Genomic DNA, 49146 nt, shown 5'->3' with positions numbered 1-49146 from the left:
TGGTCATTCTTATTCACTTCACGCTAAAGCGGGCTCGTCTGAAGACGAGGGGTTTCCTCCAAGGCGTGGATACTAAATATTGCCGAATGGATCATTTCCTCCAACTCGACATTGGCAAAACTCGGAGCCGACAGCTTTGACGCAATCGGCATTGTGATGGCCGTCGAAAGAGAGTTCGGCTGTGTTCTTGAAGATGACGTCTTCAGTCCGCGAGATCAGGAAAAAGCGCAGTTGACCTTTCGGGACTTTGTGAAATTCATCGAACATTCAATGGCCAAGTAGGTGCATCCCGGACACTCACCGATAAGGACGCGCTGAGTTGTTTGATCGGCAGGTCAGCAATTGGCAGCCAAATGATCTGCGGCATACGACCCTCATGAGCGCGTCATGCGGAACAGCAGTTTCCAGTTCGCGTAGCATTCCAGTCGTTCAACGTCGCTTGGAAAAAATTCGCTCGGACCTTCCAACGGGATGAAGGCCGACGCTAGAAAACGGCTGACAGCGACGTCGAATCCGCCCCTCCGGAAAGCGCTTGAAATGTCTTCAACCCTATGATCGGGCACATTGATATTTGAAAATGCCTGGATCTTTGGCCTCCACGAAGCCCACAACGGACTGTCCTTGTGGCAGCAGGTGACAGCGTAATAATTGCCACCTGGTTTCAGGACGCTGGCAATCTGCGCTGCGTGTCTGGCCAGATCTTCAATCAGGTAGATAACTTCATGGCTGAAGGCCAAATCGAAAGTTTCGCCGAGCTCGGCCAGATCAGCAACGGCTCTGTAATCAATCGGCCGCCCCTCTTTTCGGGCTTCAGCAATATCGACTGCCTTTTGGGCGAGGTCGATACCAACCCCCGCCGCGAAAGGCCGCTGGTCAAATAGCAGTCGCAAGAATCCACCCTGGTTGCAGCCGAAGTCCAGAACCTTCTGCTTGCTCAGATCTTTCTCATCGATCGCAGAGATCATTTCCCGCCAGATCCAGGTATGGTCAGCCGTCATGCTGCTTTCTTCAAGCGGCTCACGTGTCCATGTGTTGATCAGTTGAGTGACCATCGCCTTCGGTTACGCCTCCAGCTCTTTCAGAAGCGACCGAAAGACCTTTCGGGCACTACCCGGGTGCCTCACCTTCTTGACAGCCTTAAGATTGGATAAATCCTGGCCAACAACGATCAGACCGACCATGCCCCACTCATAATGCGGCACACAGATATGGCCGTAAATTCCAGGAACGGTGAATTCGATCATCAGTCTTTCATCGATCGCACTGTTCCATGGCTCGGCCCCTTCGGGAATCATGCCGCGTTTTGACGCCGAGTTGTGCCCGGCATCGGTTGGGACAAAGGTGACAGTGTCGCCTGTATTTATGTGCAGGATCGCAGGTTCAAAGACATTCGGTTTGTTGGGATCACCGCAGTCGGCATTTAGCATCAAGATGCCATGCGACGTGCCGTTTGCCTTGGGCGCAGGGCACGCCAATGCCGGACCAACACCAGCCAGTGCGGTCAGGGAGAGGACGAAATTACGACGGGTAAGCATGAACGACGATCTCCTCTCTGGGACCAGTGGAGGTTTCAATGGCAACCCCATAGGTGTCTGCAATGGATTGTTTGCGCAGCACTTCAGCGGGACTGCCTTGCGCCAGGATCCGTCCGTTACCGAGCAGAATAAGGTTGTCGGCAAAACGCGCAGCCAGGTTGAGGTCATGAAGGGCGACAATTCCAATCGCATTTCTGGCAATAACCGCCGACCTGATTTGCTGCAAAACCTCCAGTTGGTGACGAAGATCAAGCGCAGACGTCGGCTCATCGAAGAGATAAACATCCGAATTCCGGATCAGCGCCTGGGCGACAGAAACCATTTGGGACTGTCCCCCGGACAGTTCACTTACATAAGCCTCCGCAAGATGGCCGATGCCGGCTGCTTCGAGTGCAGTCCCGACAGAGATCATGTCCGCCTCGCTGACCCTCCATCCTTGCAATTGCTTGTGCGCCATCATGACGACGTCGAAAACAGTCAATGCCGCGTTTGCCGTGAAAAACTGCGACATAAAGCAGATCCGCTTGAGCCGCGCACGCGTGGAAAGCGAGGCGAGATCGGTCTCATCAAGCCGCACCCTGCCAGCCTCAACGGAGAGCAATCCGGCGATCAGACGAAACAAGGTCGATTTGCCGGAGGCATTCGGCCCGATAAGGGCGGTCAATTGGCCGCTTTTTACCGGTCCGACATCTACCTGATTGAATATTTGCCGAGGCCCATAAGAAAAGCTCAGACCTTCAGCAGACAGCCCGCTCATTGCCAATGCCTTTTACGTTGTCCAAGGATCAAAAGAATGAAGAACGGGATACCGATGAGCGACGTGATCATGCCGATCGGATAGACAATTCCCGGCGAAATCGCTTTAGAGGCAATGGATGTGCCGGAGAGAATGAGCGCTCCACAAAGAGCAGACAAAGGCAGAAAACCACGCTGGTCTTCACCGACGATCATTCTGGCAATGTGAGGCCCGACGAGGCCAACAAAGGCGATGGCGCCGACAAAAGACACGGCGACGGCCGACAGAAGAGAAACACCTGCCGATACGCCGATCCGCAACAGGCTGACATTAACGCCAAGTGCCGCCGCCTTGTCTTCCCCCATACGAAGCGCTGTAAGAGCCCAGGAGCGGTACATGAACCAGGGAAGGACCAGCGCCAAAACCAGGAAGCAAACCCCGACTTTCGCCCACGTGGCACGCGCCAATGACCCTAATTGCCAGAAGATAAGCTGGGCCAACTGAATTTCCGATGCACCATATTGAAGGAATGCCAGGAGCGCATTGAACGTGAACAGCATCGCGATCCCGACAAGGATCATCGCCTCAGGTGACACACCGCGAAGCCGCGTGAATAAAAAGAGTGCACATGATGTCAGCATTGCGAAAACAAAGGCGTTCACAGAAACAAACAAACCGCCGACACCTGGAATGACTGACCACCCAAGCACAATTGCCAGTGCTGCACCAAAACCCGCTGCAGAGCTGAGGCCGAGTGTGAAAGGATCAGCGAGCGGATTGTTCAATATCGTCTGCATTTCGGCGCCGGCAACGCCAAGCATTGCGCCCACCGCCACGGCCATAATTGCCACGGGCAGTCGCAATTGCCAGATGATGACGTCTTCTTTGGCGGTCGCTATCGAACGGTCGAATATGACTTCAGCGGTCCGCCAAACCGATAGATTTGCCGGTCCTGTCGTGACATCGACAATAACTAGAACGGCAAGCACAGCAAATGCGAGCAGAACCAGTGCAACGCGCTGCAGTGACCGGCGCTTGTAACCGCGCACCAGCAACAGCGCCTCACTGGAAGGCGGGGTAATTTCAGACATGGAGCACCTGATAGATCAGGCCCTGCGGAACGGTTCGCCGCAGGGCCCGCGGACTTGAAAGCCCTAGTTTTTAAGAGAAATCCAGAACTGACCCGACAGGTCATAAGGTAGGAACCGGTCGTGCAATTCCTTGAATGTCGCCTCTGGGTCGAGGTCTTCAAAGTCTTCAGGATGCAGCCATTTGGCCAGAACCTGAATTGCAACGAAGTGGTAGGGCGAGTTGTAGAACTGGTGATAGACCGAATGGAACCGGCCCTCTTTCACAGCACGCAAATCGGCAAAGCCAGGGCGGGCAGCAAGCGCTGCAAGCCGGTCGCTGTTGACTTCCGGGTCGCCTTCATAGCCGAGCAGCGTTGAGGTGACTTCCGGTTTCGCTTCTTTCCAATTCGCACCGGTCCCGAAAACGACATCCGGGTCGGCTTCGATGATCCCTTCCAGGTTCAGTTCAACCGAATAGGCATTTGCGAGCGTTGAAGCATAGTTTTTGCCCCCGGCAAGCTCCACGAAACGCCCGTAATTGTAAGGTCCAAAGGACCAGCAACAAAAATCAGTTTGCCAACCAGCAGCATTTTCAACAACGACCAGGGGCCGGTCTTCAGCCGGGATCGTGTCGACAATGTTGGTCACTTTCCGCATCTGTGCGATGTAGAAATCAATGAATTCGGCGGCTTTTTTCTCTTCGCCGAAGATCCGGCCGAGGATCAGCATCGACGGAACGGCGTTTTCCGTTGCATTCCGGCGGAAGTCGATAAAGGCGACCTGTACGCCGGCATTGCCGAGCTTTTCGATCAGACCGGTTTCTTCTGCTTTGAACAGGTTCCCAACGTCAAGCAGAACCAGATCGGTTTCAGCTTCCAGTACCGCTTCAATGCTGAATTCGCCGGCATAGGGATTGCCGAAATCAATCATGCGCGCAGCGTCTTCGGGGAAGACGGCCTGGTATTTGCGGAAAGCATCCGGATCGTATTGAACCAGATCATTTTTCCAGCCAACGATTTTTTCGAAGGGATTGCCATCGATCAGGGGAGCGATCCCGTACATCATCCGGCCTTCGCCAAGTATGATTTTGTCCGGCAATTCAGGAAGGGTGACTTCGCGGCCCGCGATGTCGGTGAAAGTCAAGGCTTCTGCTTGTGCATCGGTTGCTGGCGAAAGAATAAGAACGCTGGCTGCAATAGCTCCAAGGAAGCCGCACATTTGTGTCTTGATAGACATGGCGGTCTCCGTATGGATTGTGTACCGGTTCTGGGTATCTGAAGCTTAGAAGAAAGTCGACTCAAAAAGTCATATTTATAACTTCTCTCTTCGACCGAACACATTAAAGCCCATTTCGGCGCAGACAAAATTTTGATAAGTCTTTATTTTAAAAGCAAAATCAGACACCTGCAACAAGTTCGCACTTGCTCCCCATCTGGTACAGCTTCTCTGCTCACATCGGGCAGGCCTTAGCTTTCATGGTCGGTATCCCTTTGCCTCTTCCTGCAGCCAATCCAAAAACACCTTTACCAATGGTCTCGGCTGCTTCCCATCCGGCAGGATCGCGCCGAAGCCGCCTTCAATCGTCTGAAAGCCGAATGGAGCAATCAGGCGGCCATCCTTGAGTTCATCCTCCACCAGACGTTTTTCCAGAAGCGCCGCCCCAAAACCGGCAAGAGCTGCCTCAATCACGAGGAAGGTGTGCTCATAGGCCGTCTTGCTTTCCGCCTGGACCGTGATCTCGGTCAATTTGCTGTAAGCGCCCCAAACATCGCCGGGAAGTTGCTGGACGCACCGATTGCGAACCTTGAGATGCTTGCCTTGGATGTCCATCTCGAGGCCCGGAGCATGAACAATGCCAAACGCGACATCTCCAAGAACCTGGATATCATCATCGTCGTGAAACTCTCTGCGAAGCCGGTCCCATGTCAGGATGACATCGATTTCATCATCCGGAATTCGTGTCTTGCCGGTCATGCGGAAGTTAACCTGGGCGTCCGGCCGACGTTGATAAAAACGTGGCATGAGCGGCATGAGCCAGCGCATCGCGAAGGTGGCACTGACAGCAATATCCAGAACAGGTGCTTGCGAACGCTGTTTTAAGTCTGTCCAGGCCCTTTCCAAATCACCCAAAGCCGACCGCGCAGCTTCGGCCAGAAGCTTGCCGTCCGAAGTCGGCGTAACTCCCGCTCCAACTTTCCGGAAAAGTAGTACGCCCGCCTGTTCACTCAAATGCGTTAACTGCTTACTGACAGCCCCATGCGTGCGGCCAAGTTCTTCTGCGGCAGCAGTCATGGATCCCAGCCGGACAGTCGCCTCAAAAGCTGGCAACGCATTCAGCGGCGGCAGTTTCAATCTCGATCTCCCATGCATCAGAGTGTGAATTTTATTCACAGGATGGAGAATTCTTCTCCTTAGGCAAACGCCATTGGAATGAGCATAATAAACTCACTTTTGTTGCAAAACAGGGACTTTTCTTCATGAAGATCGTGAAGTTTCCTCTCATTCGTGAACTCGCCACAACTCAACGGACTTTGAGAGCTCTGATCCGATTTCTTGAAAGATGGCGCGCAGACATGCGGTTCAGGGCCGAGCGCGACCGGCTTTATTGGCGCGAAGCGGACTGCGTGCTTGCCGATCTTGGCCTTGCGCGGGAAGATGTTTTGTCGTGGCCGCGGGAAGGAAAGCAGTCTCTTCAGGAACCGGCAGAGATCATTGCGTTTCCGCACCGCCAGTTCGTGCCAGCATGTGATCAAAACGACCCTCTTGTACACAGTCAGGCAACACGCTCAACGGGGTGAGCTCGGTTCCTGTGAGCTCCCTCCGGTAGAGTTCTTGAATGTCGCTGGTGTCGACCGTCTGACCATGGACGACCGAGGCCAGTTTGGTCTGAAAGGCTTTCAGCCCACCCATTGAGGAAAAATGCCACCCGGCATCCTTTACAATCCGCACCGGTCGGCTGATGCCCGTCAGATTGTTGTTGCGCACCCGCAGGAATGGCTGGGTCAGAACGTCGGGAACGAATGCCTTCTTGGTCATGCGCGCCTTGGTTCGGCGCAGTTGCTGCGGCGTGGTGAAATACTTCTTTTCAATCAATCTCGACCCGAGCAACCAGGTCTTGCCGGGGACAATTCGATTGAGATGGTGCTTGTGCAAACTCTGCTCGAAAACCAGCAACCTGTTCCTGAAGAGCTGCTGCTCCAACACCCGTGCCAGCACGTCAGAGCGTACAATCTCATCAACATCAGATAGCAGGATGAGATCGTCGCCGGAAAGCTGTTCCAGCGCCCGGGCGATGCAATTGCGTTGAAAGTTTTCACGCTCCCAGTCCTTTTTCCGCCGGTTCTTGTAAACACCAAGTGCCGGTGGGAGTTTCTCCGGAAAGGCGATTTGCAGGTCGATGATCTTATCCGCCCAGGGCGCAAACCGGTCTCTGTTCTCAGCGAAATAGTAGGGTTTATCGTCACCACGCTGGGTCTGATTTGCTTCCACCAGAACAAAGTGGTCGACGTGTTCGCCCATTTCCCGAAGGCGGATTTCGAGAAGGTCAAATTCGTTGTGAAAGACGAAACAGTCAAAAAGTCTCATATTCAAATGCTCTTCCACAGTCTGAACTTGGCCCGCATCGCCTTTTCCTGAAGGAACCGCTTGGCTTTGAACACCGGATCCAGCGTGAGATCACTCGACGGATATTTTCCGGAAAGAAAAACATCGTCAAAACGTGCCATTACCGGCTCCGGCCGATACTGCTCAACAGATTGCCTCGCCACATCTCCGTCTTCCGCAGACGGTGAAAAGTCAACCAGGAGACGAACCAGCTCGCGGCGTGTCCGATAAATCCACTCTTTCCTTGGGCTCATGGCAACATGGTTCTGATCCATGCCCCCGGCCCAGCTGAAGACAGGCTTGCCGAACATCAGAAACTCGGCAATTGCCAAACCGAAGCTCTCGCCGATTTTCTTGGCATTCAACCCGGCATCACAAGTCGCAATGAAACGTGCTTTTTCGGACGGTTCCACAATGGGCGGCAGGAAGATCACCCGCGGGTGTTCGATAAAGGCTTCGGTGTTCACGAAGACCAAATGCAAGTTGGACCGCTTCTCAAGAGCTTCACCGACCGCCAGATGGGCAAATTCGAGATTGAACTGATCGAAGCCGCCATACCGGCCAACCACAAACGCATCGCGGTCAAGTCCCAGCTCGGCGCGCATGTCTCCAGTCGGTTCCGGCAGATCGACAATGTGCGGCACAGCTGGCGCTTTGCCGCCCGTCATCCAATCACTCATCCAGTCGGAGACGTAGGCATAAACGTCACCATGAGGATCGAAATGACGAAAAACGGCATGAACACCCGACCGCTCAGCCATCACCTTCAATTGGTCCGTGCGACCGTCGCGAATGTAGTAGCAAAAATTCAGAGCATAAGATGCTGTGAAACTCAGCGGGTTCTCGTCAATCGGCATTGCAACCAGACGCAGCTCCTTGCTGAATTTTTCAACAACATCAGGCGAACTCTTGGCCTCACTATGAAAGACAACCGCTTCATGGCCGAGGCAATTCTGAACGCCGCGAGCATAATCAAAAAGGGCCACACTCATGCCGCGCTCGTTGAGAGCGCCCGCCTGAAATCCAATTTGCATACCGTTTCCAAGACAATTCGAGTGCGGGACCGATATCGGATTTCATCCGCAAGGTCCATGTACCAGATACTGAAATCGGCAGGTCTGAAGCTTTGGCGCCTACTATGAGCCGCTTCTTACTGGATTGAGAACGGCAGCTGCACTTTGGCGGACCCGCCGCCATGTTCATCATTCACGGTCAACACCAGCACATAATCTCCAGCTGGTGCACCACTGACATTCAGTGTCAGATTGACCATGTACTCTGAATTCGGCACATGGCTCTTGAAGTCGAATTTGCCGAAACCTTTTTGACCGGCAAGTACCTTTCCATCTGGAGTGGTCAGATCAAAGTCGACTGTCAAAAGAGACGTGTAAAGGCCGTCAGCCACGTTCCAGTCAAAGCCTATCGGCTCCAGGTAGACCCGCAATGCTTCGCCGGTAGGAAAACTGCTATCAGACCTCGGCGTAAAAATACCATAGCCGTCTGCTGGCGCAGTGACGAATGTTGCGGTTGGGATCGACAAGGGTGCCTGTTTCCAGACTTCGAAAATCGCTTCGCGCATCAGCGCGACCGCTTCTGCGCCTTTGTCCTCGCTCAAGGCAGCCTCGGCTTGAGCAGCCTTGTCCTGAACAGGGCCGGCAAAGGCAAAGCCCGCCGATGCAAAAAGCAATGTGGTGTAAACCAGCACTCGTATCAGCATATTCCCCCCAATCCTGAAACCCGCAAGCTGAAGCATAGCACTATGACTACGCTTCAGCACGCGTGTTCAGATTAAAGTGCGACTGCTAGAGCTGGTCCTCCTGCCCCTGGCCGTCCTCTCCGGCAACCAGATCGTCATAAGTGGTGTGGGCGGCGCCGCCCGCCAGCGCGGCCTGTGCCGCCGCCTTGGCTGTCTCTGGCGAAATCTGGCCGTTTTCTTCTTCGCCCGCACCGGCCACCCGAACTGTGACCTGACGATGCGCGAATTTGATGCCGTTTTGCTCGAACAGATCCCGTAGACCGGCATAGACGACCTTGCGGAGCTCGAACTGCTTGCCGGGTTTGGTAGTGAATTTCACACGCGCAATCATCGCAGAATCCTCCATGGAGAGGATGCCTTGTGATTTCAGCGGCGCCAGGAACATCGGGCCGTAATACTCGTCGTCCAGAAGTTCCTTGCCGAAGTTTTTGATGATCTTGCGCATCTTGTCGACATCGGTGTCGTAGGTGACCCGGAATGCAAGCTTCATCACGGCCCAGTCGCGTGAAAAGTTTTCGACCTGCTGGATTTCACCGAATGGAACCGTTGTCAGCGCACCACGATGGTGGCGAAGTTGCATCGAGCGGATCGAGATCTTTTCAACCACGCCCTTGGCACTGCCGATATCAATATACTCACCTTTCCGGAACGCATCGTCGATCAGATAGAACGCGCCTGAGAAAATATCCCTGATCAGGGTTTGAGCGCCGAAGCCGATGGCAAGACCGACAACACCGGCACCGGCAAAGAGTGGCGCGATGTTTACGCCGAGTTCCGCCAACACCACCATGGCCGCAATGACCACGATCGTAATGAGAAGGAAGTTGCGGAAGATCGGCAGCAATGTCGCGATCCGGCTTTCCCCGGCGCCGCCGACTTCGGCTTCCTCATCCTTGTCCGCGGGAGATTCCTTGGCGATCTGACGGTCTATGACGATTTTTACGGCTTCATAAGCCATGTAGCCGAGGAACATTACGAGAAGGACCTCAACGAAGGACCCGATCAGCGAGCCACTACCGGCAAGAGGAACACCCCACATGTTGGCCAAAAGGTCCAAAGATCCGAACAACACCAGGATCGCGGCACCGCGGTCAAAAAGGTTCCGGAACGGAGTGCGCAACGCTTCGCGTTCGGCTGCTTCGGCACGCGCTTGAGCCAGAGCACTTTCCGGATCGTCTTCGGTGCCCTCGCTTTCTTCGGCGCGCTTGATGTCTTCCGCGATCTTGGCCTGTGCGTCCGCCGTATCAAGGCGGGGCAACAGCAGTCGATCGATGATCAGGATAAGGATGCCATAGGCAATGGCAGCAAGCAGCAGTACCTGAAGCGGCGCGCCGACAAGGCCCGTCGCGTCTGGCAGGTCCAACAGAATTCGAACGGCGGAAATCGCCCATGCCACGATGAAGTAGAATATCGCAACATAGTGCCAGACGTTCCCCAGAACACGCCGCCACAAGGGCGTTGCGTGCTCGTCCTCACCGCGGATCAACCTGCCGATAACTTTCCGATAAACCAGCGCAATTCCGATCAGGATGATCATTGAAAGCGCGGAGGCAGCGATCAAGGCGATCTTGTGCGCATCTTCATTCAACCCGAGCCTTTCCATCCACAAACAGAAGGCAACCGCCGTAAGCGAGACGCCTGATCCGATCAGCAGCAATCGGTAAAGGCCACCAGCTTCCTTGTCGGAAAGAGCCAGCAACCGATGGCTGGCCGCATCCGGAACCAGAAGATTGAGCCAGATTATCTTGAGGGCCATGAAGGCGGAAATGACCCCAAAGGCAACCATTGCGGTTTCGTTGGCAGATTCAAGACCGCTGCCAATCGTCAGGAACACCATGGCTGCGACGGCAAAAAACAGCACAACACCGACAATCATCAGTATGGCACGCAGATAGAGATAAATGATCTTGTCGGACCGGGAATAAACGTCGGCCCGGTACATGCCCGCAAACTGTCTTCGGCCCCAACGCGCAAGCAGGTAGGACGCCGCCTGTCCCAGAACAACGGCGATCACTATGTCAATCAAGGCAACCGGGATCCAGCTCAAACCCTGCCCTTCGCCTTCCGCGCGCAAGGTGGCCAGCATTGTCTGATGAATGATGGGAATCTCGCCGAGGATCTTCTTGAAGACATCGCGTGCCGCGACCGCTTCATCAGCGAACTCGTCTAGGTTGGCTAGAACGCCCTCGCCCTCGCTATGCTCGGCCGCTTCGCGCGCGGCAGCATCAACGGTGGTCTCGTCGCCACCTTCCGGCGTCTCTGCCGTGTCAGCGTCCTTTGACGCGGACATGGAAGAAATGACACCGGTAATGCCCTGAGCGTGCGAAGCAGAAACGCCGAGATTACCGGCAAAACCTGCAATAAGGATCGCAGCCAGGATGCAAATGGCCGAGATTAGACAATGCCTTTTCAAGTTGAATTGAAAAGACGAATGGGAAAGAGAACGCATTTCAGCCCCGTAACGATTCATAAAAGTAATCAGCCCCTGTTAAGCACGGTTCCGTGATTAATAAAAGAAACCAAGTGTAACAGGTTGTTGCCGCAGCAATAGATCAAGGCCCGGCTCCAAGGAACCGGGCCCTCCAGTGCTGTCAAGGTACTGGATTTTTCTACGCTTCAGTGCAGGACGTTCAAATTCCAATGCGCCATCTTGCGTTTGGCTTCTGCAATGGTCATGCGCTCGAACAATGACATTGCATCGCTGCGCGATTCAGGCGTCAGGCGGTGCCGCCACGGTCCGATGCTCAAAAGCGAACTTATGGTGATAGATGAAAACCCCGATGCCTTGGCGAGGATCACGAAGGGCTCAGGATCGGGACGCACCATCCAGTGACTGACTTCCTCAACACCGCATCTCACCAGCCAGGCGAATGTGGCCACCACTTCAGCAAACCGGTCTTCTGAGGCAAACCGGCGCAAAGCCGCCTCATTGACCATGCCTCGTTTCGCCAACATCAGCACACGGCTGCGAGCAGTTTCGAAGTCATAGCGCCCAAGCCAATACTGGTTGGACATGCGCTGTGCGGCAATATCTGCGGCTTCGTCCAGACGCTCAGCATCCTTGCCCCGGCCGGCCGCATTCAGCTTTTTTCTGACTTCCTCGCTGGCCACTAAAATCAGGTTGGAGATATGGTTCTCAGCGAGATCTGCGCGTTCACTCAGAGACAATTGCAGCGTCGCATCCGAGGTTGCATCGCTGATGAGTGCATTGATGGCCGCATTTGAAAGGCTTGCCCCATCGTTGCTGGCAACCTTCCGCTTGACCTTCAAATCCCCCTTTGTCACCAGAATATCGGTAAGGGACTCTGTCAGAACCTCTCTTTGCGCCATTGCGAAAAGGTGGGCGTTGCCACGCTTCTCGGCGATCTTGATCAGATCAGTGTCGCGCAGGACGGTGGACCTCACCAGAATGGGTTCCGCAACTTCAATATCGTCATCAGCAAGGCGGCGGATGGTCTCCTCAGGGCCGCGCCTAAGGCTCGACATCTGCTCAGCGACGTATCGCCGAACTTCGGACTCCACCATGTCGACGAGGCGCAACAGCACCGAGTCGTAGATATCGACCTGCTCGTCTGAGCAGCGGTCCGACGTCAATGCGAACAAGGTCGCAACGTGCCGCGCCAGCTCCGCTCGACGGGCGCTGCCAGCTTCACCAGTCAGCTCCGAAAAGTTCACCAGTTCTGTTTTCAACGCTTCTGTCATACTTCGATACCAATTCTCAAATTTTGCCGATTTGGCGTTGGTAGCGAAGATGACGCCGAGATTTAAAGAAGAGCAAAACACACATTTCGAGAATGTAATTGTCTTTTTGTAAAACCTTGCGCGAATTCAATTTAGATTTTACGGAACGTCTGTAAACCGCTGATAAAAAGGAATTTTCGCGTTTCAATTCGTCTAAAATCCAGAAAAATCGGACTGGAAAATAGTCGAAAAACACTGTGAAAAAAATGAAATCGACTTGGGGTTTTATGCAATTCAGGGTTCAGGATGGTCTGTTCATTTAACTCACGCGTGAAAAAATGTCCGAGCCGACCCTGCCGGCAAAACAGAGGCACTATCTTGCGCGATCAACCGCTCGATACACCAACACATCGGCCGGGTGGCATTAGAGATTGCAAGCCGTTCAGAGCTGCAGACTTGCTGGTAAACCCAAAACCGCAGAGCCAGGAACCGGCGCGGTGCGCCGGTCTTCGCTCCATCAAGCCTTATTCTGCGGCAGCCAGAAATTCCTTGGTACTGTCGGCCTTTTTGCTGCCGCCATCTCCAGACTTGTCCAGCTGTTCCAGCAGTTGCTGGCGCTTTTCAATGGCCTTTTGAAAGTTTGCGTCCTTCACGGGTCCGAAACCACGAACAAGATCAGGGACCCGGGCAATTTCAACCAAAAGCCCGTAATTGCCGTCCGGCAACTTGTTCAGGATCTCGGCGATATCCTTTTCGTATTGAGCAATCAAGGCGCGCTCCGCGCGGCGCTCATGCGTGCGGCCAAACGGGTCGTACCACTTGCCTCGCATGGCCTTGAATTTGGCAAGCAACCCGAAAACGCCGAATACCCAGGGGCCGAAAGCGATCTTTTCCGGTCGGCCGGTCTTCGGGTCCTTGCGATGCGCCAGGAAAGGCGGCGCCAGATGGACTTTCAGTTTCTTCGGGTTTTCAAAGCGCTGCGCAATCTTTTCCTTGAATGCCGGATCGGCATAGAGCCGTGCGACTTCATATTCGTCCTTGTAGGCCATCACCTTGTAAAGCAGGTCAGCAACGGTCTGTGTAAGGCGCAACGTGCCAGGGCCATGGGCTTCGTCGGCTGTCTTTACCTTTTCCAACAATTCCAGGTAACGCGCGGCATATGCGCTGTCCTGATAGACCGTCAGCTCCGCCGCATTGAAGGCGATCTTTTCGTCCAGCGTGAACTGCCGGGGCTTGTGCTCAGATGGCAGTGTTTTCAAAAGCTGGTCCGGATCTGCAGCCAGCACACGCCCTGCCCGGAATGCTTTGATGTTGTTGGCAACAGCAGCCCCGTTCAACTCCAGGGCCGTTTCCAGAGCATAGTCCGAAATAGGCAACGCACCGCTTTGATAAGCCATTCCGACAAGAAGCATGTTGGCATAGATCGCATCGCCCAAAAGCTTCTCGGCGACATCAGCAGCATTCAGCGGAAGATACTTTCCGGACGCCTCGCGCAGAGCCGTGTCCATGCGCGTTTCATCAAACGAAAGCGTCTGCTTCAAAACGAATTCGGCAGTCGGTGCAACCTTGGTATTTGCAACTGTCAGCGTTTGGCCGCGATGTGCAAGAGCAAGCTGATCGGCATTGGTCGCGACCACCATGTCGCTCGCCACCAGAAGGTCCAGGCTTGCAGCAGGAACACGGGGTCCTTCTATGGATCTGTCGCTTGCAGCAAACCGAACGTGAGAGGTGACCGGCCCGCCCTTTTGCGCAAGCCCAGTCATGTCAAGCGTAGAGGCTTGTTTGCCGTCGACATGCGCTGCCATGGCAAGCACCGCGCTGATTGTCGTTACGCCCATGCCGCCAATGCCTGCGACCAGCGTGTTGTGAGTTCGTTCCAGTGAAGCAAGCTCTGGCTGCGGGAGGGTTGTCACCAGAGCATCGATATCGACATCTGCCTTTTTTGGCTTTTTCAGCGCCGCGCCGTCAACTTCCACAAAGGATGGGCAAAATCCCTTGATGCAGGAAAAATCCTTGTTGCAACTTGACTGGTTGATGACCCTCTTTTCACCGAACGGCGTAGCCAGTGGTTCGACCGACAGGCAGTTCGATTGAACAGAGCAGTCTCCACAGCCTTCGCAGACACGGTCATTGATGAAAAGACGCTTGTCAGGATCCGGGAACTGACCGCGCTTGCGCCGGCGGCGTTTTTCAGCAGCGCATGTCTGATCATAGACGATCACCGAGACGCCCGGGAAAGACTGCAGTTCCTCCTGAACGTCCATAAGCTCGTCCCGGTGGTGCACTTTCGTGCCCGGGGCAATTGGCGTCCAGGAGCCGTAGTTTTCCGGATTTTCCGAGACAACGGCAATCCGCTCAACGCCTTCCGCTTCAAGCTGACGGGTGATTTGCGGCACGCTCAATTGGCCGTCGACTTTCTGTCCGCCTGTCATGGCGACAGCGTCATTATAAAGGATCTTGTAGGTAATCGGCACGTTCGAGGCGAGTGCCTGGCGTATGGCCAGGATGCCGGAGTGGAAATAGGTGCCGTCCCCGACATTGGCAAAGACATGGCTATCGCCTGAGAAGGGTTGCTGACCGACCCACAGAACGCCCTCACCACCCATTGCTATCTGGCCTTCCGTCGTCCGGCCGGCCATCTCGGTCATTGCGTGACATCCAATGCCTGGCAACGACCGGGATCCTTCAGGTGTCTTGGTCGATGTTGAATGCGGACAGCCAGAGCAGAAATACGGGATACGGGCGGCTCTCTCGGCATGGCCCTGTGCCCACATCGCCTGGCGTGTCATCCGGCTCGCAACAGCGCGCATGTCCTCGCTGACGACATCGCCGGGAAGCCACTTCATCAAACCTTCGATAAGCTCGGCAACGGACAGTTCCAGAACATCAGACAGGAATGGCGAACCATCAGGGCGCCGTTTGCCCCAGATCTCCGGGCGGCTCATTTCCGACCAGTGATAGGAAATTTCCTTGATCTGGCTTTCCATGAAGGCGCGCTTGTGTTCGACGATCAAAAGCCGTTCCGCGCCGCGCGCAAATTCCCTGAGACCAAGGGGTTCAAGCGGCCAGGTCATGGCAACCTTGTAGACGGCAAGGCCCATCGACTTGGCCATTGCCTCGGTTATGCCCATCAGGTCAAGCGCCTGAAGCAGGTCGCGATAGGCTTTGCCGGACGCGACAATTCCAAGTTTCACCTGGCGAGTACTGCCGAAGGTGATCCTGTCGAGGCCATTGGTGCGCACGTAGTTCTGCGCCGCAGGAATCCTGAGATCGCGTACCAGGCGCTCGGTTTCGAGCCGGTTGCCAAGCATTAGGTCGCGGTTCTGGCGATAGTCCTTCCGCGGATCGTCGTCGAGCGGACGCACAAGTCTCAGGCGGTCCGAAGAAACGTTGATCGTTGCCGACGCATCCATTGTGTCGGCGACGCAAATCAGTGCCGTCCAAAGGCTGGTGAAGCGCGACATTTCCAGCCCGTGCAGACCGTAGTCGAGAACGTCCTGGATATCCGCCGGATTGAGAACGGGAATTTCGGCATGTTGGAAAAAGAATTCGCTTTGCGCCGGAAGAATGGAAGACTTTGCCAGATGATCATCGCCTGCAAGAGCAAGCACGCCACCATTTCTGTCGGTACCGGATGCATTGGCCTGACGCAGGACGTCGCCGGCCCTGTCCACGCCGGGAGCCTTGCCGTACCAGATCCCGAACACGCCGTCATAATCGGTTGGACGCCCCACACCGCCTTCACCGCGCAGCTTCTGGCTACCCCAGACAGCTGTCGCTCCTAGTTCCTCATTCACGCCAGGCTTGAAAACGACATCGGAGGACTTGAGGTGACGCTTCGCGCGCATCAGCTCGGTGTCGTAGCCTGCCAGCGGCGATCCGCGATAACCTGAAATGAACCCGCCGGTTTTCATACCAGCCTGCTGGTCTAGGCGTGCGCGATCAAGTGCCAATCGGACGAGCGCCTGTATGCCGGTCAGATACACCCGACCTTCCGTCGCGACGTATTTGTCCTCAAGCGTCACGGTTGGCATATGCACATTCATCCAATTTCCTCCTAACCAACAGTATGGGGGCTAGCCTCTCCCCGGCAACCTCATCTGCAGATAAATATCATCCTTTTCACGGGCAATTTCTGTGCTATCGTCACGGCAATTCATCCCGGGGCAGCATAAAAATTCCTAAAATGGCCGATGACTGACAAATATCTTCTCGACCCTTCCGACATTCGTGTTCTTCGTGTCCTGCAGAGGGACGCCTCACTCTCCATTGCGGAAGTCGCAAAGGAATCGGGCATGAGCCAGACCCCATGCTGGCGACGGATCAAGCGCCTCAAGGAACAGGGCATCATCCGTCAGATAACCGCAATTATTGACCGGGAATCGGTTGGCCTCAACTTTGTTGCCTATTCCTTTGTCAAACTTGCAGTGCCCAGCCGGGAAAACATGGAAACTTTCGACAAGCTGGTGCACCACTGGCCGGAAGTTGTCACATGCGAGCGCATCACAGGCGCGGTTGACTATCTGATCAAGGTCGTGACCGACGACATCAAGACCTACGACAATTTTCTGCGATTGAAATTGTTGGACAATACTCTGGTTTCGGATGTGCAGTCCCGCATTGTGGTCAACACGGTGAAGGACACAGTCGCGCTGCCACTGCGAGAAAACTGATTGCGAAAAGCAGTTCGGTATTGTCTCTACCCATAAAGAGAGACACACCTGCACCCGGTTTAAAATGCTGAAAACCTTCGGCACCTTTGATTTTGGTTTAAGCATCAGCAAAGACGCTGAGTTTTCCGGACAAGGTCCGTCGAGGTATATCAAACGTCTTTGATGCGATACTGGTCTGGAACCCAACGCGGCTTTTCGGCGTTCTGTTGTGCTGACAGGATGAATGTATCCATTTCAGACCAACAGTTCGAAGTTCAGCTGATTTTTAAAGTGAAATTTCAAGTTTCCTGCGCTGCGGGCCGTTCAAGGCAGAGGCATAATCTCTATTCAAATTAAAAGTGATCTGTGTTTTCAAACGTCGATATCTGGAACGTCAAAACAGAAAAATAGTTCGAAGTGCTTGATATCTTAGTCGAGCTTTGCACAATCGAATTCCTCTTAGGAAGCTGACCAATGAGTATTTCTGGATCGTAAGGAAATAGTATTTAGGTATTTTGAGTTGATTGGCGGGGTTACGTCGCGATACATTTTTTAGATCGTATTGGCTGGGGAGTTTGGTGCGTGAAAAAAGCTTTATTATTTGGACTTCTTTTTGCGCTCGGTTTTTCGGAGGGAAGAACCGCAGATGCCGATAGTCTGACAGTCACTACTTTGGAATGGCCGCCCTATACGTCTGAAGTTCTACCGAAAGGTGGGGCCACGACCGAGGTTGTCCGGCAAGCGTTTGCAGCGGTTGAGACGGATATAAACGTTGCCATCCTTCCTTGGAAACGAGCAATATCCCTTGCCAAAGACGACGCAAACGCAATCGCATACTTCCCAGGTTATCATTGCCGCCACGTCGACGGCTTCATCGCGTCCGATCCGATCGGTAATGGCCCACTGGGATTTGCAGAAAACGTCAAGGCTCCCGTGGTTTGGAACGACGTTGACGACATTGGCGAGCAAAAGCTGAAAGTCGGCACAGTCCTGGGATATGCAAACACAGACGAGTTCGACGAAAAGGCAGGCACCGGGTGGATCCGCGCTATACCTGCACCCGATGACATCACAAACTTGCGAAAGTTAGCGCGGCAACGAATTGATGTCGCAGTTATTGACAAGCTCGTATTGTCTTACCTGCTGGCAACAGAGGACAGTCTTGAAGGATTGACGGACACCCTGGTGTTCAATGAACGTCCTTTGGAAGACAAGACACTTTATCTTTGCTTCAACGACAACGACGCCGGACGCGCCTTGCGCGACAAATTCAACGACGGACTGGCGCAGATTGACGTCGATTTGATTGTAGAAAAATACTTCGAAAACGAATTCTAATGCCCGGTCAAATAGAGGACGGCCTTTCACAATTGAAACCGCCTGGAGGGCCTTCACGCGTAAGGTTTACGCGGTCTGTCCAGTCGAAATTTCTGCTCTACGTGGTGCCACTGGTGCTGGTGTCCACTGTTGTTGTTTTCGGGTTGTTCGAGTGGAACGCCCGACGGTCCGCGGAGCAACAGCTACAGGTCAAACTCGAACGCTTGGTTGAAATCCAAAGTGCGGTCGTCGCCGAATCCCTTTGGAACGTCGCTGACGAGCAAATCAAGTTAATCCTGACGGCACTCTTGACTGACTCAGATGTATTGGCTGCCGAAGTCTATGACGAGCGCGACCGGCTGGTGGCTGATGCAGGTGCAACAGATCAGTTTGGCGCCACCCGCTTTGTTGCACGAGAAAATATTACGTATGACGCGGGAGACAGCGAGGTTCAGATCGGCTCTCTGCGCATCGCATTGGCAGAAACTCGGCTCGGTTCGTTGGCTCAGGAGCGCCTCAGTCTCGTCGTGTTGCTGGCGGGTATTCTTCTGGCTGCAGTCATTGCGGCAACCCTGACCGCAAATCGGCGGATCATTGGGCGGCCACTTGCTCTGATGATGGAATCGATCAATCAGCGGCGCTCGGATGTACCCCGCAAACTTGTTGATTGGACGAGCGACGATGAAATCGGCCGGGTAGTCGCCGCATTCAACGAGATGCAAGAGCGTCAGACAGCATACGAGCACCAACTACGCTCAGCCAACGACGAACTCGAGCGCAGGGTCGAGGAGCGGACCGCTGAACTCGTATCCGCCGAAGCAACGGCGACGGAAGCACGCGGTCTTCTCAGTGACGCGATCGCCAGCATCTCAGAAGGCTTTGCGCTTTTTGACAAGGATGACAGGCTTCTGATTGCCAATCAGCGGTACCGCGAAATCATGTTGGGTAACGACGAAGCGGAATTGCCCAGCGGTACGCCTTTTGTGGAGGTACTCAACCGTGCGGCTCTCACCGACCGTTTCCCAAATGCAAAAACGGATCGTGAACTATGGATCGAGCGGCAACTCGGGCGTCACCGTTCCGCAGGAACACCTTACATCCAGGAACTGTCAGGCAATCAATGGCAGCAAGTGAGCAATCGCCGGACAGATCAAGGCGGTACGGTGGCCGTGTTATCGAACATCACCGAAATCAAACGTATCTCGAATGAATTGAAAGGCGCGAAGGACGCCGCAGAAGCGGCTAACGAGGCAAAGAGTGCATTCCTCGCCACAATGAGCCACGAAATTCGTACGCCTCTGAACGGTATCATCGGGATGAGCACGCTCCTGAATGGCACCGATTTGAATGAGGAACAGCGCGATTTCAGCGATACGATTGCGACGGCAGCGGACACGCTTCTTACGATTATCAGCGACATATTGGATTTTTCAAAAGTTGAAGCTGGGGCACTGGAACTCGAGCGAACGCCGATGGACCTTGTCGAGACAATCGAGTCATCAGTTGAACTGGTGGCGTCCAAGTCAGCGGAAAAAAGTATTGAGCTGGCCTGTCGCATCAATCCGGACGTGCCTTCAGCGCTGTATGGCGATCCCGTGCGCTTGAAGCAGATCTTGATGAATCTACTTAACAACGCGGTGAAATTCACCGACGTCGGCGAAGTGGTTCTTACAGTCTCCACCATGATGCCGGATGCCTCGCACACGCCCGGTGAATCGACGCTGTTGACGTTCTCGGTCCGCGACACCGGCATAGGTATTCCCGAGGACCGAATGGATAGACTTTTCAAGTCCTTCAGCCAAGTTGACGCCTCAACAACACGCCGCTACGGCGGCACCGGTCTCGGACTGGTAATAACCAAGCGATTGGTTGAACTGATGGGCGGTGAAATCTCGGTAGAGAGCAAAGCCGGCAAAGGAACGACATTCACCTTCACTCTCCCAGGCGAAGTTGCCCGTATCCCCGACCGTGCAAGCCGGGATACTCAACTAAACGCAATCGCCGGAAAACGCGTTTTGATCGTTGATGACAACCGCACGAACCGCCTGATTTTGAGCGAGAAGTTTCGCGGTTGGGAGTTGGCACCGCGCTCAAGCGGCGGACCGGAAGAAGCCCTGGAAGTTCTGAAGAACGGACAAGTGTTCGACGTCATCATCGTCGACTACAAGATGCCCGTGATGAACGGTTTCGAATTCACCACCGCCACAAGAGAACTTCTGGGTGCGAACTGTCCGCCGATGATCCTGTTCAGTTCGATTTCACCGCTGGAAAGCCAATTCCGCGAAGGTGTCGCGAAAATGAACTACGCCGCGTCCCTGACAAAACCTGCGAAATCAGGGCAACTTTTGAGCGCACTGGCAAGAACACTTGCACCGGGCGTGGTCTCAGAGGTTGCGCAGCCGGAAAATGCTGCTGGAAACGACGCCGACCTCAGTCACGATCTGCGAGTGCTTTTGGTGGACGACAATTCGATTAATCAGAAGGTTGGGCGCAAGATCCTAAAACGTCTCGGTTATGACCCTGTGGTGGTCAGTTCAGGAGAAGAGGCCATTGAGACCTGTCAGGGCAACGAATTCGACATCGTGCTTATGGATATTGAAATGCCTGATATGGACGGGATAGCCGCCACCAACCACATCCGATCGCTGCTGCCGGAGGACAGTGTGCCCTATATCGTAGCACTGACTGCCAACGCGATGAACTCGGAGCGCGAGAACTATCTGAAATCAGGCATGGACGACTATCTCAGCAAGCCAATTGATGTTGAAGCGTTAACGCAAAGCCTGGTTGCCGCAAAAAAACTTAGAGATTCTAGACTGACCGCTCACTGAGCAGGAGCGCGGTTTTCGGGGGGAAGTTCGGTGAGTGACGATGTGATTGATATTGAGGCGCTGCGACGGCTTCTGGAAGTGATTGGAGGCGATCCCGAAGACCTGGAAGAATTGCTGGAAGAGTTCGAAGAAGTTGGACCAAGCACCCTGAAAACTATGCAGGACTCAGCTTCAGCTGATGACCTAGATACATTGCGGATTTCGTCACACGGTTTGAAATCGAATGCCCGCGACTTCGGAGCGACAGCCCTGGCCACGGCCTGCGAAGACCTGGAACACGCCTGCAAAGCGGGTGAGGTAGAGGACCCGGTTGCGCAGGTTCAGGCGATTTCCGTCGAACTGGATCGTGCGCGCGCCGCCTTGAAGGCTGTTTCGCTCTCATGAACAAACCGGCAGCCCTGGACATGACCGGCCAGCAGGTCACGAGCGCACATATTCTTGTGGTCGACGACAATGGTATCAACCGCAAAAAGATGCGAATGGCCGTGGAAAATCTGGGTCATACTGCTGACGTTGCCAAAAATGGCCTCGAGGCCCTGAATGCTCTCAAATCACAGTCGTTCGACGCTGTTCTTCTAGACATTCTCATGCCGGAAATGGACGGATTCGATGTTCTGTCTGAAATGAAACAGCACGAACGCATGCGCGATGTCCCTGTTATTGTCATCTCCGCGCTGGATGATGAAACGGAAAGCGTGGTGAAGGCCATCGAGCTTGGTGCTGAAGACTTTCTGCCAAAGAGCTTTGATCCTGTCTTGCTTCGCGCGCGCCTTGGCGCTTCCTTGTCAAAAAAGCGGTTCCGTGACCAGGAACGAGAGTATTTCGGCCGAATTGAGAGACTGACCGAAGCCGCTGAGGTGTTGGAAGGCGGTCGTTTCAATCCTGAAAGCCTGGATCTGGACGATCTAGCCAACAAGGATGATCCGCTAGGACGTCTCGCCGCGGTGTTTCGCGGGATGGCCGCCGAAATCTATGAACGCGAATTGAAACTCAAAAAAATGATCCTGACCTTGCAAGGATCGTTTCTTGTTCTTGCCGTAGGCCTTGTCTGGGGGCTTACGCCTGCACTATCGCGGATGGCCTCAGGCCTGGGATCAAACCCCCTTGGCCTTGCAATCTGGGTGAATGCACTTGCTGCGATTTTCTGTCTGGGTATCGCTGCCTACCGACGAAAACTCCCTCGCCTCAAACGATCAGAGTTCATGTTCTATGTGTATTGGGCCATCATCGCCGGTATTTTACAAAGGATGACAACCTTTGTGGTCACCGAGCATGTGGAAGCTGCGATGCTGTCGCTTATCGTAACCCTCCAAGGTTTTATGGTCTTTGCCTTCGCGGCCGTAACTGGCATGGAACGGGCGTCTCCGCGTCGCCTGCTTGGCCTGTTTGTGGGACTAGCCGGCGTATCTCTCGTGCTATTCACGCGGTTCGATTTATCTGATGGCGCTCAAAACGCATGGCTTTTGTTTGCAATGGCGCTTCCGCTTCTCTTCGCAGTCGAAGCATTGGTGCTGGCCGGCAAGCGTCCCGAGCATGTCGATATTTTTGCGTCTGTTGGCCTGATGATGGCGTTGTCGACAGCCATGCTCGCGCCTTGGGCCTATTTCAGTGGAGACCTCATGACACTAGGCCCCTCCATCGGGCGCCTGGAGATTTTGGTATTGTTGATGGGAATTGTTGGTGCATCGTCCTTGCTGCTGGCTTTCCACCTGATCGCAACGGCAGGCGCTGTGTTCTACAGCCAAAGCGCCTATGCAATGACCATTGCAGGGGTCGTTTGGGGCATGCTTTTGTTGAATGAAGAGCTGTCTCCTTTGGCTTGGATTGCTTTCGCGATCATCATAATTGGCATGTATCTGGTTGAACCCAAATCCAGCGACGAGGAACTCGTGATAAAGCGCAATTTCAACTCAGAAAGTTGATAGAACATGCGCCAGTTCTAGGCTCATGTTTGAGGTTTGAACTGGTGCGCCCCACAGAAAACAAGCTGTGGCAAACCAAAGCACCTGTATCCGACCTTGATGAAAACATCATACCTGCGCATGGTTCAATCAGTTGAACACGCTCTGCACCTCTGATGTTGGATTGGCCGTCGAACAAAAGCCGACCCCTTGGTTTTGGTTTATGAGCACCAGGCTGGTTGTTTCTCTCAATGGTCAGCTCCTAACCTGAAGCATCCTCCGGAATACCTGCTATTCTAGGCCGATGAACGCGGCCAATCCTTACAGTTTCAAAGAAGCAACGCTGGATGACCTCGCCTTGCTGAAGGTATGGCGTTCCGCGCCCCATGTCCTTGAATGGTGGGACGCTGGTGAAGCGTACAACGAAGCAGACCTGGCTGATCCGCGGGTAGCACGCTGGATCGTTTCAATCGCCGGGCAGCCCTTTGCCTTCATGCAGGACTACACTGTGCACGGGTGGGAAAATCACCATTTCGCCAGCCTTCCCAAAGGCTCGCGCGGGATCGACCAGTTTATCGGAGATCCGGACATGGTCGGCCTTGGCCACGGGCAAGGTTTTATTGGCGCGCGCATGCGAACGCTTTTCAAAGCGGGCGTCCCAGTGATCGCGACGGATCCCCATCCCGACAACAAGAGGGCGATCGCAGTCTACAAGAAGCTGGGATTTGAGATTTCCGAACCGCCTCAGGAAACCCGATGGGGCCTGATCTTGCCAATGCAGGCGAAAGCCTGACCAGAAGGTCGTCAAAGCCAGCTATGGCGCTTCCCAGCCGTAGGAACCGATCGCCGTGTCTGCCTGGATTCCGGATGGCACCATGAAACAACAAAGACGGATACCCGAAGACGCTAGGAGGACTGGCAACTTACAAAATCAGCCAGCGCGCTGGCGACAAGTTCCTGGCTTGCGGACAGTAGAAAGGCCCATCTCGTGAAGGTAATGTCACCTTCACGAGATGGGTACACGGCACGGCAGATCCCGGATTTGCGGTCGGCCTTACGCCACAGCCGCAGGGTCCAGGAAACCACCGGACTGTCTGTTCCAGAGCTGGGCATAGACCCCGCCCCTTTCCAGCAGCGTCTTGTGCGAGCCCTCCTCGATGATCCGTCCCTGATCCATGATGATGAGCCGGTCCATCGCCGCGATGGTCGACAGACGGTGAGCAATAGCAATCACCGTCTTGCCTTTCATCAGGTCAAAGAGGCTTTCTTGAATAGCGGCCTCAACCTCTGAATCGAGTGCCGACGTCGCCTCGTCCAGAACCAGTACGGGCGCGTCCTTCAAAAGGACCCGGGCAATGGCAATCCGCTGACGCTGGCCTCCCGACAGCTTGACACCACGTTCGCCTACATGGGCATCAAGTCCCCGCCGTCCGCCAAGGTCCTGAAGGTCGGGAATGAAGGACATTGCATGGGCCTTTTGCGCTGCCTGCAAGGCCTCTTCCCGGCTCGCGCCGAACCTGCCATAGACGATGTTGTCGAACACGGAACGGTGCAGCAACGACGTGTCCTGAGTGACCATGCCGATCTGTGCCCTGAGGCTGTCCTGCGTAACCGCACCGATATCCTGACCGTCAATCAGAATCCGCCCCCCCTCAAGGTCGTAAAAACGCAACAATAAATTGACCAGGGTCGATTTACCGGCGCCGGACCGCCCGACCAGTCCTACTTTTTCACCGGGTTCAATCCGCAGTGACAGGTCGTCAATAACGCCTTTGTCCTTTCCATAGTGGAACCGTATACCTTCAAAGACGATCTCGCCTTTGGAGACAGCCAAAGGCTTGGCGCCTTTGCGATCCACCAGCGTGTGCGGTCTGGAGATCGTTTCCATGCCTTCCTGAACCGTTCCGATATTTTCAAAGATATCGGTTGTGATCCACATGATCCAGGCGGACATGTTGACGATGCGCACCGACAGCGTAATGGCCAGTGTCAGCGACCCGACAGAAACGAGACCGCTCTGCCAAAGGCCAATGCCAAGCGCGCTCAACGACGCAATAAACACACCGTTGACGATCCAAAGCAGAATGACCATTTGCGTCAGCGGCCGAAGGATGTCGTAGAACTTGCGCGTATGATCCTCCAGCGCATCACGCGTATAGGCTTCCTCCTTGCGGCCCGCGGCGAACAGTTTGACAGTCAGGATGTTGGTGTAGCTGTCAACGATCCGCCCTGTCAGGCTCGAGCGCGCTTCGGACATGATGGCCGATCGCTCCTTGATCTGGGGTACGAAATACACCAGCAGCGCCACGTAAATGACAATCCAGCCAACAAGCGGCAGGATCAGCCAGGCATCGACACCGGCAAACAGATAAATCGCCGCTGTGACATAGATCAGAACGAACCAGATCGCGTCGATCAGTGACACGACGGAGCCGCGCAGGGACGGGCCGGTCTGTATGATCTTGTTTGCAATACGCCCGGCAAAGTCGTTGTTGAAGTAGGACAGCGACTGCCCCAGAACGTGTTTGTGCGTCTGCCAGCGAACGAGGTTGGTCATGGCCGGCTCGATGATCTGGAACTTGATCATCGCGTGGCCTGCACCAAACAAAGGGCGCAGCAGCACGACCACCACCAGCATCCAGATCAATTCGGAACCGTGATCGGTGAGAAGTTGATCGGGACTGGTCGTGTTCAGATAGTCAATGATCCGCCCCAGATAATCGAAGAGGGCGACCTCGATGATCGAAACGACGAACCCAAACGCCATGAGCCAGACCAGCGGCTTCCAGATCTGGCGGACAAAATGCCAGTAAAACGCGCTCAGATCGGAAGGCGGCGGCGTTCCGTCATGGTGTTTGAAGGGAGAGACGATATTTTCAAGATAAGAGAAGACCGTTTTCATCGGTCCGCGCTCCATTGCAAGTTCGAGATTTTGGAAAAAATCGCACCGGCGCGGAGACGCTTTTCAGAGTTACGGGTCGCGGGCGGTACGGATGAATTGCTGATACCGACACGGGAACCGAACTTGGTCTGTGTGTCGGTCTATTTTGGACCGAGTAGACGCATTCTGACCTCTTGAATTCTGTTTGCTCTGTTTTACGAATGTGTCCGCGCACGCGGTATGCGCACACGATGCAACCTCGATACCCTAGCCGTTACTCTTCGCAGATCAAGTTGAAAGTGTCGGTAAAAGTGCCAAGTCGCGATACACGTGTGAATTGCGCCACACTCACGAAACAACATTAAACTGCGCTGTCTTCCAACTTGCCAGATATTGCGTTTATGTGGCTGCCCATGTCGCAAATTGTGGTTTCGTGTTGTTCGATCTAGGGAAGAAAGCAGACCACACCAGCGTGTTGGCGCAGGCAAATACGCGACTTGGTTTTAGTTTTTGGACCCCGCTAAGGGATCAAAATTGTCGTACCGCGTTGAACGAGCGACACGCTCTGGGAAACCACCTGTGGCGGCGCATCAGGATTTTCCATCCGTGTCAAAAGCAGGTCCAACGCAACATCACTAAGCTCAGCTCGGCTTTGATGGAAAGTTGTCAGGTCATATGACTTCCAGGCAGCTTGAGGAATATCGTCATAACCAACAATCTGCAGGTTTTCAGGGATCTTGAGTTCATGTGTCAGGCGAAGCCCGTCTAACACGCCAAGCGCCAGATAGTCTGCAGTACAAAATACTCCGTCAATCTCGCCAGAGTGCTCAAAGACAAAACTGGAGGCTTCCAAACCACCTTGATAGGTCTGTGTGCCTCGGGCAATCCGGACAACCGGAATACCACCAACATTTGCCGCCCTTTCGAAGGAGAGCGCACGTCCAATGACTGAGTAAGACGACTTTTCTGGCGTTACCACGGCAAGGCTTTTGCATCCGCAATTGGCAAGGTGTTCAAAAGCCATTCTGCCACCGGTTTCAAAGTCGGTCAGGACCCGATCCACAGGAGCGCCCGGATCGCGCTTGTTGACGACGACCAGGGGAACACCATTGTCCAGACATTCCTGGCAAATCGATTGCGATGGTGTGTCGGACGTAACGATCACTCCTGCGACACTGTATTGAAGCAGTGATCCAATCAGATCGGCAACGTCCGTTCCAGGATCGCCACGCAGAAGAATGGGCCGGAAGCCCCGTCGCAGAAGCCCCTTGGATAGCAGATCGATTTGTTCGGCACGGAAAGGATTGTCCAGATCGGACGCGACGAGGCCAACAAGGTCCGATTTTTGTTTGTGCAGAGATCGTGCCAGCACGTTGACACGATAGCCGAGCGTGGTTGCGGCTTTGGTCACCTTCTCGCGCGTTTCGTCGGACACGCTTGCACCATCAGTAAAAGTGCGGGAAACCGCGGAGCGGGACACCCCGGCCAGTCTGGCAACATCAAAGGAGTTGACCTGTCTTTTAGGGCCAACCGGATCAGACATATTCCTGGTCTTTCTCGTTGAGGGCCACCCGGCGGCGGACCAAGAACGGGTCGTCTACATTCAGCATGTCAGGTTTGAGACGCAAGAGCCGATCAATTACGTCCGTCTCTATTCCATGATAGGCAATCATCGTCTTCTTGCCACGTTGCCGAAGTGTTGCAAACTCCCCCGCATTTGCGTTTTGAGCATTGAACTCGATCACATCTGCATCAAAGCCGGATATACATGCCTCAAGTGTTGCAAAATCCTCTCGGCGTGCCATCAAACGTGCTTCAGGAATTTCACTGCAGAGCGTCTCAAGGAAGTTCTGATTGAACGACCAAAAGAAAACACGATCCGCAGGCAACCGTGCGAGAACCGCTCTTGCTGTTTTGACCGGATCTGCATCCTTCAGTTCAACATAAAGGCCTCCATCTTGACAGGCCGCGAGTTCCAAAATCTGACTAAGCTCAGGGATTTTCTCAGCACTATAGAATGCGTCGAACCAGGACCCTGCGCTCAGATTGGCGAGTTCTGAAATGTTCTTGTCTTTCAGAAACCCGGTGCCGGATGTGGTTCTTTCAAGATTTGCATCGTGAAGCACCATCAGGTGCCCATCGGCGGTCTCCCGGACATCGATCTCGACATAATCAAATCCGGCATCCCAAGCTGCGCGGGCGGCAGAAAGTGTGTTTTCAGGCGCGATACCGTTGGCACCACGATGACAGACGATTTCGGGACGAAGTGGTCTATCGCCTTTATTGTCAAAAACCATTTCTGGTTGATTTGTGCAGATGCCGAGAATCGGCAAGTCGAAGAGAGCCTCGATGACATTGCTTCGCTCTTCATGCCAAGTTACCACGGCCAGGTTCCGGTGTTTTGCTTCTTTGAAGAAATCAGCATCGAGAAGCCGATCCGGCCGGTCTCCGGCATGTTCCCAACATGGGTGAACAATATCCGCGCCACAGGCATCAACAAGTGAGAACGGATCTTGCCCGTTCTGTACAAGAAGCGAGACTGGATAAGGGCAACCTGTTTCGATCAAATGTCGAGCGAACGATACAGTGTTTGCCCCCACAATCACACGATCCATTTGCGACGCAAGCAGCATTTCAATGGCAATTGTCGCCGCATCCGCTTCCTTGGCATCAAGATATATTCCAGCCCCGCAAACACCGGCCAATTCAATGACCGCGGAAAATCTCGGTACTTCGCGATGTTTTTTTGCGGCGAGATCTTGCAGCTTGTCGGCGCTCAGATCGCGGACACGTTGTGCTTTCCCCTCCTCGTCGAGACAAGTTTCGTCGTGAAACGCAACTGGGACACGATCTGAGGTCAGCCGGATATCCACTTCCCACATGTCGGCGCCCAGCTCATGTGCAAGCTGAAACGCCTTCAGTGTATTGTCGAAGGCGTAAGCGCTGGCTCCTCGATGCGCAATCGAAAGTGGCCAGGATTTCTGGTCGTGTATCCAGCTTTTGTTGATGTGGATCAGCGATATCTCATTTTGTGTCAAAGGCGTTCACCACCCGGCCCAAAGGCGAGAATGTGCTCTCTTGAGATACCCCAGGTCACTTCGTCTCCAAGTTTGATATCCCCTCCGCGGGATTGAATGGATCTCAGGACGGCCCCGTTTGTGAGAGTGACATCGAAAAGATCTTCGCGCCCTTGGGTTTCGACGAAACTCACCTTGCCGGTGACCTTCATATCATTTTCCGGCTGGAAGAACTCCGGCCGGATACCGAGGCGGAGTTGCGTGCCGTTGGAAAGATCAATGACATTGGAGGGAAGGCGCAATGCGACTTCGGAGTTTGCGAGCCGGATTTCTCCGTCATTCGCGATCCCGTCCAAAAACGCAATTGGCGGATTGCCTAGAAAACCTGCCACAAAGTCGGAAGCCGGGTTGTCATACATTTCCTTCGGCTTGCACACTTGGACAATGTCGCCTTTGTTCATCAGCGCGATCCGGTCGCACATGGACATGGCTTCGACCTGATCGTGTGTGACCAAGACTGCGGTTATTCCGGTTTGTTGCTGTATCCGACGAATTTCTGACCGCATTTCCAGACGCAACTTGGCATCCAGATTCGCAAGCGGCTCATCCAGAAGGAGAATATCCGGTTTTCTCACCAGTGCGCGAGCAAGAGCCACACGTTGCTGTTGGCCGCCTGAAAGCTGGGAAGGTTTGCGCTGTAGCAACTCCTCGATATGCACAAGGGCGGCAATTTCAAGGACCTTCCGATCGATCTCGGCTCTCGGTTCTTTGCGAACTTTTAGCGGAAAGGCAATGTTCGCATGAACATCCATGTGCGGATAAAGCGCATAGTTCTGAAAGACGACGCCAACGTTCCGCTCCTGTGGCGGCCGTTTGGTCACATCCTTGTCGCCAAACCGCAGCCTGCCGGCGTTCATTCGATGGATACCGCAAATCGAAAAGAGCGTTGTGGACTTGCCGCAACCGGATGGACCGAGAAGAGCCAGCATCTCACCGCTTTCGATTTCGAGCGACATGTCCTTGATGACGGTCGTGTCGCCGAAAGTCTTCGTGAAATTTGTGATCGAGATACGCATCAGCCCTTCGTGCCTCCGCCATAGATGTTCATGAGTTTATTCTGGAAAATCAGATAGATGATCACGACCGGGAGGGCGTAAAATAAACCAACGGCAGAGATCAGATTGAAGTCGGAGTTCGTGTTGGTATCCAGCAAGAGGGTCGCTAGATAAGTGGATAGAACCTGCGCATCCGTACCTGGATTGAGTACCATCGGCAGGACGAATTCTGACCAGCCTGACAGAAACGAGAATATCAGGATTGCCATCAAACCCGGTTGAACCTGAGGCAGGATGAGTTTCCACCAGACTGTGAAGCGGCTCGCGCCGTCCTGCACACCCGCCATTTCGATTTCCCAGGGAACCGTGTCGTAGAAGCCTTTCATGACCCAGATGCCGAACGGAAGTTCCAGCGCCGTCTTGACGATGATGACACCGATCAAGGTGTTGTAGAGCCCGAGGATCTGGAGGATCAGGAAGATTGCAATGATCAGGGTGACTGTTGGAAAGGCATGCAGCACGATCAGGCTTCCGAGGAAAAAGCCGCGAGCAGGAAAACTCAGCCTCGAAAGCGCATAACCGGCCATCACTGAAATCGCGGTAACAACAGCGGCGGTACTTGCTGCAAAGATGAACGTGTTCAGTGTGACCCCGTAAATCCCCCAACGGCCGTCATCCAAATCAGTCCACAAAAACCGGAAGTGGTGCAGCGTGAACGCATTTGGGACAAGCGTGCCTGGGACCTTGGTCGTGAACGTGTCTACAACCAGAAAGGTCAGCATGATTAAGAGAGGCAGTGAGAAGATGAAAAGGACCAATAGAACAGGCCAGTTTCTGAAATTGTGTTTCATGCCCGTTATCCTTCAATCCGAGGCTTTGTGAGCAAGTTCTTGAAATTGAACAGTCGCAGATAGAACAGGCTCGCCAACACGCCAATGACCACCAGAAGGAGCGCATAGGTTGCACCCAGGCCGTATTGCAGATTGCCGCCATAGTTGTTGAGTGCCGTATGGAAAGCAGCGAGCGCCCAGACTTCCGTCGATCCACCAGGGCCGCCATCCGTAGACAGGTAGATATATTCAAACGAGGTCAGCAGCGACATTGTCTGGTAGGATGTGATGAACAGGATCGGCCAGCGCAACTGCGGCAGAATGATGTACCAAACCTGTTGCCAACGGCTCGCACCATCGACTTCGGACGCATAGAGCATTGAAGCTGGTATCGCCCGGATCGCGGAAGAAAAGACAATCATGCCCATGGATGCGCCGACAAACCCATTGATCAAGATGACGGTCACCCAGGCGTGGTACTCGGTATCCAGCATCCAGTTCTTAGAAGAAACACCGAAGCCGGAGAGAACTGTCGAGATGAAGCCGGTATCCCAGGTGAACCAGCGCCACATGACAATGTAGAGCACGGGCGGCAGAATGCGCGGCAGGAACCAGATTGCGCGGAAAGCGGTTGCCTGCGCCGCAGGAAGATAGAAGGTTGTGATAGCCAGGAACAGGCCGAAGACTACGTTGAATGCCAGTGTGAAAGTGACATAGATGCCGGTGTTTTTGGCATATTGCCATGTCGAATCAAGCGAAAGCAGCAAATCAAAATTTGCGGTTGTCCAAGTCCACCCCGTATAGGCAATTTCGGTGATAAGCGGCCGATCCGGTTTCGGAATTCCTGCTTCATTCAACGCAGCTTCAAAAGCATCCAGTGTTTCATACCGCTGATTTAGGATTGAGCGTTTGAACAGATCGGCGGCGGCTTTGCGGTCTCTTGTTTTCCGGATCGGATTGCTGCTGAGGTCTTTCAATGCCCGCTCTACATCGCGGCGTTTGGTAAAAACTTCTCCAGCATGATTTTTCGAAAATTCTTCAGCAACTGCCTGACCATGGGCTTCAGCTAAAGCTGCAAGCCCCCTCTCGTCGACCCGGTATCCCGCGCTTTCAATCTGGCTGCGCGTCACGTCCGGCAGTCCTGCATCAGTCAATGCGCGAAGGCTGCTGGCGTTAAGAACGTAACTTCCCCCCTTCACGCCGGTCGCTGTGCTCATGTTGGTGAATGCAAATATGCCCGTAAGGATTACCGGCATCAAAAAAAACAAAAGAACGACTATCAGGGCTGGCGACAAAAACGCCAGACCAAGCCAGCTCGAGCGTTGCATGAAATGCTCCCCTTAGAGGTTGAAAGGGGCAGTCCCGCCCCTTTCATCCCGTCCAGTTCCCTGAGGTTTAGCGAATGATCAGTTCGTCGCCGAGTGTGGCCTTCATCTGAACTTCGACTTCTTCAACGGCTTCAGCCGGTGACTTTGTGCCGGTCCAGGCCGCCTCAAGACCCTTGAATAGGGCTTCGGAGTAGGCCCCATAGTTCACATGGTTCGGCTGTGCATTTGCATGGCCTAGGAGACGCTTGGTCGCTTCGTCTGCCCAACGGTTGTTGGCATAAAGCTCGATGTTGGATTGCTGCCTGGATATGCCGAGGTGGTTTGACTGAATGGCATGAAGGGAATTGATGCGCGGCTCAGACGCGATTTTCACAAGGTTCGCCGCAATTTCTTCCGCATCATCATTCGCGTTGTCGGTTATCAGGTAGACCAACGGATGCGTGATGGTGTTTGCGCGACCGTCTTCGTTACCGGCCGGTATGAGCGAAAACTCGATGGTGTTCCAGAAATCCTGATTCCCTTCCTGTGCGTAGCGACCAAAGTGCCAGGTACCGCCATGCCAAGTCGCTGCCTTACCGTTTGCGACCTCCTTGTACCACTGTCCCCAGTCAGTGCCGAGGTGGTTCTTACGCGTCACATCAGCTGCGACCGCGTCTACGAAGAACTGGTAGAAATCTTCCATGGCTTTCTTATCAAGGACCAGTTTACCCTTTTCTTTGTCAATCAGTTCACCGCCAAAGGACTGATAGAACTGAGCATAATCCGGGCCATTGGAAGGACGCGGGTAGAAGCCGTATCCCTTTTCGACAACTTCCATGTCGACGGCTTTTTTTGCATCTTCCAGTATGTTTTGAAGAGTGTATTCACCGGACTCGACCTTGGCCGGCAATGCCGCGATGTCTTCGTCGCTGTAGCCGATCTTCTTCATCGTGTCTTTCCAGAAGAAGAATGGGCGGCTTTCCGCATCCTGCGGCAGGCCCCACTGAACATCATCAAACGCTGCGATTTCCAAAAGGTTTGGGTAGATGTCGTTCAAAGGCCATGCGTCGAGGTCGAGATATTCCTCAACCGGTACGATGTAGCCAGCTTCCGACCAGGGAGCGATATCAAGATGAGATGTGACGACGATGTTTGGAGCAGTACCTGCTTCAGCTGCAAGCGTGACAGCCTGCTTGAATTCCTGCCAATTGCCAAACTGGCCCTTGGACTCAATGGTGATGTTTAACTCTTCGCCTTCGATTGCTGCTTCCCGCTCCAGAATGTCTGCAGCCATCTCGATGGCTTCCCAGCGGTATGCATCACTGTCGTTGGAGCCGCCAGCCCAAACGGTTATCGTAACGTCTTTGGCAACGGCTGCGCCCGAAAGGGCTGTGGCCGCGAGCGTAAGTACGGCAGCCGCGGTGGACTGGCGCAGTTTTGAAACAAGAGTGGTCATCTGAGTCTCGCCTGAAACCTTGGAGCTGCCATTGTCCGGGCTTGCTCCGTGTTGAACTTGCACACGTGTGCAAAGCGCAACCTAGTGAGCTCAAGTAACGACTGTATGACAATATTCGATTTTGAAATCAGGGACCGAAAACCTGATCGTTTTAAGGGCTGGGAAAGACATTCCCGAGACACGGCAGAAACGCTAGTGGGCCGCGCAAAATAACACTCAACGCTCGCGCGCGCCCCGGCTCAGCTCAGCTCAATCAGTCGTCATCTTCAACGCGGGTCACAAGTCCGGACTTCGGGTCGATCTTCATTTCAAGCCGGTCGCCTTCCAGGGTGACTTCTGCCTTGATGCGGTCGTTCTTGACTTCAATTTCCCGGATTTCGTAGCCGTTGAGCTCCAGGCTTTTGGCGATGTCGGAAACAGAAAGGCCGATCTTATCGCCCTGGCGGATGTCGGCGAGCGCGACGGTGCTCATGCAAATGGCCGCGGCAGATGCCAGAACGCCCATTTTCAGAGTGGGATTTCCGATGTTCATTTCGTCTCTCCAGTTGTCAATGTGCCCCGAACCACCGGGATTGAGAGACGAAATGGGAATTTTGTTGGAATTACCTAATTAAACTTCGGTCATGAAGGCACCTTGACCGTTCGGCCCAAAGGACGATTACGCCGGCGCCTTTTCAGAAACGAGTGCGCCATGAAGCAATTCATCGATGAAGAGCGACAAAAGCTGCGGCCGGCCACTCACGCCTGCTTTGCGGTAGATCGCATTGCATTGCGCCTTGACGGTTCCCGCCGCTGTTTTGCGCATATTTGCAATTTCTGCGATCGAAAACCCTTTCAGTGCAAATAGTGCCACATCACATTCTGACGGCGTCAGACCCCAGGATTCAAAGTGTTCTTCCATCAGATTGGCGAATGCACCAGAGGCGGCTTTGATCTGCTGTTCCAGTCTTTTTTGGCGTGTCATGGCTTTTCTGATCTCAAATCCGGACGCCACCAGGCCCGCTACGAGAGCGGCAATAACCAGGTTTTCCAGAAGGTCGTTTTCAATCAGCCCACCTGGCATCTCTCCCCACAGATAATCTGCAGCTTCTTCGACGACCAGATAAACAACGCAAAGCGACTGCAAACCGAACAGCATCCAGGGCCAGGCGGTTTTCCAGCTGGTGAAAGGCGGCATTGAGTTCCTCACAAGCTTCCCGATCCGAGCGGCGAACGGATCTCCGGCCAGTTTCCTAAGGTGCCTGCGAGGCCCCGTCAAACTGGCGGAGACGACTTTTGCCGGCATCTGAAACAGAGAAAATGCAAGCGAGCCCCGGCCGACCGGTGGGTTGGTCGAGCCGACCGGGGCAGGCGCAGGATTGATCAGTCCTCGTCTTCGTCCTTGTCGTCCTCTTCCAGTTCCATTTCCAGAATGAGGCCCGATTTTCCGTCAACAACGACTTCGATCTCCTGGCCGTCTCTTGAGACCTCGGCTTCAAACTCACCGTTGCCTGTCTCTATTTCTTCAACAACGTAGCCCTCCTCTGTAAGGGCCGCCCGAATGTCTTCTTCGGTCGTTCCGACCTTGTCGCCAACGGTGACGGCGGCAAAAGCGCTGCTTGCAGGCAGTGCAAAGCTGGCAGTCACGATGACGGCGAATAGGACGGATTTCGAATGCCGGGACATGATGCAAGTTCCTCTGATTGGAAAAAGAAGGGGACTGATTGGATCGGGGTAAAGCAACCGACGCTGTGCCCGTCGGCTGGCCGCCATCTGGCCTCGAAAGCGTCTCAACCACCATTGCTCAAAGGCTTATAAACCGGCCCATCAACCAAGGTTTACGGCTTTGCGGCGCAGGATTAGGACAGGTTTAAAGGCCAGAATTCGAGCTTATTCGGCAAATCGGCTTGCAGAAAGTCCCGAAGGATCCAGAAAAGGTGTCTTGCCCACGATCATATAGGCCAAAAGCCGCCCTGTGACGGGACCAAGCGTGAAGCCGTCGTGCGCGTGGCCGAAATTGAGCCAGAGACCCGGTGTGTGCGGAGACGCGCCGACAATCGGCATAGAATCCGGCAAACATGGCCTGCTTCCAAGCCAGGGCTTTTCCAGAAGTTCCCTGCCCAGCGGGATAAGCTCTTCGGCGCGCCGTCTGGCGCGCTTGATAATGGCCGGGTTGGCAGGTGCATCGCGCGGTGCCAGCTCGACCCCTGTTGTCAGGCGTATGCCGTTGTCAGTCGGTGTAAGGGCAAATCCGTTTTCGACATCCACCACCGGTCTGGAAAGGCCCGCTCCATGCGCGGGCCTGTAATGCATATGATAGCCGCGTTTGGCCACCAGCGGATAGTCTTCACCAAGCCGGCTCAAGACATCCTGTGACCAGGCTCCAAGGGCAACAACAACGTTGGCGGACGAAATGGTTCCACGTTCGACCTCCAGATGCCAAGCGCCGCTTTGACGTTTGAGCGCTCTCGCATCTCCCCTGAAGTATTTGCCGCCTTCCTGAACGAAGCCACGCCAGAAAGCATCGAGAACCGCGCCCGGACTGGACACCGAACAACTGTCCGTCCAATGCAGACCTCTAAGGCCATGAGCCTTCAGGCCCGGTTCAAGGGCCGTCACCTCACCAGGTGTAAGTTCATCAAAGGCCACACCGAAGACACGCGCATAGTGGCGTTCGTTTTCGCTTTTCTGGAACGAAGCATCGCTTCTGAACAGATGCAGCCAGCCTCCATGCCGGTAAAACCGGTCGGCATTGGTCGTCGACGCGATATCCAGATGTTCCTGAACCGCCAGGGCTCTCAGGGGCGCCATGACACGGGAATAGGTTTCCATGCCCCGTCCACTGCTGGCCAATCGATAGCGTTGCAGCCAGGGCGCCAGTCGGATCAAAGTGGCCGGATCATAGGATATAGCTGTCGATTGTCCGAAAAGGATGGACAGGAGCTGCAGTGCCCTATTCGGTATGGGATGAGGCACGAACCCGTTGCACTGCACGATGCCGGCATTGCCGAAGGACGCTTCTTCGCCCGGATGCCGTCGGTCAATCAAGGCAACATCCAGACCAAGTCGTCTCAAATGCAGCGCTGTCGAGACACCGACGATCCCGGCGCCAAGTACAACGACATCAAAAGTCTGGAGTTGTCTTGCCTGCTTTGTCATTTTTGTCCCGGCCACACCCGCGCACGACCTTGTGGCTGGTGTTGAAACGCCGGATCCTTTAAGAGGCAAAGACTGCCTGCCCACACACGTTTCAGGAGACAACCTAAAATGATTCGACCGCTGGGGGCAGCTTTGGCATGGATTGGCCGCCACGGATCGGCAGCTCTCACTGTGACCATTTTCCTTGGCATGGCCCTGCCGGCGCTTTCCGCCACCTTGCGTCCCTATCTCGGGTTTGCAGTCTTCAGTCTGCTGACGCTCGCCTTTTTGCGGGTTGATCAACAGGCCATTCGCCAAAGACTACGCAAACCGGCCCTTTTGCTGCTTGCGCTGGTATGGATGATGCTTGGCGCGCCGCTTCTGACCTATGCCTTTATTGAGTTTTCTGGCCTCAAGGAACACGGCTCTGACGTAGTCCTTGCTCTTTACATCGCCACTGCTGCACCGCCGGTTATGGCTGCACCGGCCTTTATTTATCTTCTCGGTCTCGACGGAACACTCAGTCTCGCATTGTCGGTCGCGGCGCTGATTGTCACACCGCTTACCGCTCCCTTCATTGGCGAACTTATGCTCGGTCCATCCCTGCCTTTGAGCGTCGGGGGACTTGCAACGCAGTTGTCACTGCTGCTTGTGGGCGCTTTTGCACTCTCAATGTTGTTCCGAAAAATTGCCGGCAAGGAGCGCCTCGCAAGATCCGCCAACCATATCAGCGGCTTGAATGTGCTGCTGATGCTCTTTTTCGCGATCGCAGCAATGGACGGTGTTGCTCAGAGTTTCATTGATAGACCTCTGTTCACCTTAGGCATCACCGCCCTCACCTTTTGTCTGGCCATTGTTCAAATCGCGCTCACGCTGCTGCTGTTTTCTCCCGCAAGCCGGGAAGACGCCTACGCCATTGCCCATACCTGCGGCACGCGAAACATGGGCCTGATGGTGGCTGCCTTCGGCGGAACCCTGCCAGAGTTCACATTTCTCTGGTTCGCAGTCGGCCAATTCCCGATCTACATGCTTCCTTTGATGATGAAGCCGTTTGTCCGTGTATTTTGCCGGCAGAACGCCAAAACTGTGACGCAGCAGACCTGACAGCCGCGTCTGTTATCCTTAAGTCGGAACACACATAGTGTTGAGACGTAAGGAGAATGTCGTGTCCAACCGCATCTGGTTCAGATTTTCGCCCTGGGGCAAGGCTCGCCATTTTCTGGCGGCGCTGCTCGCCTGCCTTTTCGTTGTGCCAGCTGCATCGGCAGGTGACACCGCTGATTTTCAACTCCTTGGCTTTTCCAAGAACGGCGACTTTTTTGCTTTTGAGCAATACGGCTTTCAGGATGGTTCCGGCTTTCCCTATTCGGAGATATTCGTGGTCGATGTCATCGGCGACAGCTGGGTGAAGCCCTCGCCTTTTCGGCTGCGGGACGATGTCGACATTGATCTTGGGGATGCTGCGGATGCCGCTCTCAACGAGACGCGCGCAAAAAACCGGGCGGCCGCTCAGCAACTTCTGAAAACCCAAGGCATTGCCGGCAAGGGCAGAACCGTTGGCTTCAATCCGCGTACGGAACTAAATTCCGATCCGCATAACATGCTCGTAGCACCGCGTGAGTTTCTTGCCTCGAAAGAAAATGCCGTTCGCCTAACCCTTACCGAATATCCGCTGCCCTCCGGCGAGTGTGCTTCCTATGGCGCTGAAACCAAGGGCTTCCGTCTTGAGATGCTCCATAACGGCGTTGCCCGCACCTTGAACAATGATGCAAGTGTTCCAAAGAGCCGCAAGTGCCCGCTCGGCTACCGCATTGAACGGATTGTCACGCATTTTCCCGACGAAGCACCGCCTGTCTTCGCGATACTTATTCAGATGGACAGCCTCGGGTTTGAGGGCCCGGACAGAAGATATCTGGCGATTACCGGACGTCTGTGAGCGTCTAAACCGATTGAGCGACGGCAGCTGGCTTGCTCATGCGAAGCAGAAGTGCTAGCGCGGCTTCAAAGACATTTTCCGGCCGGGGGAAACCCCCTGGCTTGATTGGGAGACTGCCATGCCGCGCGACATCAAAATCGCTCCTTCAATCCTCGCATCCGACTTTTCCAAGCTTGGCCAGGAAGTCCGTGACGTGGTCGAGGCCGGTGCCGACTGGATCCACCTTGACGTCATGGACGGCCATTTTGTTCCCAACATTACCTTTGGTCCGGATGTCATCGCTAAATTGCGGCCCCACACCGACAAGATCTTTGACACCCATTTGATGATTGAGCCGTGTGATCCTTATCTGGAGGCTTTTGCAAAGGCAGGCTCGGACATTATCACCGTACACGCAGAAGCAACTAAGCACCTCGACCGGTCCCTTCAGGCCATCCGGAACCTCGGCAAGAAAGCTGGTGTGTCTCTAAATCCGGCAACACCCGAGAGCGTTCTGGAATATGTACTCGATCGGCTGGATCTGATTTTGGTCATGACGGTCAACCCCGGTTTTGGTGGGCAAAAATTCATCGGATCGCAGGTCGAAAAAACCCGCCGTATCAAGGAAATGATTGGAGACCGGCCAATCGACCTTGAAATCGATGGCGGCGTAACCCCTGAGACGGCACCACTGGTTGCCGCTGCTGGCGCCAATGTTCTTGTGGCCGGTTCCGCAGTATTCAAAGGCGGTTCCGTTGAGAGTTATTCGCAGAATATTTCTGCAATCAGAACGTCGGCGACAAACGCCTGAGTGGAACTGAGCTTATCGAAACCAATTCTGGCTGTGAAAAAGTTGCAGGTAGAGCGGCACACCTGCTCGTTAAAATAGTCCCCATAACCTGCATCATCCGTCTATCCGTTGCGCCAACTCCTCGGTTAAGGTCCTTGAAGGCCTAAGATTGGGGGAATCATCTTGGCGCAAATGCAACGCAGCATTGGCCTGCTTGGTCTAACCTTTGTCGCGATCAGCGGAATATTGGGATCCGGCTGGCTCTTCGCACCGCTGCTGGCTGCACAGGCTGCAGGGCCATCTGCCCTGATCGCCTGGTTGATCGGCGGAATTTCCATGCTTTTGCTGGCTGCAACATTCGCCGAAATCGCTACAATTCTGCCAGTCGCGGGCGGAATCGGCCGGGTGCCGCACTTTTCGCACGGTTCTGTCGTCTCCATGACCATGGGATGGACGGCATGGGTTGGATACAACACCGCAGCGGCCATCGAAGTGGAAGCCGTTCTGAGATATTCCAAGGGTACCGCCCCCTGGCTTTATGCGCACGACGGCGACTTGTCGGCGGTCGGTCTTGCCGTTGCCTGTCTGCTGCTGCTGATCTTCACAGTCGTGAATGCATTCGGCGTCAAATTTTTTGCCAGGGTCAACACGGCACTAACCTGGATCAAGATCATTGTCCCGCTGTCTCTTGCTGCGGTCATTCTCACTTCCGAGTTCCGCTTTGCCAATTTCAGCGAATATGGCGGTTTCGCACCAGAGGGGCTCAAAGGCATTTTATCAGCCATCTCCACAGGCGGCGTCATTTTTGCGCTGATTGGTTTTCGCCATGTCATCGACCTGGCGGGCGAAGCCAAAAACCCCAAAGTGAACATTCCACTGGCGCTCGTTTTCAGTCTGATCATTTGTTTGATCATCTATGGCGGACTGCAGCTGGCATTTCTTGGGGCGCTGGACCATTCGCAATTGCAAAAAGGTTGGCCGGAACTTCATTTCTCGGGCGAATTGGGCCCGCTGGCGGCGCTGGCCACTGCGATCGGCGCTCTTTGGGTTGTCAGCATTCTGGATACTAGCGCCCGCATATCAAGCTTTGCCTCAGCTCTTGTTTCTGTGGGATCCAATGCAAGATTGGGCCTTGCTATGGCTCAAAACGGATTGTTCCCGAAATTCATGGAAACGCTGTCGAACCGTGGGGTGCCACTGTTTTCCCTGCTGGTGAATTTTGCCGTGGCATCCTTGTTTTTTGTAGCCTTGCCATTCAAGGAAATCCTGGCGCTCAATACCTCCTCGATCGTTTTTTCCTTCGTGGTCGGACCGGTCGCCGTGTTGTCTTTCCGCCGCCTGCTTCCTGACGCGCACAGAGCTTTTGTGCTGCCTGCCGCGCCGATCACAAGCTGTCTGGCCTTTGTCATCGCCAGCCTGATCATCTATTGGAGCGGCTGGAACACAATGCTGCATCTCAGCATCTGCCTTTTCCTGGGCCTGGTTCTTCTAGTCTATCGCGGCAGTCGTCTGGGATTTGAAACTCTGGACTGGCGTGAAGCAAAGTGGCTTGCCCCCTTCATCATCGGGTTATTCACCCTGTCCTATCTCGGCTCTTTTGGGGGTGGTTCCGACGTCATACCGGTCGGGCCAGACATTCTTGCCGTTGGCCTGTTTTCCGGGGCCGTTTTCGTTTATGCCTTTCGATTGCGGCTCACCAAGGAAAAGTTCGACTACTACATGGCAAAAGAAGAGCTGGACGAATTCTCTGAATACGACAATCCGGAAGACGGACCAGCCGAGCGCTCAGATTTCAAGTTCTGATCCCAGTCAGCTGAAAAGGCGGCCTGATTTGAGCACGTTTTTCGGCTTCTCCAGCCTTTCCCTCAATCCTGTGGGATAGAGTTCCAGCTGTTTGGCGTCCAGCTCCTCCAGCGTTATCCATTTGGCTGTGGCGACGGTCTCATCGCTCTCTTCAAACGCAATCGTGTCTTTCCTGTAGTAACTGTTGTCCACAAAGTGAGCGTGGCACAGAAAAACGATCTCGTGACCGAGCACACCGTGATGCTCATAGATGTTTTCCATCACGAAATGGCTGTCGAGCAGATCGATCCTGGCACCAAGCTCCTCCAGGAACTCGCGTTGGAGCGCATCCCGCCAAGGTTCGCCGAACTCGACAGTTCCGCCGAGCGGGCGCATGCCCTTGACACGCCCCGCATCGTCATGGACGTCAAACATCAACAATGCATCGTCCTGCCAGATAAGCGCGAGCGCCTTCACGGATATGGCGTTAGCCGGTCGCCAGATCGCCATCTCGTTCTCCTCAGTTCTGACTGCAGCTTTTCAGAACGGTAAAATCCACATTGTCCCCCGACCTGCAAGCAAAATCCGATTGTCTCCATTGAAGGGGCCGCCCCCCTCTGCTATTCCGGCGCCATATTCCTTGAAAATGAGGTCCTGCCTGCGATGATCCCGCGCTACTCCCGCCCTGACATGGTGTCAATCTGGTCACCGGAATCGAAATTCCGGATCTGGTTCGAGATCGAAGCCCATGCGTGCGATGCGCTGGCTGAGCTGGGTGTGATCCCCAAAGAAGCAGCCAAGACCATTTGGGAAAAGGGTGGCAGTGCCACGTTCGACATCGACCGTATTGATGAGATCGAGCGTGAAACGAAGCATGACGTTATCGCATTTCTGACCCACCTGGCCGAGATCATCGGTCCGGACGCACGCTTTGTGCACCAGGGCATGACATCGTCAGACGTGCTGGATACCTGCTTCAATGTTCAGCTGGTCAAAGCGACCGACATCCTGCTGGATGACATGGACGCATTGCTTGCAGCGCTCAAGCGCCGGGCGATGGAACACAAGGAAACCGTCTGTATCGGCCGTTCTCATGGCATCCACGCAGAACCGGTAACTTTCGGCCTGAAAATGGCGGAAGCCTATGCCGAATTCGACCGCTGCAAGAAACGTCTTGAAGCGGCGCGTGAAGAAATCGCCACGTGTGCTATCTCAGGCGCTGTTGGAACATTCGCCAATATCGACCCAAGCGTGGAAGAGCACGTTGCGGAGGCGATGGGTCTGAAGGCTGAGCCCGTTTCGACGCAGGTCATCCCGCGTGACCGGCATGCCATGTATTTCGCTACGCTTGGCGTCATCGCGTCCTCCATTGAACGCGTTGCGACCGAAGTCCGGCACCTGCAGAGAACAGAAGTGCTGGAAGCTGAGGAATTCTTTTCCAAGGGCCAGAAAGGCTCATCGGCAATGCCGCACAAGCGCAATCCGGTTCTGACCGAAAACCTGACCGGTCTGGCAAGACTTGTGCGCGGCTTTTCCATTCCGGCGATGGAAAACGTTGCCCTTTGGCATGAACGCGACATCTCGCATTCCTCCGTCGAACGCATGATCGGTCCGGATGCGACAATCACGCTTGATTTCGCCTTGGCCCGCCTCACCGGAGTAGTCGACAAGCTGATGGTTTACCCGGAGCGCATGATTGGAAACATGGATCGTTTGGGCGGTCTTGTGCACTCCCAGCGCATTTTGCTCGCATTGACCCAGGCTGGCTCATCCCGCGAGGACGCGTACCGTCTGGTTCAGCGCAACGCAATGAAGGTCTGGGACAGCTACCAGGTCGCCGGGGCCGCTTCTGTCGATTTCCTCAGCGAACTCCTGAGCGACGAAGACGTGCGCAGCTATTTGTCTGAAGAACAAATCCGCGACCGCTTCGATCTTGGCTACCACACCAAAAATGTTGACGTCATTTTCGAACGGGTGTTCGGCGAAGCATAGGCCAGGCCGAGTTTTTGGAACGCAAGCGGGTCACAGCCACGTGGACGATCTTGGCTCGCTCGTTTCAAGGCAAAGGTTTTTAACGCCTATCCAGATACAGGATCAGCTCTTGCCCCGCCCGGTCGACACCAGGCAGTTAGCCAGGTTGGATTACGAACCCCACGGAGCGACGAGATGAAAATCGCCGTAGTCTCGGACATTCATGGCAATGTCCTGGCGCTGGAAGCCGTCCTCGCAGACATCAAGGAAGAAGCGCCCGACGGCGTCGTCAATCTCGGCGACTGCCTTGCAGGACCCTTGTGGCCCGAAGAGACAGCCGCCATCCTTCGCGAAACCGCTTGGCCAACCGTTCGTGGCAATCACGATCGAATCATTTTGGATGATCCGATCAATAAAATGGGTCCGACCGACCGGTTTGCAGCCGAACGGCTCACTGCGCAGAGCCTCGAGTGGCTCCGCACAGCGTCACCGACAATCAGACTGAGCGACGAAGTTCTTTTAGTCCACGGAACCCCGGAGGATGACGATCGATATCTCACGGAAAAGAACGAAGGACCGAAAGGCCATCAACCCGATGAAGAAAGCCTACTGGCGGAACTGAACGGTGAGCAGGCGCAAGTTGTCTGCAGCGGCCACAGTCACATTCCGCGTGTTCTCTCGTTGCAGTCGACAGGGCAGACACTGCTCAATCCCGGTACCGTCGGTTTCCCGTCCTTCGACAGTCAACACCCGCGTTACCTTGCAGGAGAAGTCGGCGACAGGCGCGCGCAATATGCGCTTATGACCAGAAACGCCAAGGGTTGGACTTTCGAACAGAAATACCTAGCCTATGACATTGACGCCGCTGCGCGGGAAGCTGAAAAAAACGGCCGATCCGGGTGGGCAAAAGCCTTTCAAGAAGGCTATTTCGGCCCACTTTCGCAGCAGTAATTTGGCTATCAGGACGATCCATGAAAATTTCAGAAACCGACATTCTTCTCATTCCAGGATATGGCAAGACGCTTCCCGGACACTGGCTTTTGCGATGGCGGGACAAGATGCCGACCGCGCGCATCGTCAAGCAGGCCGAGCTGCACACGCCGAGTAAAAAAGAATGGCTGGATACGCTTGTTCATGAAGTCGACACGGCCGAAAAGCCAGTTGTTCTTGTCGCGCATTCGCTCGGTTGCGTCCTTGTCGCCCACGGTGCGCATGTCCTGAAAGACAAGGTCAGGGGCGCTTATCTGGTGGCTCCCTCGGATTGGGAGCGCGAGGGCCTGGTGGATGAGTTTGATGGAGGCGACTTCAAACCGATCCCGTCAGATCCCCTGCCCTTCGCCACGCATCTGGTTGCAAGCCGGAATGACCCATATTGCGACTACGAGAGGGCGCAACATTTTTCGAAAGCCTGGGGAACCACTTTTCAAGATGCCGGTGAAGCCGGTCATATCAATCTGGAAAGCGGCCATGGCCCCTGGCCGGAAGGCATGATGTCCTTCGCGCATTTCATGAAAAAACTCAGCTAGGCTACTTCTCAGTAACCGAAATCTTCCGAGCTGGCAGAAACATATTTTCTGACTTCATCGAGCGCAGCACTTGCACCTTCACCGACGAAAGTTCGGTCGATACCGTGTGAAATAAGCCGAAAACCCTGGTCCACGGCTTCCTCCACCTTGTCCGCGCTTAAACAAAAGATACCGGCAACCTTGCCGGCATCGCGTGTCTTGCGAGCAATCTCGGCGCAAGCATCGGCCGTCTCATCGCCATTCGGATCGAGAGATGCCCCCTTCGAAAGGGACAACGATAGATCGCTCGGACCGACGAAAATTCCATCAAGTTCTGAGACGGAAAGAATGTCGTCCAATGCGTCGATGGCTTCAAGCGTCTCGATCATCGCAAGAGATACAATGTTCGAATTTGCAGTTTGAAGATACTCATCGGACGACTGGCCTGAGAGCGCAGCCGCGCGATAAGGCGACCAGCTTCGATCACCGACCGGCGGGTATTTGATCGACCGCGCGAAGTCGACGGCTTCAGTACGTGAATTTATCATCGGTGCAATCACACATTCAGCGCCCATGTCGACCAACCTGCCGGCCAACGCATTGTCACCGACCGGAATGCGCGCTATCCGGTGCGCACCGCCCAGCGCAATGGCCGCCAAGGCGTCACAGGCAACACCAAAATCATACATCCCGTGCTGAAGATCGAGCGTCACCGCCGGATAACCGGCCCGAGCAAACATTTCAGTGAGCATTGGCGCAGCCAGCACCGACCAGGCGGTTATCACGGGTTTTCCGGAACGCAGTTTAACAGCAAGCGAAGTAGCTTCAGTCACGGGTGGTCTCCTCTTTGGCGACCATCAAAGCCACGAGCCTTCCAGCTTGCAAGTGCACCATGTACAAAGACCGGAATTGCTGCTGGATTTTTCCCGCTTAAAAAGAAAAAGCGCCTGCCCTTTTGGGGCAGACGCTCAAGACCGGTTGCGAGCTTCCGCGAAGGACTTAGCCTTCGTTCTGGATCTGCTCAATCGCCTGATGCATCAGCTCATCCATCGTGCGGCGAATCTGATGATCGGACTGTTCAACATTGTTTTTGTCGAAATCACCGCGGATTTTGCGGAACACGTCCTCGTCGCCCGGCTCGTCAAAATCTGCACGAACAACTTCCTTGGCGTATTCCTCTGCTTTTTCGCCTTCGTAACCGAAGAGCCCTGCAGCCCACAGACCCAGCAACTTGTTGCGCCGGGCGGTTGCTTTGAACCGCAGCTCCTCGTCATGCGCAAACTTGCTTTCAAAACCCTGTTCGCGCTTGTCGAATGTGTTCATATTCATCATCTCCTGAACTGCGCTTATGCTCTTCTACCCATATGGGGTTGATTTGGTCTCTTGCATATCCCCGTAGAGCGAGCAAATCAACGCAGTACCTTTGCGCCTGTGTCAAAAGCATAACAGCCCTGAACTGCGGACGAAAAACATAAGATTGTACTTTTGGCCCTGTTCGGGTAAGTTCCGCGCCGCAAAATAGGGATTGCGGCCGACAACAGATGCCGGTTGACGGGAATTGTCCCGGCAAGATGATGGCCCCGGTTCGCTGGTCCCCTTTCCGATGGAAATTCAAAAAGATACGGAATCGCTCATGAACCGCCGCCGGCGCATTTATGAAGGAAAAGGCAAGATTCTCTATGAAGGTCCCGAACCTGGAACACTGGTTCAGCACTTCAAGGATGACGCCACGGCCTTCAACAACAAGAAACACGAGATTGTTGACGGCAAAGGCGTGCTCAACAACCGTATTTCCGAATTCATCTTTAATCACCTGAATGCCATTGGTATTCCGACGCACTTCATTCGCCGCATGAACATGCGCGAGCAATTGATCCGCGAAGTGGAGATCATTCCGCTGGAGGTGGTCGTTCGCAACGTGGCTGCCGGTTCGATTGCCAAGCGCCTGGGTCTTGAAGAAGGCACCCAGTTGCCGCGGTCCATCATCGAATTCTACTACAAGAATGACGAGTTGGATGACCCGTTGGTCGCAGAAGAGCATGTCACGGCATTCGGCTGGGCAACACCGCAGGAACTGGATGACATGATGGCGCTCGCCATCCGGGTCAACGACTTCCTGTCCGGTCTCTTCCTTGGCGTGGGCATTCGTCTGGTGGATTTCAAAATCGAATGTGGCCGGCTGTTCGAAGGCGACATGATGCGGATTGTCGTGGCGGACGAGATCTCCCCCGACAGCTGCCGTCTCTGGGATATCGAGACCAACGACAAGATGGACAAGGACCGTTTTCGCCGCGACTTGGGCGGAATGCTGGAAGCCTATCAGGAAGTCGCCAAGCGCCTCGGCATTATGCTCGGCAACGAACGCCCGGTCGGCTCCGGCCCGACCCTGGTTCAGTAGAGACAACAACTATCCCCCGTCATTTTCAAGAATGGCGGGGGTTTTTCGTTTCAGCACCCTTCTTCCCTTTAAGATCCTCTCAAGCTGGTGTAAGCAGCCTCGCAAGCAGACTTGCCAGATCTGACGGAGACAGAGACTCATGAAAGCACGCGTGATCGTCACCTTGAAAAACGGTGTTCTCGATCCTCAGGGAAAAGCAATCGAAGGCGCTCTTGGGGGCCTTGGATTTGACGACGTCGGTTCCGTGCGCCAAGGCAAGGTCTTTGACGTTGAGCTGAGCGGATCCGACAAGGACGCTGCCAAGGCGGAGCTGGAACAAATGTGTGAAAAGCTCCTCGCCAACACCGTCATTGAGAACTACGCGATCGAAATCGCCTGAAGCGCGAGCTCTTGCCAATGGACGAAGACACGCGCAAAGCCATAATGTTCACGGCCATAAAAGCTGCGATCTTCATCCTGGTACCTGCTCTTGCTGCGATCATCGCTGTTATTGTTCTGCTCTAGATATCGGGATTGCCAAATGAAATCCGCCGTCATCGTTTTTCCGGGCTCCAACCGCGACCGCGACATGTTTCATGCGCTTGACATGATTACGGGCTCGCGTCCGCAGCATGTCTGGCATACCGAGAGCACCCTGCCCGATGTTGACCTCGTGGTCGTTCCCGGTGGTTTTTCTTATGGTGACTACCTGCGCTCAGGTGCGATCGCCGCCCGCTCCCCCATCTTGAAAGACCTCGTTGCCAAAGCCCATAGCGGCGTTGCCGTCCTTGGTGTGTGCAATGGCTTTCAGATCCTGACAGAAGCAGGTCTGCTGCCAGGAGCACTGATGCGCAATGCAGGTCTCACATTCGTCTGCAAGGACGTCATGATGGAAACGGTCAACAATGCAACGCGCTTCTCGTCGCAGTTCCAAAAGGGACAGGTCTGGCGTTGCCCCGTCGCTCATCACGATGGCAACTATTTTGCTGACGCGGAGACAATTAGGAAAGTTGAAGACAACAATCAGGTTGTCTTCCGCTATGCCGAAGGAACAAACCCCAACGGGTCCCTCAACAACATTGCGGGCATTACCAACGCGGCCGGCAATGTGCTTGGAATGATGCCGCACCCTGAAAACCTGGTAGAACCCTTGCACGGCGGATTGGATGGACGCCTGTTGTTCGAAAGTCTGCTGACAGCAGCCTGATCCGAAACCAGGGAGGCCGGTATGAGCGATCTGGAACTGGACAATGACACCCGGTCGCGCCTTGCGGACCTGATACGGGACTATCTCAACGACGAGCTCGACACGGACATCGGCAACATGGATGCCGATCAGTTGGTCGGCTTTCTCATCCCCACGCTCGGCGCTCATTTTTACAACCAGGGCCTCAAAGATGCCCAAGCGCTCTTTGCCCGCAAGGCCGACGATGTGACGGACGAGATTTATGCGATGGAAAAGCCTGTCAAGGACCGGGACTGAGCGTCCTTACGCCGCTTGACTGCGCCGCTGTTTGGGTGGATGGCCGAAACGGCGGGAAAACGCCCTGGAAAACGCAGCCGGGCTGGCGAAGCCACACATATTGGCAACAGACTTGACCTGACGCCCTGCTTCAAGTTCCGCTCTGGCGATATCCAGCCTCCAGGTGGCCAGGTATCCCATCGGAGTGGTGCCCACAAGTTCCTTGAACGTGACGGCAAACTGCGTCCTGGACATTCCCGCGGTCTCCGCCAGCTTTTCAAGCGTCCAGCCCTCACCCGGCGCCTCATGAATTGCCACGAGCGCCGAGGCAATGCGCGGATGCGCAAGTCCGTTCAATAGGCCTGTATCGGCCTTGCCCTGCTCCATCGCGTGGCGCAGCAGCCTGATCACCACCACTTCACACAGGCGCTGAAACGCAGCCTGCCCCCCGCAGCGCGGCAGGGTCGCCTCCTCAATCAGCGGCATGACCACAGCGGTCAGATACGGCTCCTCGCTCAGTGGTACGGAGATAACCTCCGGCAAGGCGTTGATCAGCTGCTTTCCAACACCTGAAATTGCGATATTCGCAGCCACCAGAG

At 54.5% G+C, this 49146-nt stretch carries 46 protein-coding genes (1 of these 46 running past the window's edge); 19 read left to right on the top strand and 27 right to left on the bottom strand.

Annotation, left to right across the window (positions count from 1 at the left end):
* The first annotated feature begins 69 nt into the window (after positions 1–69).
* Positions 70–282, top strand: a complete 213-nt coding sequence (locus Q0835_RS30345; protein WP_366142331.1) for a phosphopantetheine-binding protein — start codon at positions 70–72, stop codon at positions 280–282.
* A gap of 92 nt (positions 283–374) precedes the next feature.
* Here Q0835_RS30345 and Q0835_RS08320 read toward each other — a convergent pair whose 3' ends face one another.
* The 12 genes from Q0835_RS08320 to Q0835_RS08265 all read right to left on the bottom strand — a co-directional run bounded on the left by Q0835_RS08320 (position 375) and on the right by Q0835_RS08265 (position 16427).
* Positions 375–1052 carry a class I SAM-dependent methyltransferase gene (locus Q0835_RS08320; RefSeq protein ID WP_298960166.1) on the bottom strand — a complete coding sequence of 226 codons (678 nt, stop codon included), beginning with the start codon at positions 1050–1052 and terminating at the stop codon, positions 375–377.
* Between the two features lie 9 nt (positions 1053–1061).
* On the bottom strand, positions 1062–1535 hold the full coding sequence (locus Q0835_RS08315; protein WP_298818321.1) for a pseudoazurin: 474 nt from the start codon (positions 1533–1535) through the stop codon (positions 1062–1064).
* Complete coding sequence (locus Q0835_RS08310; protein WP_298960163.1) at positions 1519–2292, bottom strand: ABC transporter ATP-binding protein; 774 nt, start codon at positions 2290–2292, stop codon at positions 1519–1521. Before Q0835_RS08310 ends, Q0835_RS08315 begins: the two co-directional genes overlap by 17 nt.
* A complete protein-coding gene (locus Q0835_RS08305; RefSeq protein ID WP_298960160.1) occupies positions 2289–3362 on the bottom strand; it encodes an iron ABC transporter permease in 1074 nt (357 codons plus the stop codon). Before Q0835_RS08305 ends, Q0835_RS08310 begins: the two co-directional genes overlap by 4 nt.
* Before the next feature lie 63 nt (positions 3363–3425).
* A complete protein-coding gene (locus tag Q0835_RS08300) occupies positions 3426–4577 on the bottom strand; it encodes an ABC transporter substrate-binding protein (RefSeq protein ID WP_298960157.1) in 1152 nt (383 codons plus the stop codon).
* A 237-nt stretch (positions 4578–4814) separates the two neighbouring features.
* Complete coding sequence (locus Q0835_RS08295) at positions 4815–5693, bottom strand: LysR substrate-binding domain-containing protein (RefSeq protein ID WP_298960154.1); 879 nt, start codon at positions 5691–5693, stop codon at positions 4815–4817.
* A gap of 357 nt (positions 5694–6050) precedes the next feature.
* Positions 6051–6926 carry a hypothetical protein gene (locus Q0835_RS08290; RefSeq protein WP_298960152.1) on the bottom strand — a complete coding sequence of 292 codons (876 nt, stop codon included), beginning with the start codon at positions 6924–6926 and terminating at the stop codon, positions 6051–6053.
* A 2-nt stretch (positions 6927–6928) separates the two neighbouring features.
* A complete protein-coding gene (locus Q0835_RS08285) occupies positions 6929–7978 on the bottom strand; it encodes a hypothetical protein (RefSeq protein ID WP_298960149.1) in 1050 nt (349 codons plus the stop codon).
* Positions 7979–8094: 116 nt separating this feature from the next.
* Positions 8095–8661 carry a hypothetical protein gene (locus Q0835_RS08280; RefSeq protein WP_298960145.1) on the bottom strand — a complete coding sequence of 189 codons (567 nt, stop codon included), beginning with the start codon at positions 8659–8661 and terminating at the stop codon, positions 8095–8097.
* Between the two features lie 85 nt (positions 8662–8746).
* The gene (locus Q0835_RS08275) at positions 8747–11149 is read right to left on the bottom strand and encodes a mechanosensitive ion channel domain-containing protein (protein ID WP_298960142.1); all 2403 of its coding nucleotides are present in this window, start codon (positions 11147–11149) and stop codon (positions 8747–8749) included.
* 167 nt (positions 11150–11316) lie between these two features.
* Positions 11317–12402 (bottom strand): DUF2336 domain-containing protein, encoded by a 1086-nt coding sequence (locus Q0835_RS08270; protein ID WP_298818303.1) that lies wholly within the window; start codon positions 12400–12402, stop codon positions 11317–11319.
* 503 nt (positions 12403–12905) lie between these two features.
* Positions 12906–16427, bottom strand: a complete 3522-nt coding sequence (locus Q0835_RS08265; protein ID WP_298960140.1) for an indolepyruvate ferredoxin oxidoreductase family protein — start codon at positions 16425–16427, stop codon at positions 12906–12908.
* Positions 16428–16574: 147 nt separating this feature from the next.
* On the opposite strand from Q0835_RS08265, the gene Q0835_RS08260 reads away from it, so the two are divergent.
* From Q0835_RS08260 to Q0835_RS08235, 6 genes are all read left to right on the top strand, one after another.
* Positions 16575–17054 carry an Lrp/AsnC family transcriptional regulator gene (locus Q0835_RS08260; RefSeq protein WP_152501126.1) on the top strand — a complete coding sequence of 160 codons (480 nt, stop codon included), beginning with the start codon at positions 16575–16577 and terminating at the stop codon, positions 17052–17054.
* A gap of 561 nt (positions 17055–17615) precedes the next feature.
* Positions 17616–18371 (top strand): ABC transporter substrate-binding protein, encoded by a 756-nt coding sequence (locus tag Q0835_RS08255; protein WP_298818297.1) that lies wholly within the window; start codon positions 17616–17618, stop codon positions 18369–18371.
* Positions 18371–21181 carry a response regulator gene (locus Q0835_RS08250; RefSeq protein ID WP_298960137.1) on the top strand — a complete coding sequence of 937 codons (2811 nt, stop codon included), beginning with the start codon at positions 18371–18373 and terminating at the stop codon, positions 21179–21181. The genes Q0835_RS08255 and Q0835_RS08250 overlap by 1 nt, the downstream gene beginning before the upstream one ends.
* A gap of 30 nt (positions 21182–21211) precedes the next feature.
* Positions 21212–21565, top strand: coding sequence for an Hpt domain-containing protein (locus Q0835_RS08245; RefSeq protein WP_298818293.1), 354 nt, complete (start codon positions 21212–21214; stop codon positions 21563–21565).
* Positions 21562–23103, top strand: coding sequence for a response regulator (locus Q0835_RS08240; RefSeq protein WP_298960135.1), 1542 nt, complete (start codon positions 21562–21564; stop codon positions 23101–23103). The genes Q0835_RS08245 and Q0835_RS08240 overlap by 4 nt, the downstream gene beginning before the upstream one ends.
* A 283-nt stretch (positions 23104–23386) precedes the next feature.
* Positions 23387–23875, top strand: a complete 489-nt coding sequence (locus tag Q0835_RS08235; RefSeq protein ID WP_298960132.1) for a GNAT family N-acetyltransferase — start codon at positions 23387–23389, stop codon at positions 23873–23875.
* A 261-nt stretch (positions 23876–24136) separates the two neighbouring features.
* On the opposite strand, the gene Q0835_RS08230 is transcribed toward Q0835_RS08235, so the two are convergent.
* From Q0835_RS08230 to Q0835_RS08180, 11 genes are all read right to left on the bottom strand, one after another.
* Entirely contained in the window at positions 24137–25984 is a 1848-nt protein-coding gene (locus Q0835_RS08230) for an ABC transporter ATP-binding protein (protein WP_298960129.1), read from the bottom strand.
* A gap of 499 nt (positions 25985–26483) precedes the next feature.
* The gene (locus tag Q0835_RS08225; RefSeq protein WP_298818283.1) at positions 26484–27506 is read right to left on the bottom strand and encodes a LacI family DNA-binding transcriptional regulator; all 1023 of its coding nucleotides are present in this window, start codon (positions 27504–27506) and stop codon (positions 26484–26486) included.
* The gene (locus Q0835_RS08220; RefSeq protein WP_298960126.1) at positions 27499–29001 is read right to left on the bottom strand and encodes a glycerophosphodiester phosphodiesterase family protein; all 1503 of its coding nucleotides are present in this window, start codon (positions 28999–29001) and stop codon (positions 27499–27501) included. The genes Q0835_RS08225 and Q0835_RS08220 overlap by 8 nt, the downstream gene beginning before the upstream one ends.
* Positions 28998–30056 (bottom strand): ABC transporter ATP-binding protein, encoded by a 1059-nt coding sequence (locus tag Q0835_RS08215; RefSeq protein WP_298960121.1) that lies wholly within the window; start codon positions 30054–30056, stop codon positions 28998–29000. The genes Q0835_RS08220 and Q0835_RS08215 overlap by 4 nt, the downstream gene beginning before the upstream one ends.
* On the bottom strand, positions 30056–30886 hold the full coding sequence (locus Q0835_RS08210; RefSeq protein WP_298960118.1) for a carbohydrate ABC transporter permease: 831 nt from the start codon (positions 30884–30886) through the stop codon (positions 30056–30058). Before Q0835_RS08210 ends, Q0835_RS08215 begins: the two co-directional genes overlap by 1 nt.
* A gap of 5 nt (positions 30887–30891) precedes the next feature.
* Positions 30892–32193, bottom strand: coding sequence for a sugar ABC transporter permease (locus Q0835_RS08205; RefSeq protein ID WP_298960116.1), 1302 nt, complete (start codon positions 32191–32193; stop codon positions 30892–30894).
* 67 nt (positions 32194–32260) lie between these two features.
* A complete protein-coding gene (locus tag Q0835_RS08200; RefSeq protein ID WP_298960113.1) occupies positions 32261–33628 on the bottom strand; it encodes an extracellular solute-binding protein in 1368 nt (455 codons plus the stop codon).
* Positions 33629–33881: 253 nt separating this feature from the next.
* Positions 33882–34160 carry a PepSY domain-containing protein gene (locus tag Q0835_RS08195; RefSeq protein ID WP_298818276.1) on the bottom strand — a complete coding sequence of 93 codons (279 nt, stop codon included), beginning with the start codon at positions 34158–34160 and terminating at the stop codon, positions 33882–33884.
* Positions 34161–34286: 126 nt separating this feature from the next.
* The gene (locus Q0835_RS08190) at positions 34287–34805 is read right to left on the bottom strand and encodes a hypothetical protein (protein WP_298818274.1); all 519 of its coding nucleotides are present in this window, start codon (positions 34803–34805) and stop codon (positions 34287–34289) included.
* A gap of 185 nt (positions 34806–34990) precedes the next feature.
* Positions 34991–35293: a PepSY domain-containing protein gene (locus Q0835_RS08185; RefSeq protein WP_298818272.1), complete on the bottom strand. Its 303-nt coding sequence runs from the start codon at positions 35291–35293 to the stop codon at positions 34991–34993.
* A 204-nt stretch (positions 35294–35497) separates the two neighbouring features.
* Complete coding sequence (locus Q0835_RS08180) at positions 35498–36766, bottom strand: FAD-binding oxidoreductase (RefSeq protein WP_298960110.1); 1269 nt, start codon at positions 36764–36766, stop codon at positions 35498–35500.
* 108 nt (positions 36767–36874) lie between these two features.
* On the opposite strand from Q0835_RS08180, the gene Q0835_RS08175 reads away from it, so the two are divergent.
* The 4 genes from Q0835_RS08175 (at position 36875) to Q0835_RS08160 (ending at position 41253) form a co-directional block, all read left to right on the top strand.
* The gene (locus Q0835_RS08175; protein WP_298960107.1) at positions 36875–37849 is read left to right on the top strand and encodes a sodium:proton symporter; all 975 of its coding nucleotides are present in this window, start codon (positions 36875–36877) and stop codon (positions 37847–37849) included.
* A 61-nt stretch (positions 37850–37910) separates the two neighbouring features.
* Positions 37911–38681: a DUF2259 domain-containing protein gene (locus tag Q0835_RS08170; RefSeq protein ID WP_298960103.1), complete on the top strand. Its 771-nt coding sequence runs from the start codon at positions 37911–37913 to the stop codon at positions 38679–38681.
* A 118-nt stretch (positions 38682–38799) separates the two neighbouring features.
* Entirely contained in the window at positions 38800–39471 is a 672-nt protein-coding gene (gene rpe / locus Q0835_RS08165) for a ribulose-phosphate 3-epimerase (RefSeq protein WP_298960100.1), read from the top strand.
* A 171-nt stretch (positions 39472–39642) separates the two neighbouring features.
* Positions 39643–41253: an APC family permease gene (locus Q0835_RS08160; protein WP_298960097.1), complete on the top strand. Its 1611-nt coding sequence runs from the start codon at positions 39643–39645 to the stop codon at positions 41251–41253.
* Positions 41254–41259: 6 nt separating this feature from the next.
* Here Q0835_RS08160 and Q0835_RS08155 read toward each other — a convergent pair whose 3' ends face one another.
* Complete coding sequence (locus tag Q0835_RS08155; RefSeq protein WP_298818263.1) at positions 41260–41742, bottom strand: NUDIX domain-containing protein; 483 nt, start codon at positions 41740–41742, stop codon at positions 41260–41262.
* 153 nt (positions 41743–41895) lie between these two features.
* On the opposite strand from Q0835_RS08155, the gene purB reads away from it, so the two are divergent.
* The 3 genes from purB to Q0835_RS08140 all read left to right on the top strand — a co-directional run bounded on the left by purB (position 41896) and on the right by Q0835_RS08140 (position 44729).
* Complete coding sequence (purB, locus tag Q0835_RS08150) at positions 41896–43224, top strand: adenylosuccinate lyase (protein WP_298960095.1); 1329 nt, start codon at positions 41896–41898, stop codon at positions 43222–43224.
* Positions 43225–43398: 174 nt separating this feature from the next.
* Positions 43399–44154, top strand: coding sequence for a metallophosphoesterase family protein (locus Q0835_RS08145; protein WP_298960093.1), 756 nt, complete (start codon positions 43399–43401; stop codon positions 44152–44154).
* Positions 44155–44174: 20 nt separating this feature from the next.
* Positions 44175–44729 carry an alpha/beta hydrolase gene (locus Q0835_RS08140; RefSeq protein WP_298960090.1) on the top strand — a complete coding sequence of 185 codons (555 nt, stop codon included), beginning with the start codon at positions 44175–44177 and terminating at the stop codon, positions 44727–44729.
* Positions 44730–44737: 8 nt separating this feature from the next.
* Here Q0835_RS08140 and Q0835_RS08135 read toward each other — a convergent pair whose 3' ends face one another.
* Together Q0835_RS08135 and Q0835_RS08130 are read right to left on the bottom strand one after the other, a co-directional pair.
* Positions 44738–45541: an aldolase/citrate lyase family protein gene (locus tag Q0835_RS08135; RefSeq protein ID WP_298960087.1), complete on the bottom strand. Its 804-nt coding sequence runs from the start codon at positions 45539–45541 to the stop codon at positions 44738–44740.
* A gap of 166 nt (positions 45542–45707) precedes the next feature.
* Positions 45708–46031: a DUF1476 domain-containing protein gene (locus Q0835_RS08130; protein WP_298818253.1), complete on the bottom strand. Its 324-nt coding sequence runs from the start codon at positions 46029–46031 to the stop codon at positions 45708–45710.
* A gap of 310 nt (positions 46032–46341) precedes the next feature.
* Here Q0835_RS08130 and purC point away from each other — a divergent pair, with 310 nt between their 5' ends.
* The 5 genes from purC to Q0835_RS08105 all read left to right on the top strand — a co-directional run bounded on the left by purC (position 46342) and on the right by Q0835_RS08105 (position 48568).
* Positions 46342–47106, top strand: a complete 765-nt coding sequence (gene purC, locus Q0835_RS08125) for a phosphoribosylaminoimidazolesuccinocarboxamide synthase (protein WP_298818251.1) — start codon at positions 46342–46344, stop codon at positions 47104–47106.
* Between the two features lie 139 nt (positions 47107–47245).
* Entirely contained in the window at positions 47246–47485 is a 240-nt protein-coding gene (gene purS / locus Q0835_RS08120) for a phosphoribosylformylglycinamidine synthase subunit PurS (RefSeq protein ID WP_298818249.1), read from the top strand.
* Between the two features lie 17 nt (positions 47486–47502).
* Positions 47503–47610: a phosphoribosylformylglycinamidine synthase-associated small membrane protein gene (locus Q0835_RS08115; RefSeq protein ID WP_298960081.1), complete on the top strand. Its 108-nt coding sequence runs from the start codon at positions 47503–47505 to the stop codon at positions 47608–47610.
* A 16-nt stretch (positions 47611–47626) separates the two neighbouring features.
* Positions 47627–48292, top strand: coding sequence for a phosphoribosylformylglycinamidine synthase subunit PurQ (gene purQ, locus Q0835_RS08110; protein ID WP_298960078.1), 666 nt, complete (start codon positions 47627–47629; stop codon positions 48290–48292).
* A 21-nt stretch (positions 48293–48313) separates the two neighbouring features.
* Positions 48314–48568, top strand: a complete 255-nt coding sequence (locus Q0835_RS08105; protein ID WP_298818243.1) for a DUF2164 domain-containing protein — start codon at positions 48314–48316, stop codon at positions 48566–48568.
* A gap of 6 nt (positions 48569–48574) precedes the next feature.
* On the opposite strand, the gene Q0835_RS08100 is transcribed toward Q0835_RS08105, so the two are convergent.
* On the bottom strand, positions 48575–49146 hold the 3' portion of the coding sequence (locus Q0835_RS08100; RefSeq protein WP_298818241.1) for an AraC family transcriptional regulator. The gene runs 232 nt beyond the window's last position; the window shows 572 of its 804 coding nt (coding positions 233–804); the start codon falls outside the window, past its right edge; its stop codon occupies positions 48575–48577.

The organism is uncultured Roseibium sp. (assembly GCF_947499295.1).
In the GTDB taxonomy this organism is placed as follows: Bacteria; Pseudomonadota; Alphaproteobacteria; order Rhizobiales; family Stappiaceae; genus Roseibium.
Note: the sequence above shows the minus strand (reverse complement) of the source record. Positions and strands in the feature narration are given on the sequence as shown.

Bases quoted from the DNA above. Each gene is read 5' to 3' on its own strand.
- Q0835_RS08320 (WP_298960166.1), bottom strand. From the start codon at position 1,052: ATGGTCACTCAACTGATCAACACATGGACACGTGAGCCGCTTGAAGAA.
- Q0835_RS08315 (WP_298818321.1), bottom strand. From the start codon at position 1,535: ATGCTTACCCGTCGTAATTTCGTCCTCTCCCTGACCGCACTGGCTGGT.
- Q0835_RS08310 (WP_298960163.1), bottom strand. From the start codon at position 2,292: ATGAGCGGGCTGTCTGCTGAAGGTCTGAGCTTTTCTTATGGGCCTCGG.
- Q0835_RS08305 (WP_298960160.1), bottom strand. From the start codon at position 3,362: ATGTCTGAAATTACCCCGCCTTCCAGTGAGGCGCTGTTGCTGGTGCGC.
- Q0835_RS08300 (WP_298960157.1), bottom strand. From the start codon at position 4,577: ATGTCTATCAAGACACAAATGTGCGGCTTCCTTGGAGCTATTGCAGCC.
- Q0835_RS08290 (WP_298960152.1), bottom strand. From the start codon at position 6,926: ATGAGACTTTTTGACTGTTTCGTCTTTCACAACGAATTTGACCTTCTC.
- Q0835_RS08285 (WP_298960149.1), bottom strand. From the start codon at position 7,978: ATGCAAATTGGATTTCAGGCGGGCGCTCTCAACGAGCGCGGCATGAGT.
- Q0835_RS08280 (WP_298960145.1), bottom strand. From the start codon at position 8,661: ATGCTGATACGAGTGCTGGTTTACACCACATTGCTTTTTGCATCGGCG.
- Q0835_RS08275 (WP_298960142.1), bottom strand. From the start codon at position 11,149: ATGCGTTCTCTTTCCCATTCGTCTTTTCAATTCAACTTGAAAAGGCAT.
- Q0835_RS08270 (WP_298818303.1), bottom strand. From the start codon at position 12,402: ATGACAGAAGCGTTGAAAACAGAACTGGTGAACTTTTCGGAGCTGACT.
- Q0835_RS08265 (WP_298960140.1), bottom strand. From the start codon at position 16,427: ATGAATGTGCATATGCCAACCGTGACGCTTGAGGACAAATACGTCGCG.
- Q0835_RS08260 (WP_152501126.1), top strand. From the start codon at position 16,575: ATGACTGACAAATATCTTCTCGACCCTTCCGACATTCGTGTTCTTCGT.
- Q0835_RS08250 (WP_298960137.1), top strand. From the start codon at position 18,371: ATGCCCGGTCAAATAGAGGACGGCCTTTCACAATTGAAACCGCCTGGA.
- Q0835_RS08240 (WP_298960135.1), top strand. From the start codon at position 21,562: ATGAACAAACCGGCAGCCCTGGACATGACCGGCCAGCAGGTCACGAGC.
- Q0835_RS08235 (WP_298960132.1), top strand. From the start codon at position 23,387: ATGAACGCGGCCAATCCTTACAGTTTCAAAGAAGCAACGCTGGATGAC.
- Q0835_RS08230 (WP_298960129.1), bottom strand. From the start codon at position 25,984: ATGAAAACGGTCTTCTCTTATCTTGAAAATATCGTCTCTCCCTTCAAA.
- Q0835_RS08225 (WP_298818283.1), bottom strand. From the start codon at position 27,506: ATGTCTGATCCGGTTGGCCCTAAAAGACAGGTCAACTCCTTTGATGTT.
- Q0835_RS08215 (WP_298960121.1), bottom strand. From the start codon at position 30,056: ATGCGTATCTCGATCACAAATTTCACGAAGACTTTCGGCGACACGACC.
- Q0835_RS08210 (WP_298960118.1), bottom strand. From the start codon at position 30,886: ATGAAACACAATTTCAGAAACTGGCCTGTTCTATTGGTCCTTTTCATC.
- Q0835_RS08205 (WP_298960116.1), bottom strand. From the start codon at position 32,193: ATGCAACGCTCGAGCTGGCTTGGTCTGGCGTTTTTGTCGCCAGCCCTG.
- Q0835_RS08200 (WP_298960113.1), bottom strand. From the start codon at position 33,628: ATGACCACTCTTGTTTCAAAACTGCGCCAGTCCACCGCGGCTGCCGTA.
- Q0835_RS08195 (WP_298818276.1), bottom strand. From the start codon at position 34,160: ATGAACATCGGAAATCCCACTCTGAAAATGGGCGTTCTGGCATCTGCC.
- Q0835_RS08190 (WP_298818274.1), bottom strand. From the start codon at position 34,805: ATGCCGCCTTTCACCAGCTGGAAAACCGCCTGGCCCTGGATGCTGTTC.
- Q0835_RS08185 (WP_298818272.1), bottom strand. From the start codon at position 35,293: ATGTCCCGGCATTCGAAATCCGTCCTATTCGCCGTCATCGTGACTGCC.
- Q0835_RS08180 (WP_298960110.1), bottom strand. From the start codon at position 36,766: ATGACAAAGCAGGCAAGACAACTCCAGACTTTTGATGTCGTTGTACTT.
- Q0835_RS08175 (WP_298960107.1), top strand. From the start codon at position 36,875: ATGATTCGACCGCTGGGGGCAGCTTTGGCATGGATTGGCCGCCACGGA.
- rpe (WP_298960100.1), top strand. From the start codon at position 38,800: ATGCCGCGCGACATCAAAATCGCTCCTTCAATCCTCGCATCCGACTTT.
- Q0835_RS08160 (WP_298960097.1), top strand. From the start codon at position 39,643: ATGCAACGCAGCATTGGCCTGCTTGGTCTAACCTTTGTCGCGATCAGC.
- Q0835_RS08155 (WP_298818263.1), bottom strand. From the start codon at position 41,742: ATGGCGATCTGGCGACCGGCTAACGCCATATCCGTGAAGGCGCTCGCG.
- purB (WP_298960095.1), top strand. From the start codon at position 41,896: ATGATCCCGCGCTACTCCCGCCCTGACATGGTGTCAATCTGGTCACCG.
- Q0835_RS08145 (WP_298960093.1), top strand. From the start codon at position 43,399: ATGAAAATCGCCGTAGTCTCGGACATTCATGGCAATGTCCTGGCGCTG.
- Q0835_RS08140 (WP_298960090.1), top strand. From the start codon at position 44,175: ATGAAAATTTCAGAAACCGACATTCTTCTCATTCCAGGATATGGCAAG.
- Q0835_RS08130 (WP_298818253.1), bottom strand. From the start codon at position 46,031: ATGAACACATTCGACAAGCGCGAACAGGGTTTTGAAAGCAAGTTTGCG.
- purC (WP_298818251.1), top strand. From the start codon at position 46,342: ATGAACCGCCGCCGGCGCATTTATGAAGGAAAAGGCAAGATTCTCTAT.
- purS (WP_298818249.1), top strand. From the start codon at position 47,246: ATGAAAGCACGCGTGATCGTCACCTTGAAAAACGGTGTTCTCGATCCT.
- Q0835_RS08115 (WP_298960081.1), top strand. From the start codon at position 47,503: ATGGACGAAGACACGCGCAAAGCCATAATGTTCACGGCCATAAAAGCT.
- purQ (WP_298960078.1), top strand. From the start codon at position 47,627: ATGAAATCCGCCGTCATCGTTTTTCCGGGCTCCAACCGCGACCGCGAC.
- Q0835_RS08105 (WP_298818243.1), top strand. From the start codon at position 48,314: ATGAGCGATCTGGAACTGGACAATGACACCCGGTCGCGCCTTGCGGAC.